Here is a 57,671-nt window from a genome sequence, read left to right as displayed (position 1 = left end):
TTAATGAGCGCATTCGCTGTCTCGATATCAGTGAATATCGCCAAGCTGAATTAACACTGTATTGTGTTGCTGCAAAGCGTTTTCATAAACCTGTACAGCCTAAGAGCTGGTTCTTCGATGCACAGACCTCTGATTATGAACCTCAAGAAGGGGACATGGTCTTTCTCACAAATCAATATTCTGATGGTATGTTCATCGTTCTAGAACCAGGCGAAACATCGAGCTTATGTGCTTATGTTAACCAAGAAGCCTTTGTTCTTGATGGCAATAAGGCGCTTCAATTTGGGCAGCCGATTAAAGTAATGCATGATCGCATGGCTTGTGCAAACCACCTCTTTGCAATGACCCCTATGGCAATGGTGGGTTAAAGCGGTTTAATTTTTCTTTATTTCGTTCCTTTGTTTGCCTTAATCGACCTTATTGGGTCGATTTTTTTTGTCCTTTCCTCAGACACTCCAATCCGAAAGACCATGAAACTGTTTGTTTTCTATGCATGCAAACATGAAGCTGGTCACTTTTATTTTACTTATTTCAATTTGATTACTCCTTTAATTAGGCAACCTAGCGCCTAAAACAACCCTATTTATTCCCCTATAAAGGGTATTTGTAAGTAACTTACATCAACCAATCCCGACTGGTATATACCAAAATGCATGTAAATAAGTATTCACTTCTTCTAAAGGAAACAAAATACGTTCATGAATGAAAAACATTCAAACTAAAGATGTTGAAAGTTTTAGATCATTTGAGTGGTGATGATTTGAACTAACGGGTGGGAAAATACCTTTAAAAACGAGGCATTGATCGTAAAGTCAGGTATAATTGAAGCCATTTTTTATCAGCGAAAGAACACTATGAATCAATATCTCGCGGTAACTTCAAATGGCATGGAAAATTTGCTTGTTGAAGAACTGACTAAACTAGGCATTGAAAATGCGAAACCAGTACAGGCAGGCGTAAAATTTAAAGCGACAAACGAACAGGTTTATCGCTGTTGTTTGTGGAGCCGTTTAGCGTCTCGATTTGTACGTGTTTTATCTGAGTTCACGTGTAACAACGACATGGACTTGTATCTATCCACTTCCACTATTAACTGGGTTAACCAATTTCATAGCTCTAAACGCTTTGTTGTGGACTTTAACGGCACAAACCGTGAGATTAGAAATAGCCAATACGGAGCTATGAAGGTCAAAGATGGCATCGTAGATTGCTTTGAGAATAAAGGCTTGCCACGTCCTAATATCAGCAAAGAACGCCCAGATATTCGTATTCACGTTCGTTTGCATAAAGATAAAGCGTTGCTTGGGGTAGACATGGTAGGTAGTGGTCTTCATCAGCGTGGTTATCGACCAGAATCGGGTCGTGCGCCATTACGTGAAACGCTTGCTTCTGCGATTATCATGCGTTGTGGCTGGGATGGGCATCAACCATTACTCGATCCAATGTGTGGTTCTGGTACTTTGCTTATTGAAGCGGCGATGATGGCAGCCAACATGGCACCTGGCGTTAAGCGCAAACAATGGGGCTTCGAAGTTTTGGAAGATTTTGAACCGGAGACCTGGGCTGAGATTAAATCAGAGGCTAATGTTCAAGCTAGACGAGGTGTCAAGAAAGTTGACGCTAAGTTTTTTGGATTCGATAACGACCCCAAAGTATTAAAAGTTGCTCAAGAAAACGCCCGCAGAGCAGGTGTTGAAGAGTTGATTGAGTTTGCGCAAGGTGATGCTGCAACTATTACTCGTCCCGCAGGATTTGAACACGGTGTTATCGTTTCAAACCCACCTTACGGTGAGCGTCTAGGAACTGAGCCGGGGCTGATTGCGCTCTATACCGCATTCGGTGGACAGCTAAAATCTGAGTTTGGCGGATGTAAAGCATCTATCTTCTCTAGCTCAGACGAGCTCTTGAGTTGCCTTCGTATGCGCGCTGATAAACAGTTTAAATTGAACAATGGTGCGTTACCGTGTCACCAAAAGAACTACAGCATTGCCGAGCGCAGCGCTGATGAAGTTAAAGGTGCAGATACTAACGTTCAAATCGCACCAGACTTCTCAAACCGTTTGAAGAAAAACATTGGCAAGATTGGCAAGTGGGCGCGTAAAGAGAAACTAGACTGCTACCGTATCTACGATGCAGACCTTCCAGAATATAACGTAGCGATCGACGTGTACGGCGATCAAATTGTGATTCAAGAGTACGCAGCACCTAAGAACATCCCTGAAGAAAAAGCCAAGCGTCGTCTAACGGACATTATCCGTGCGACGATTCAGGTGACAGGTGTCGAAGCGAACAAAGTTGTACTGAAAGTTCGTGAGAAGCAGAAAGGTCGAAGCCAGTACCAAAAATTAGGTCAGGTATCAGAGACGCTCGAAGTAAACGAGTACGGTGTGAAGCTGATCGTGAACCTTCATGACTACCTAGACACAGGCCTGTTCTTGGATCATAAGATCACTCGTCGTCGTCTTGGCGAAATGGCACAGGGTAAAGATTTCCTTAACTTGTTTGCTTACACTGGTAGTGCAACGGTGCACGCTGCAGTTGGTGGTGCGCGTTCCACTACAACTGTCGATATGTCAAACACCTACTTGAACTGGGCGAAAGACAATATGCAGCTTAATGGCTGTGTAGGGCGCCAACATAAATATGAACAAGCGGACTGTTTGCAATGGCTAGAAAACGCAAAAGGTGAGTACGACTTGATCTTTATTGACCCACCTACGTTCTCTAACTCTAAGCGTATGGAAACATCATTCGATGTACAACGTGACCACATTAAGCTAATGAAGAACCTCAAACGTTTACTGAGAAGTGAAGGCACAATCGTATTTTCAAATAACAAACGTCACTTCAAGATGGATGAAGAATCACTCGCTGAATTGGGTTTGAAGGCTCAGAATATTTCTTCTCAAACGTTACCATTAGATTTTTCGCGTAATAAACAGATTCATAACTGTTGGCTAGTAACGCACGCGTAGTATAAACAAAAGGATTAATACGTGCTGATATTGTATAGCACGGAGGGATGCCATCTTTGTGAGATGGCATTTGCTCTAGTAGACCAAGTCGGTTTGGCCGAGCAAACAGATATCATTGATATTGCGTTCGATGATGTACTATTTTCTCGTTACGGCGTCACAATACCCGTATTAAAATATCAAGATTCTGAGTTGAACTGGCCGTTTGACTTAGAACAACTCACACATTGGTTGGATAATAATGGCATTACTTACCATTCATAACGCACAACTTGCATTTGGTGACCACCCATTGCTAGACAAAGCGGAGTTCGCTCTTCAAGAAAACGAACGCGTTTGTTTAGTTGGTCGTAACGGAGCAGGTAAGTCCACGTTAATGAAAGTGCTTGCCGGCGACATTTTGTTGGATGATGGCAAGATTCAAATAACTCAAGACGTAGTAGTTTCTCGGCTTGAACAAGATCCACCGCGCAATCAAGAGGGTACGGTTTACGAATACGTATCTGGCGGTTTGGCTGAAATCGGCGAACAATTGAAGATCTATCACGATCTTCTCGATCTTGTTGCTCAAGACCCAAGTGAGAAGAACATTAACCGTTTGGCGAAAGTTCAAGAGCAACTTGATCATTCTAACGCTTGGCGCTTTGATGACCGTGTTAAGAACGTACTTGGCGCTTTAAAACTAAGCCCAGAAACCAAACTGACCGATCTATCCGGTGGCTGGCAACGTAAAGCTGCTTTAGCTCGTGCGCTGGTTTGTGATCCTGATGTATTGCTTCTTGATGAACCAACAAACCATCTCGATGTGACAACGATCGAATGGTTAGAGAACTTCTTAAAAGACTTCAAAGGCTCGATCATCTTTATTTCTCACGACCGTGCATTCATCAAGTCGATGGCGACACGCATCGTTGACTTAGATCGCGGTCAATTAGCTTCTTTCCCTGGTAATTACGAACAGTATTTGAATGACAAAGAAGAAATGCTTCGCGTCGAAGAAATGCAAAATGCTGAGTTCGATAAGAAACTAGCTCAGGAAGAAGTGTGGATTCGTCAAGGCATTAAAGCACGTCGTACTCGTAATGAAGGCCGTGTTCGAGCCCTTAAAAAACTTCGTGAAGAGCGTCGTGACCGTCGTGAAGTTCAAGGTAAAGTTAACCTAAACATCGATGATGCTTCTCGTTCAGGTAAGATTGTATTTGAAGCAGAAAATGTATCTTTTGCTTACGAAGGCAAGACAATTGTCGACGACTTTAGCTTTAACATCATGCGTGGTGACCGTATTGCACTTATCGGACCAAATGGCTGCGGTAAGAGTACGGTACTTAAATTGCTACTAGGGCAATTGGAAGCGCAGTCTGGTCGTTTACACTGCGGAACAAAATTAGAAGTCGCGTACTTTGATCAGTACCGAGAGATTTTGGATCCAGAAAAGACAGTGATCGATAACTTAGCGGATGGGAAACAAGAAGTAATGGTTGGGGGACGTCAGCGTCATGCGCTGAGTTATCTTCAAGACTTCTTATTTGCACCTAAGCGCGCCAGAACCCCGGTTAAGGCACTTTCTGGTGGTGAGAAAAACCGATTATTGCTAGCCCGTATCTTGTTGAAACCAAACAACTTACTTATTCTTGATGAACCAACTAACGATTTGGATATCGAAACGTTGGAACTTTTAGAAGAAATGCTTGCCAATTATCAGGGTACATTATTGTTAGTGAGTCACGACCGTGAGTTCGTAGACAACACAGTAACAACCAGCTGGATTTTTGAGGGTAACGGTATAATCGAAGAGTTCGTTGGTGGTTATCATGATGCTAAACAGCAGCGTGACCAAGTTCTTGCTTCGCGCAGTCAGGTTGAAAAACCAACGAAGAAAGAGAAAGTGGTTGAGGAAACTCCCAAAACTACGCAACCTAAGAACAATTCGAAGAAGTTATCGTATAAGCTGCAAAGAGAATTAGAGGCTCTACCAGCTAAACTTGAACAATTAGAGTCGGATATCGAGAGCCTTCAGGAGCAAGTGAACGATCCAGAGTTCTTTGCTAAACCTGTAGAGCAAACTCAGCCGGTATTGGAACAGCTTGCTGCACTAGAGCAGGAGTTGGAAATCGCATTCGAGAGATGGGAAGAACTCGAAGCAATGCAACAGGATAGTTAAGAATTCAATGAATTGTAGTAATAAATTCAAATTGACCGCCATTGCAATGATGGTTGGTACCACAATGAACGCACAGGCGGCATTGTATCAAGTTGTTGAGGTTTCACCTCAGGATCATGGTTCAAACGGTGACTACCAAACGGCTTACGGGGTTGCAATTCAACAGGGCGATGCAGGTACAGATCCTTCAACAGGTTCACCTTTCGCTTTAGGCTGCTTTGATGCAGCAGCAAACTGCACGCCAGAGCAGTTTAAACTTGCAATGGAAACTCGCACTACACCGATTTCAGCGACACAAGCCGTGGATGGGAACAGCTATCGTGAAGAAATCCCATTCGGATTAGACGCTGGCTTTTATTACATCCAAGAACTCAAAGACTTTGAGCGTTACTGTTACAACCAGCTTCGTTATTCCACCTGTGACTCTTGGGCTTCAGTAAACTGGACGCCATGGAATAAAGAACGTAGTAAAGACTTTACTTCTAATGCGTTAGCGTTCATAGAAGAAGATTCTACTGCTTATAAAAATGAATATAACAATGTTATCAACCAGCTTACCGAGGGTGGTGCAGCTGTCGGTAATCAGAGTAAAGTTAGCACAGAAAATACTTCTACATTAGAAACACGAAATACCGTAGTTGCACCAGTAGAGCCAAATATTCTTACTGGCGATAGTGACGCAAGTGTTGTGCAAAGCCATGCTTGGAGCACAGACGGCATTTTTACTGTTGGCAGTGTTTCTCGAACAGCAAGCAATACCAATGGATCTCACCACACATCAAAAGCAGCGATTTGGGATCAAAGCGGAACCGTCAGTGAATTGGCTTGGCCTAGTGGCACATCTAAAGATGGAGAAAGGTTAGCTCAAGGGAGCATGCGTGACCTTGTCACTGATGGAACAACGGTCTATGGCGTAGGTTACAACACTTACAGTGATGATAACTACCTGAATGCGACTGTTTTTGTCGGAACTCTAGAAGCCGAAGGTAGCGTTGAAAACGCAACTTGGAAAAATAAAGTTGTTGTAGGAGCTAGACAGCGCGAAGGTGATGATACGGTTCATACAAACTCACGCTTAACCGACGTTAACTCTAATTTTGTTGCTATTGGTGAAGCGAAACGTTCGGGCGGATACTTAATGCCAACGGGCTCTGCTCCGAATCGTCTCTTTATCGTAGATGATGTTCGTAAGGATTCTATTGGCGCTTTTTACCCAACTACTGGCATTTTCTTTAGCGGTGCGGGTGGTAAGATGGGCGGTATCAACTCTTACAATGAAATCGTCGGGCAACTTGATGCGGAAACGACTCGTGAAGACGATGGCAAGCCACGTCGTAAGCGCGGTTTTATCTATCCATATAGCCTAGGTGGCGAGACTAGTGAACGTGCTGCAACATTGTTTAATGGAAAAGCTTGGTTCCTAGACAGTTTGACTAATGGCGGTGATTACTCTGAACAAAACAATCAGTTCCGTATTATCGACGCAACTGATATCAATGATGCAGGTGTGATCTCTGGTACTGCTATGAAATGTGCAGGTGGTTATAGCACAACAGCAAACAATGCGACATGTAGCTCTGAAGAGCAAATTGTAGCAGTCAAACTAGTACCTATTGCTGACGCAACTAAGGACGACATCGTATCTCGAAGCATTGACTCAACGACGACAGAGCGTCAAGGTGCAGGCCTTGGTTGGTTAGCTTTGACCATGCTTGGATTGTTTGGGTTCCGTAGAAAATAGTTAAAAATCGTCAGTAATTTTTAAATCAAGCAGAGGCTCACACATTTGAGTCTCTGCTTTTTTATGCCTTGAGAAATTGCCTACTTTGATCGATTCTTATAAGTGGAGTCATAAAAACTCCATCAAAGTTTCACAATAACAGCTGTACGTTAGTAAATGGACCTGTATGAGGAATTAACTATGAAGAGACAAAAGCGTGATCGCCTAGAACGAGCTCAATCTCAAGGCTACAAAGCTGGGTTGAATGGAAGGTCTCAAGAGGCTTGCCCATATCAACAAGTTGATGCTCGGTCGTATTGGTTAGGTGGTTGGCGTGATGCCAGAGATGAAAGACAATCTGGTCTCTACAAATAAACTCTCCACATACAAAAAGAAGGATTCGAAAGGGCTCTACGGAGCCTTTTCTACATTATAGGGACATAGGGAAGTAGGTTAACACTCGATAACAAAAAGGCTCCTAAATAGGAGCCTTAATAAATCGATTAAAATCGTGATTAGAAGCTTGAAGTATCTTGGAACAAGCCAACTTTCAAATCTTTTGCTACGTAGATTTCTTTGCCGTCCACACATACACGACCGTCAGCCAAACCCATCACAAGCTTACGGTTTACAACGCGTTTCATGTGGATTTCGTACGTCACTTTTTTCGCTGTTGGTAGGATCTGACCTGTAAACTTCACTTCGCCAACACCCAGAGCACGACCTTTTCCTTTGCCACCAACCCAGCCAAGGAAGAAACCAACAAGTTGCCACATCGCATCAAGGCCAAGACAACCCGGCATTACAGGGTCGCCAGGGAAGTGGCAGTCAAAGAACCACAAATCTGGAGTAATATCCAATTCCGCCAAGATCAAACCTTTACCAAAATCGCCTTCAGTCTCAGACATTTTAGTAACACGATCCATCATTAGCATGTTTGGCGCAGGAAGCTGAGGGTAACCAGGCCCAAACAGTTCGCCTTGGCTAGAAGCAAGTAGATCGTCACGGTTATAAGAATCACGTTTGTTTTGCATTATCAATTACTCCAATTTTTGATAGCTGCATCTTAGTGAACACGTGTACGCTAAACAACTCCGATCAGTACTAGACAAACCAGTTTTTGATGCGCTGCACAATTCCTTCTGGATGCTCATGTCTTTCAAAGTTTTCAATACGTTCCGCTATTTTGCCAATAATGCTATCGTCTTCACCTCTAAAAGGTTTATTCATTACAATCGGAATAGCTTCATCTACGGTAGAAACGGACCAAATATGGAACTCACCATTTTTAATGCTTTCTATTACATCTTTATGTAATGCAAGGTGTTTAAGGTTTGATTTTGGCATCACAACACCTTGATTTCCTGTAAAACCTTGATGTTTACAAACCTGATAAAAGCCTTCAATTTTTTCGTTCAAGCCACCGACGGCTTGCACTCGACCAAACTGATCAACAGCTCCTGTAACAGCAACTTGTTGATTAATTGGAGATTCAGATAAAGCACTCACCAAGCAACAAAGTTCTGCAAGAGATGCGCTGTCACCATCAACTTCACTATAAGACTGTTCAAATACGATGGAGGCAGAGTAAGGCAGTGGTTCATCCAGTTTCAGAGCAGAGCTCAAGAAAGCTTGCATGATCATCATGCCTTTTGCATGTAGATTGCCTCCAAGCTCAGCTTTGCGCTCAACATCGGAAACATCGCCATCACCAAAATGAATTACACAAGATATTCGTGCAGGCTCACCATAGCTGACAGGGTGCCCAGCCATATCAATAACGGTTAGGCCATTGATTTGACCAACTTGTTCCCCAGTTGTCTCAATGATGACTTGTCCATCTAAAATATCGTACACGGCACGCTGAGGAAGGTAAGATTCTCGGTAATACTTGTCGTCAATCGCTTTATCTAACGACTTGTAATCTAATGCGTGGCCATCACTGAACTGGCTGGCAAGCGTTAGAAGTTGAGAGTGCCACATTACTCCTAAAGGCAGATAATGTTGGTCTTCAGTAAATCTCATACCGGCCAGCAACAATCTTCTAAAACCACATTCAGTTAAGTGAGGCAGTTGATATTGAGAACAAATCCAGTTCACTAAACCAAAGTAATCTGTCAAATTCTGCTCTGACAGATGAATATCTTCTTCAACTTCCGTATACATGGCAAAGCCAGAACAGAAGTCGTCATCGATGTATTCTAGCTCTGCTAACTGACTTCTTTCTCCTGTTACAATCAGTTTTACATCATAAGCTTTAGCTTGCGGTACTGAAGTAGGTAAACGAGTAGGGCTTAGGTTCAGTGGCTCGATAAGGTTTTGTTGAATTGCAGACTTTATATTTGGCCAAAGTCCTGGGTTAGCCAAAATTAGATTAGCCGGTACAATTAAGTAACCGCTATCTGCCTGTGAAATTAAGCCAGGTTGGAAGGCAATATCACCACTTAAATCGACACTGTAACGGTCAAATAAGCGTTTGGCATCAAGTGATTCCGACAAAACAATCGCAGCGTTAGACTGGCTCTGAAGAGCTTTACTGATGAACTCTCTATAGACAGAATTATCTACGCAGTTAATGAGTAGTACTCGCGTCAATCCAGAAATTTTTGAAAAACGAGATATCGTTGCCGACATTCTCGGTTGGAGCTCAGTAAAAGACTTCTTTGGTAACGAAGGTGCAGACTTTAAAAGTGCTTCGTACTGCTCAAGTGAAGGTGTTACGTCTTGCCAATTAAGTTGGTTCATTAAAATTCATCGTAATTCAATCTTGCCGACATTATAACGAAACGGACTATAACACCCTAGCACCAATTTGGTTTGCTCATGGCATTCAATTCTCAATGAACAATACTTAGACAAATGAGTGATCAACATCGATACTTCTAAGAGTTTTATTTGCCCAAGTAAACCATCTGGGTTACGCTGTCACTAGGTTATGTTTATGGGTCGGAACAAATGAAATATCAGCAGCTTGAGAATCTAGAATGTGGGTGGAAATGGAAGTATCTCATCAAAAAATGGAAAGATGGTGAAGCGATTACCCGACATATTGATACAAGCGAAGCAGATGCAGCGGTCGCAGAACTAAAACGCCTTGAACACGAGCCTACACTTGTCTTGGCTTGGATAGAAAACCACATGTCAGAAGAGTTAGATAATAAACTCAAGCAGGCTATCCGAGCGAAACGGAAACGTCACTTCAATGCAGAGCAAGTCCATACAAAGAAGAAATCCATTGATTTAGATTACCGAGTTTGGGAAAAGCTTTCTAGTAGAGCGAATGAACTTGGTTGTACGTTATCTGACGCAATTGAATATTTGCTTTCCGAAGCGTCGAGAAGTGAAAAAGCGAGTCAAAAAGTTACCTCAATTAAAGAGGATTTGAGTAAATTGCTATCTAGCTAGGATAGGGAGTGCCAAATGTTATATGTAATCTTAATTGCAGCCATCGTGATCTTTTGGTTGATCGCAGTCGATAGGCCGGTGTTAAAAGTAAAGTTCGATAATGGCCATATTAGTAACGTAAAAGGGCATCTACCTCCTTCTTTCAAACACAACTTACAGGATATTAGTGAGTATAACCCGTTTACTGGTGAAATGAAGGTGTATAGCCAACGAACAGGAATGCGCTTAAGCTTTTCCAAAGGCATTCCCAAAAAAGTTCAACAGAGGATTCGTAACGTTTTTCCGCACCAGGGCTTCAAAGCAAACAAAGGCAAGAAGCGCGCTTAATTACATATCAGTTACTTCATCATGTTAAATGGGACGCAATGTGGCGTCCCATTTTCGTATCTACAGAAAAATTACTTATCATTGAACAATCAACAACATAAACGGACCAAAACGATGAGATACGTTGTAACTTTAATGATATTGATCTTTGCAAGTAATTCAGTTTTTGCTGACGATTCAGAAACGAACCTGTTGGCTAAAAAGATTAAGACTAAGCTTCAAAAGAAAGTAGACAATAAGTTTGATGGCTATCAAGGTTATTGTGACGTCATGATAGAAATGGAGCACAAAAGTAAAAACGCAGTAATAAAAAGAGTAACCAGTAGTGGTGACCAAAAAGTGTGTAGGTACGTTAAGTCCAACTTGAAGAAAGGAAAACGCTATCGTTACAAATATCCCGAAAAGTACATTCGCCTCCATATAACCACAGGCTTATAAATGTTTCAGAACGCCTTGATTAAGAGCGAGTGAACTGAGCTCGTGATTTTTGGCAGATTTCGTTGCGGAGCGATTAGAGCGTTTAGCTGATTTTTGCTGTTGTACGAGGCGAGTATGAAAGGCTTTTTTGTTTGGTAGTGCTTAAGTTAGTAATCGTGATGCCATTGAATGGCAAATTCAGTGAGTTGGCCATCATCACCATACATAGATTGATTCAGGTGCTTACAGAAGAACACGCCAGTAAGTCGAGGACTAAGCGCGCATCAATTTTCAATAAGAGATTTGATTTGCTTCGTAAGCATAACCACAAATTATTGTCTTTGATTAGTGATTAAGCACCTTTAATCAAAGTGGGTAACTCTCTTCTTTTCAAATTGGAGTCTCAGATCTAGTCTGAACTAATACAAAAATTCTGATGAATTAATCTTCAAATACATCGAGTAGATTTGTATCGAACGAAAGTCCCTTTAAATTGTGCTCTTCACATAACGATATGAGTTTGTCATCACAATAAATTGACGTACAACCTTCACCTTTTGATTTAAAGACATATTTATTTGAAAGATCGCTTTCTATAAATGCCAGTTTCTCTAATAATCCTTGTTCTCCGTCAATGTCTTCAAATTTGATTTTCTGCTTGTCTTCTTCTCCAAAGGACATCACGTTGAACACGGTAAAACTTTCATCATCGATTGTAATCGGTAAGAACTCACCGTCAGAATCAATTACATCTCGTACTACCTGATATGCATTTTCTCTCAAGACAAGAAATGTTCTCCATTTAGATATGTCTGGGATTGCTTCAGCAGATTTAAAGTGTTGAGTAAATGTTGCATATTCATTTACCCAAACATCTCTCAAGCTGGTTGAATCAACAGGGGCTCTTCGAAGTCGTCTTAACAACTTAAAGTCATCTGAATCGAGAGCTCGCTTATAAGGGTCATGCTCTAAGACCTTAAATTCTCGAGGTTTACTTTTTAATTTGTATACAGTCATACAGTAGGTTTCCAGTTAGCATCTTTCTTCTCCAGAATTTTCTCAGGATGAGAACTATCTTGTATTTGCTTTTTCAGCAGTTAAGCAGTTAAGCAGTTCAGCAGTGTGGACTTAAATACATTCTCACTATGCCTAATTCTAACATTTGTAATTTTGCATCAATCATCGCAGTTACCTTACCGTTTCTCATCACAATCTGATGTGCTGCGTGATTTGGGCTAGGATGAGGTTCTGCTACGGCATAAAGTATGCGAGACAAGTGCCGGTAGCTTATTCCAAGAATGGATGTGGCTTCTCGGCACTTTAACTTATTGTTTAACACACCTTGGATACTGGAGAAACGTTGCAATTCATGGTAGTTCATCGTAACTAACTTCCTAGATACCTCCAAGCAAACATAGGACAGATTCACTTGGAAATACTAGGACATTATCGCTTTGGGCTTACACTATTAGTGCGCATTATGTATATTATGTTAAATTAAATATTGCTGTACGCTAAATGCTGTCTGAGTATGCTCCTATTCCCCTGCAGATTTTAAATTTAAGGGCCTTACTGTAAGTATTAAACATAATGGTTATTTACCATAAAATACTTAATATAGATCTTAATAATCTATCGATTGTTAAGATCTATATTAACGCCTTTTTGCTTATTGAAATGACTGTATAGCTTCAAAGATATCTTGTCTTCTAACTGGCTTGGAAATGAATCCGTCCATACCGGCATCCAGGCATTTATCTCTATCGCTTTCTAGCGCATGTGCAGTTAACGCTATAATTGGGGTCCTGAGACCTTTATCTCGAATAAGTCTTGTTGCGGTAATTCCATCCATCACTGGCATCGAGACATCCATGAGAATCAAATCGATTAAATCCTCATTCTCTTCTAAAAATGTTAATGCCTCTGCTCCATGGCTTGCGATATGAACATTATGGCCAAGCTTATTTAAGATAAGCTTTATTACGAACTGATTCGACTCGGTATCTTCTACGACGAGAAGTTCCATTGCTTTTGTCGGTTGATTGGTTTCGATTCTAACTGGACGATTTTGATTACAACGAGTCAAAACTGGAATCGAAATCGTAAAGGTTGAACCAACATGCTCATCACTTTTAACGGCAATCTTGCCACGCATCATTTCAACTAAATGCTTGGTTATTGCGAGTCCCAGTCCTGTACCACCAAAGCGTCTCGTGATGGAACGGTCTCCTTGATGAAATGCCGTAAACAAGTGCTCTTGCTTTGCTTTAGATATACCAATTCCAGTGTCAGATATTGAGATCACAAGTTCAGCATCTTGCTCAGATACAGAAACTTTTACTTCACCTTCGTCTGTAAACTTTATTGCATTCCCTATTAGATTAAACAGGATTTGAGATAACCGCGTGGAGTCAATCCAAAATTGTTTGTCATTAGTGACAGTACAGTTGAGTTTAAATTGGAGATTTTTCTTCTTAGCTATTTGTTTTTGCTGAGAAATAACAAAAGTGACAGTGTCTCTTAAATTAATCCATTGTTCATTGAGCTGAAAGCGACCAGACTCGATTTTAGAGAGATCAAGAATGTCACTGATTATCGCGAGAAGTAACTCTGCAGAGCACTCCATTTGGCTCAACGCATCAATTTGTTCTTCTGACAAGGTTGATTGCTTCAGTATATCTAGCATTCCAAGAACGGAATTTAAAGGGGTTCTTATTTCATGGCTCATCATCGCTAAGAACTCCGACTTAGAGCGGTTCGCAAGCTCTGCTTCTTCTCTTGCTTTAGCGAGCTGAGTTGTTCTTACCTCAACGATACGTTGTAACTTCTCTTTGGTCTCGATATCAATGACCGCCCTTTCAATTAAGGGACGAAACCGCCTCAAGGTTTCCTTATTCTCTATGCTAAAGTGCCCTTTCTGAGCTCCAATAAGTAGGATTACGGTTTGCGTTACTTCTGAACGTATACCAGTTAAAACGACCGAGTTTACATGGCTTTTTATAAAGCTGTTTAAGTTAACAAACTCAGCGAGTTTATCTGGCTCGAACAGTAGAATGCATTCACCATTGAGAGCTCTTTGATAGGTGTTACCGTGTAACCAGGATACATTGTCAAATACGCTATTAGTTGATATCAATGTCCTGAAGGGATATCGCTCACCATCGCGAGTCAGTACAATAAAATCATCGAAGTTGATGTACTTTTTGAGGACATTGTTTAATCCCGTAAATATCTCATGCCGATTCTTTGCCTCACTCATCGCAGATATCGCGGAAAGAATGGCCTTGTTTTCATCAGCGAGTAGTCGTTCTCTTTGTCTAGCCTGCTTTAGCTCAACTAACGCTTCTTGAAGCGCTTCCTGTTGATATATGTCTAAGTATTTATCTTTCATAAGGTTTATGGAATATAGCCGATGAAATCATCAGGTTTCCATGTCCATTCTCACCACCAATAAATCTACCTTGCTCGCCGAAAGTAAAAGGGCAAATAAAAGGCAAATGTTCTAGTTCTTGGTTAATTTGTTCACAAACGCTATTCATGTCTTGCATTAAGTGCAACATGGGACCTGCGCAAAAGATATTTATCACTCCAATTTTTCGAGACTCTTCTAATTTTTGGTTAAAAGCGGCATTGACGACTTTTGCAGCGCGCGCAACGAGATGCTCACGACTTCCTTTCATTAATGTGAGCTCGTCACCCTCTTCTATTCGTGTAAACAACTCGATTCCACCATCTGGCGTCTCACGGATCGGATGGGATAACTTGTAATATGGGCGATCATAGAGATGACCTGCGATCCGCCCTAATGGATAAGCACTCGAGTTTGTAAACAGCATATTATCTTTACCTACTTGGTTATCCTGGTGATTTGTCCACCTTCTATAAACATTGAGCGCAGGTTCATTATCAATTTCAAGTAAGCATCTATCGTTGGTCTTGGTTGCAACACCTTTGATATTAGTTGGTGTATGCCCAGCGCTAAAAGCGATATCAACAGGTTGAGAGGAGTAAAAGAGAGTTAAGCTTAAACCTGAAGTTTGAGAGCCTTGGGCGGTTATCACAGACCATTTCCCAGCGATGTTATTATCAGCGGCCGAACCACCAATAATTGGAATTAGAGTTCCAAATCTTTCATCTATAGACGCAATGATTGATTCCTCTTGCCCTGGTGTAGCATGAAGTAGAATTAAGTTTGGTACCTCTCCTACACGGTTTGCGTTCTCAAGGGCCATATCCAAAGCCTTGGTGACGCTGTCACCTGAGTTGTGATTAGAAATACCAGTACCATAAGCATGAGGACCTGTATCATAAACAGCAAGTGCCGCAATTACTGGGCCTGTATGAAAGCCCTGATCTGTCATTACGGCTTGACATGAACTGGCGCCATGAAAAGGCACACCAGGAAAATGCGCAAGAAACGCTTCTCGAATCAACTCAAAATTGTATTCTTCCGTGTAGTAACACATCACGTAAGACAAGCTCTGTTGTGTCAATTCGGACCTGAGCGTTTTTATCGCTGAGTCTTCATCTTTAATATGAGTAAAAACTGATTGGCAATGCATACGATTTTATAATTGGATATCACTCTGCTGTTATACCATTCCAACCAATTTTCTCTAGGTAAGAAGGTGTTAATTTCATTAATAAGTTACGATTATCTCGTGATAGATCGTATTTATAATTGAACTACAACAATGTTTTCACCTTTTTTAAAGGTGATTTTTTTCGATTCAGGCATGATGTCCCATTCTACTGACTTATGCTTCTCGTTGAGATTGATAAAATTACCAGATTGATTTAGATCAATTTTTAGAGTGCTACTTTCTGTCGTTTCGAGCGAAATTCCCATTGAGTCACGATTAATCGTGATTATTTCTCCTTCAATTGTTACATCGCATCGTTCTTTTTGTGAACAGTCAACGCTATTAATACTCTCGTGTGTAAAGGTACGCCAGAAAAATGCGCCTATTAAAACACTGAGCATGATTAAGATTTGTGCAAGTCGCGCCTTTGTTAACTTTTGTGCAGGCATAATTACTAATATCCTTGTTACAAACTTCAAACTTTTTAAATAAAAAATGATTTCCAGAGGTCCAGTAAGGTTACTACCCTGTCATTGAATTGTTAATTCAAGTATAGTGTCACGCTGAAAATGCCACTTTTTATTAAAGTCAGCAATGGAAATAAGGTGATGATAACACTTGAATTCTAGAGTTTACTTGGGTGGTGTTACGACGCAAGTCGTGTTGGAAGTAAAAGTGTAGTTAATTAGAAATTGGAAGCATGCAAATGAGCCAAGTAAAGCAGCTTGAACAAAACTACAACTATACAGTCGTTCGCCAATTTACCCTTGTGACCATTTTATGGGGCATAGTTGGTATGGCTGTTGGTGTTTTGATTGCCGCTCAATTAGTTTGGCCACAGCTAAACTTTGATACGCCGTGGTTGACGTACAGTCGCTTACGTCCACTGCATACTAATGCGGTAATTTTTGCGTTTGGTACCAGTGCTCTGTTCGCAACGTCTTATTATGTTGTACAGCGCACATGTCAAACACGTCTTTTTGGTGGCCCACTCGTTGCCTTCACCTTTTGGGGTTGGCAAGCAATCATCCTGGCAGCAGCCATTACTTTGCCTCTCGGTTTAACATCGGGTAAAGAGTATGCTGAGCTAGAATGGCCTATTGATATCGCAATTGCGCTAGTATGGGTATCATATGCGGTGGTGTTCTTCGGCACACTAGTGAAGCGAAACACGTCACATATTTATGTGGCAAACTGGTTCTTCGGTGCCTTTATTATCACAGTAGCAGTACTTCACATCGTGAACAGCATGGCTATTCCTGTGTCACTTGGTAAATCTTACTCGATTTACTCGGGCGCAGTAGATGCGATGGTTCAGTGGTGGTATGGACACAATGCGGTAGGTTTCCTACTGACCGCTGGTTTCCTAGGTATGATGTACTACTTCGTTCCTAAACAAGCTGAACGTCCTGTTTATTCTTACCGTCTATCTATCGTTCACTTCTGGGCACTTATTTCTCTATATATTTGGGCAGGCCCTCACCACCTTCATTATACAGCGCTACCAGACTGGACTCAGTCTCTAGGTATGGTTATGTCGCTGGTTCTATTTGCTCCTTCTTGGGGTGGTATGATCAACGGTATTATGACGTTATCTGGTGCATGGCATAAGCTTCGTTATGACCCTATCCTACGTTTCCTAATCGTTTCACTGTCGTTCTACGGTATGTCTACCTTTGAAGGCCCGATGATGTCGATTAAGACGGTTAACGCACTTTCTCACTACACAGACTGGACCATTGGTCACGTTCACTCTGGTGCGTTAGGTTGGGTTGCGATGGTTTCTATCGGCTCTGTATATCACTTGGTACCTCGCCTATTTGGCCAAGAGCGTATGTACTCTGTTGGTCTAGTTAATGTGCATTTCTGGCTAGCAACAATCGGTACCGTTCTTTACATCGTTGCGATGTGGATCTCTGGTGTAATGCAAGGTCTTATGTGGCGCGCGGTTAACTCTGACGGTACGCTAACTTACAGTTTTGTTGAATCTGTAGAAGCGTCTTATCCGTTCTACTTTGTACGTTTCCTTGGCGGATTTATCTTCCTATCTGGTATGTTCCTAATGGCATACAACACGTACAAAACGGTAAGTGCACCTAAAGAAAGCCTAAAAGCTATCCCACATCCGGCATAAGGAGATTTAAGAATGAGTAATAATTCTAATAATCGCCATGAAATCTTAGAACGTAATGTCGGTTTGTTGGCTATTTTTATCGTGTTTGCTATCAGTTGGGGTGCTCTTGTAGAGATCACTCCTCTGATTTTCCAAAAGCAAACGACTGAACCTGTAGAAAATCTGCGCGCTTACACTCCTTTGGAGATGGAAGGCCGTGATATCTACATCCGTGAAGGTTGTAACGTCTGTCACAGCCAGATGGTTCGTCCTTTCCGCTCAGAGACTGAACGTTACGGTCACTACTCTGTTGCTGGTGAGAGTGTTTGGGAACACCCATTCCTTTGGGGCTCTAAGCGTACAGGCCCGGATTTAGCTCGTGTTGGTGGTCGTTATTCTGACGAATGGCACCGTGTTCACCTGTTAGATCCTCGTGAGCTTGTACCTGAGTCAAACATGCCAGGTTTCCCGTGGCTAGCTGAAAACGTTTTAGACGGTAAGCTAACTCAGAAGAAACTTGAGCTATTTCGTGATCAGTTCGGCGTTCCATACACTGATGAAGAGATCGCGAATTCGGCTAAAGAAGTAGAAGGTAAAACAGAGATGGATGCAATCATCGCTTACCTTCAGTCTCTTGGTCATGCAATGAAGTAAGGGGATCATATGGATTTCGGTACAATTCATAGTATTTATACCGTTGTACTCTTCGCTAGTTTTATTGGCATCGTATGGTGGGCATTTAGTAAAAAGCGTAAAGCACGCTTTGAAGAAGATGCCAACTTGGTGTTTGCTGACGAAGAACAAAAGACCCCTAATAACCAAGGAGTGAAGAAGTAATGACTACATTCTGGAGTCTCTGGATTATCGTGATTACTGTCGGTACGCTAGTAGGCTGTGCGATTCTCCTGACTTGGTGCGCTAAAGATAAAATGGGCGTCGAGGAAGGGGAAGACATGGGCCACGAGTACGATGGTATTCGCGAGCTAAACAACCCTCTACCAAAGTGGTGGACTTACCTGTTTGTAAGCACATTTGTGTTCGCAGCAGTTTACCTTGCCCTATTCCCAGGTCTAGGTAGCTTCAAGGGCTTTTTAAACTGGCAGAGTTCGGCTCAAACCGTTCGCTCACTAGAAGAGTCAAAAGAAGCCATCGCTGCAGCACAAGAGAACAAGCAACTAAACCAATATGCAAAAGAACTGGATGATGCCGACGCTTACTTCGGCGAAGCATTCCGTAAACTTGCGCACAATGACAGTGGTCTACGCCCAATTCCTGAAATTGCGCAAGATCCTGAAGCATTAAAAGTTGGTCAGCGTTTGTTTTTGCAAAACTGTTCTCAATGCCATGGCTCTGATGCACGTGGTCAGAAAGGCTTCCCTAACCTGACTGATGATGCATGGCTATATGGTGGCGAGCCAGCAGCGATCGTTACAACCATCATGCACGGCCGTATTGGTCAAATGCCAGCATGGAAAGATGCCCTTGGTGAGCAAGGTGTTCAAGAAGTTGTAAGTTACACACTTAGTTTATCTGGTCGTAAAGTAAATGCTCGTGAAGCCGCGGCAGGTAAAGCACGCTTCGTAGTGTGTGCTGCTTGTCATGGTACCGATGGTAAGGGTAACCCTGCAGTCGGTGCGCCTGACCTTACAGACCAAGACTGGTTATTTGGTGACTCTCGTGCAGCTGTAACAGAAACCGTAATGAACGGACGCTCAGGCGTAATGCCTGCGTGGAAAGACATTTTGGGTGAAGATAAAGTTCAGCTCGTTGCCTCATATGTCTGGAGTTTAAGTAACTCAGAGAGTAAGTAACTGAGATATTACGTAACATAGCAATAACAGCCCCTTTCATAGGGGCTGTCTTTCCTTTAAATTTAACGCCTTACATTTTTTTCATTTAGCTGTTGAGAACTTTTTTATGGTAAAGCCTTGGTATAAACAATTTTGGCCGTGGTTCCTAATCATCCTTCCTCTTACTGTCGTAGTTTGGACTGTGATTACTGTGGTCGTTTTCTCGAACAACTCTGTTTCTTTAGTCGCCGAGGATTACTATAAAAAAGGCAAAGGCATTAATATCGACATTAGTAAAATGAATGTCGCTCGTGACCTAGGTCTTAACGCTGAGATTTCCTCTGAAAATAACAATGTTGTGATTGTTTTCGCTAAAGGGAAGCTACCTCATTACCCTGCTCTAACGGCCACTTTCACTCATCGTACTCTTCCTGATCGTGACTTCACAAAGCTTGTAACAGCGGATGCATCTGGTAATTACCGACTAAAGGCTGAGGAATCTATTCAAGGACCATGGTTTGTTGAACTACAACCACACGACAAGCAATGGATGATCCAAGGTAAAGTTGAGTTTCCTGCCTCTTCAACACCGTTAATGAAGTAAGCATATGTGTAAATCCTGTTATCACTGCGGTGAAGATGTACCAGCCAACACGGATTTCAAAGTAGAAATATTGGGTGAAATTCGCGACATGTGTTGTCCGGGCTGCGAAACTGTGGCGCAGACTATTGTCGATAGTGGTCTTGTCTCATACTACCAATACCGCACTGCGCCTGCAGAAAAGGCAGATCTAGTACCAGAGCAACTCCAAGCTTTAATTCATTATGACAATGCGGATGTACAATCTGAATTCGTACGAAATCGCGAAAATGTTTCTGAAGTAACCCTTTCTTTAGAAGGCGTTTCATGTGCTGCTTGTGCGTGGTTAATCGAAAAGCAAGTTTCTAATACGGCCGGGTTGGTATCTATCCGTGTTAATACAACCACCAATCGAGCGTTACTAGCCTGGGATAAAACTCAGGTACGGTTAAGCGAGCTCCTTTCCGTTATTCATAAACTTGGTTACAAAGCTGCACCTTTTGAAGCAGATAAGCAAGAAGCCTCTTACCATCGAATGATGAAGCAATATCTATATCGGCTAGGTATTGCAGGTTTAGCAACCATGCAGGTCATGATGCTCGCCGTTGCACTGTATCTCGAAGTCTTTGGTGATTTAGAGCCAGAGTTTAAAAGTTACTTTCGTTGGGTAAGTTTGATTTTTGCTACTCCTGTTTTGCTTTATTCCGCTCTTCCATTTTACTTAAACGCATGGCGCAGTATCAAAGGCCGAACCCTTGGTATGGATGTCCCGGTTTCTATCGCGTTGATCTTTGCCTATGTTGCAAGTTTAGTTGCAACAGTAACTGAACAAGGCGAAGTCTTCTTTGAATCTATCTCGATGTTTACCTTCTTTTTGTTAGTAGGTCGATTCTTAGAGATGCGCGCTCGTCGCAAAGCTGCTGCAGCGAGTGGTAACCTTCTTAAGTTGATTCCTGCAATTGCTACAACGCTGGACGGTGATCAGATACCCGTGAAGACGCTAAAAGTTGGCGATCGTATTCGCGTTCTACCTGGTGAACATATCCCCGCTGACGGTAAAGTTATTTCAGGCCGTATTCATATTGATGAATCCATGCTAACGGGTGAGTCAGTGCACGTTGTGAAACGAGAAGGCGATATTGTTTATGCGGGAACGCTAAACGGAGACGAATCATTTGAACTAGAGGTAGTAAGCTCAAAGGCCGATTCAATGATTTCTAACATCGTGCGTTTACAAGATGAAGCTCAACACTCCAAACCTAAAATTGCGGAAATTGCAGACATTGTCGCCCGTTACTTTGTTGGTGTGATTCTTATCATCTCTGCTGGTACTTGGTTTTACTGGCATCAAACAAAACCAGATGATGCGTTTTGGATCATGCTGTCTGTGTTAGTCGCTACGTGTCCATGTGCGCTATCTCTGGCCACACCGACCGCACTCACTTGTGCTACCTCTAGAATGGGTAATTTTGGCATTTTACTTCGTAAAGGCCATGTGTTTGAGACATTATGTAAGATCAACCACTTAGTTGTAGATAAAACAGGCACTCTAACGAAAGGTGATATTGAGATCTGTGAAACAAAGGTACTTAGTGATCTCCCACAGAAAGATTGTCTATCAATAGCTGCAGCTTTAGAGGCTCATGCAAACCACCCTATCGCTCGTTCTTTTGCAACTTTCACCAATGATGACTTTATCGTGTCTGATGTGCAAAACGTGATTGGGTCAGGGATTGAAGGGATATGGAATGGCAAAATCGTTAAGATAGGCAGTGCGGCTTTTGTTCAAGGCAAAGAAAGTGGTGAAAGCCAGGCGGTCTATCTGTCGGTTGATGGCAAGCATGTCGCTAGCTTTTACTACCGCGACCCTATCCGAAAAGAAAGCAAAGCCTTTATTCAACGTTTTGCTGACGCTGGAATTAAGACAACCCTGCTAACTGGTGATTCTCTCTCAAACGCCCAACCAGTGGCGAATGAAATTGGTATCGATCACATCGTCGCGTCAGCAAAGCCAGAAGATAAGCTTGCATACCTTAAGAGCTTGGACGAAAACAGTATCACTATGATGGTTGGTGATGGAATCAATGACGCGCCGACTCTCGCCGGAGCTCACCTTTCTGTCGCAATGGGCGGTGGTACAGATGTCGCTAAAGCTTCTGCAGATATGACGTTACTTGGGGATAATCTCGAAAAGCTACTAGAGGCACGTTTGCTTGCACTGCGTACAAGAAAGATTATTCGAGAAAACTTGGCTTGGTCTTTGGGTTACAACCTGTTAATTTTGCCTTTGGCGGTCGCAGGTTTAGTGGCTCCCTACATTGCAGTAGTTGGCATGTCTGCAAGCTCAATTATCGTTGTATCTAACTCTTTGCGCCTGCTCAAAGAGAAATAAGTAGAGAAAGCAAACATGGAAAGTCTTTATATATTGATTCCCATCGCTATCGTTCTCGTTTGTGTTGCTGTCGCCGTTTTTCTTTGGGCGGTAAGAAGCGATCAGTTTGAAGATCTTGAACGGCAAGGGCACAACATTCTTCTCGACGAAGAAGACCAATCTAATAGTGATAAAAAGTAGCGACCTTTATGACTCCTGATTTTATCGGTGCGTTGATGATCGGCTTAGTAGGAGCCGGTCATTGTATGGGTATGTGTGGTGGTATCGCGTCTCTGCTTACCATGGGCTCTTCTGCTAAAAATAAAACCACCCCTCTTATCCCCCTCTTCTACAACCTCGGACGATTGATCAGTTATACCTTAATAGGAGCATTAGTGGGTGGTGCTATATCAGGTTTATCTGAGCTTAGTGGGTTAACGCATTCTCTTGCTTGGTTAAGGCTGATTGCTGCGTTATTCATGATTCTGGTCGCGCTGTATATTGCTAAATGGTGGCAAGGCTTACTTTTAATAGAAAAGCTAGGGCAGTATCTCTGGCGCTTTATCTCGCCGGCAGGGAAGAGTTTGTTGCCATTAAAGCATCCTCTTCACGCGTTGCCATTTGGCTTTATTTGGGGTTGGTTACCATGTGGTTTAGTTTATTCAGCGCTTACTTGGTCGGCGGTTTCTGGTAGTGCGATGAACGGCGGCCTAATTATGCTTGCGTTTGGGCTCGGAACGCTACCTGCGATGCTTATTATTGGATACGGTGCCAATCATTTTCAGAAATTACAAAAATCATTAATATTTAGAAACATTTCAGCATTAATCCTTATTGGCTATGGTACGTATACCGCTGTAGGAGCCTTAGCGTTACTCGGTTTCAGATAACGTTAAACTCTATTGAGGTGACATTTTTGCTACCCTTTAGGATTAAGCGATGCTAAAATATTGATGTATATCAAATAGTGAAAGGTTGTTATGATTTCTGAAAAACCTGCAACAAAGCGTATCCAATCAGGCGGTTGCGCCATTCATTGCCAAGATTGTAGCATTAGTCAACTGTGTATCCCGTTCACTCTAAATGAGGCAGAACTTGACCAGCTTGACCAAATCATCGAACGTAAGAAGCCTATTCAAAAAGGACAAGAGCTTTTTAAGGCCGGTGATGAGCTAAAATCGCTATACGCTATCCGCTCTGGTACCATCAAGAGCTATACGATCACAGAGCAAGGTGATGAGCAAATCACAGCGTTTCACTTAGCTGGAGACTTAGTCGGTTTCGATGCTATCACTGGTGACTCCCACCCTAGCTTTGCTCAAGCACTCGAAACGTCGATGGTATGTGAAATCCCATACGAAATTTTAGACGATCTATCGGGTAAGATGCCTAAGCTTCGCCAGCAAATCATGCGTTTGATGAGTAACGAAATTAAAGGTGATCAGGAAATGATTTTGCTTCTTTCTAAAAAGAATGCAGAAGAGCGACTAGCTGCTTTCCTTTACAACCTATCAACGCGTTTTTCTCAGCGTGGCTTCAGCCCTAGAGAGTTTCGTTTAACTATGACTCGTGGTGATATTGGCAACTACCTTGGTCTTACAGTCGAAACGATTAGTCGTTTGTTAGGTCGTTTCCAGAAATCTGAGATCCTAAGCGTAAAAGGTAAATATATCACTATCTTAGACCACGATGCATTGATGGAACTTGCTGGTGTAACTAAAGAATAATACACCCTAATTATTGATGTAGCTCGAAAATGAGCTACATCATATTTCTCATAAATTCCTTTCGAAAGTCCTCAAAAAGTTCTCCAAACTAAGCTACAGTAAAAATGTACGGTGAGTACTCCAAAATACTGATTTAATTTACATTCAGTATCTGGTTTTGCAATAGAAGTGGGCTTAGTTATGAGTATATACAGTAAGATCCTTGTTGTAGCTGACATCAATAATGATGAGCAGCCCGCACTTGCAAGAGCTGTTCAATTAGCTCAGAAAAGTGTATCTAGAAGCCGAATCACTTTCTTTTTATCCATTTACGATTTCTCGTATGACATGACGTCAATGCTATCAGTGGATGAAAGAGATGCTATGCGTCGAGGTGTCATTCATCAGCGTGAGCAGTGGATGCGTAAAATTGCTCAACCATACCTAAACGATGGCTTCGACTTTGATGTTTGTGTTGTCTGGCACAACCGTCCTTATGAGGCGATTATTGCTGAAGTCTATGCAGGCAATCATGACCTAGTCATCAAAGGCACACGTAAGCATGATGTTTTAGAGTCTGTCATTTTCACACCGACAGATTGGCACTTGTTGCGAAAATGCCCTATTCCAGTGCTTCTTATTAAGAATGCTGCTTGGCCGGAACAAGCAAGTATCCTTGCCTCAGTACATGTGGGCTCAGAAAACCCGACTCATATTGATCTCAACGATACGATGGTCGAGCGATTAAAAGAAATCACCACGCGGCTTGAGGCCAAGCCATATCTTGTTAACGCCTACCCCGTTACACCGGCGAACATTACGATTGAACTTCCTGAATTTGACCCAACGACTTATACCGATGCAGTGCGAGGTCATCATTTAACGGCTATGAAAGCACTACGCCAAAAACATGGTCTTGATGAAGAACAAACGATAGTTGAGCAAGGTTTACCTGAAGATGTCATTCCGGCAGCTGCAGAGCGCTTGAACGCAGCAATGGTTATTTTAGGTACCACAGGGCGAACAGGGCTTTCTGCTGTCTTTATTGGTAATACAGCGGAGCACGTAATTGATAAAATAAATTGCGACGTGTTGGCTCTAAAACCAAAAGGCTACATTAGCCCTCTCGACCCAAATACAGCAACCTAATCTCTCTTTAGTATTGCTATGTATTGAGCGCTTTCAAATAAGCGCTAATAAATCCCCCCAATACAGGGGGATTTTTGTTTGGGAACAGTTAAAGCGTTGGGTACAAAAAAGGAGGTCTAATTGACCTCCTTTTTTACGAGTTAGATGTTCGTAACATCGATGAACATCGATTCATCAATATTCGTCGAAGAAACGACAGCCTCATTAAATTCATACTCTTCGCGGTTACCTTCACGATCTAGCGGTAAGTTAACAAAGTCGAACAATTCGCGGTCTGCTAGTTGGCTTGGGCTTACGTTTTGAATTGATTTAAAAATTGCTTCCACACGCCCTGGCGTCTTCTTATCCCATTCAATCAACATTGCTTTTATAGATTGACGCTGAAGGTTCTCTTGAGAGCCACAAAGGTTACACGGAATTATTGGGAAATCCTTGTGCTCAGCGTATTTGATCAAATCTTTTTCACGACAGTAAGTCAATGGACGAATGACCACGTTACGGCCATCATCAGAGCGTAGCTTTGGTGGCATCGCTTTAAGGCGAGAGCCGTGGAACATATTCAAGAACATTGTTTCGACGATGTCATCCATGTGATGACCTAGCGCAAGCTTAGTTGCACCAATCTTCTCTGCAAATGAATACAGCGTACCACGTCGCAGGCGTGAACACAGACCACAAGTGGTTTTGCCTTCTGGTACCTTCTCTTTTACGACGGAATACGTGTCCTTATCGACGATATAGTAAGGGATATTCAGTGTTTCGAAATACTCTGGCAGAATGTGCTCAGGGAAGCCCGGTTGTTTTTGGTCTAGGTTTACCGCAACCACTTCAAATTTGATCGGTGCGGCTTTTTGAAGATTCAGCAGGATATCAAGCATCGCGAATGAATCTTTACCACCGCTAATACATGCCATTACAACATCGCCTTCTTCGATCATGTTGTAATCAGTAATGGCATTTCCAACATGTCTTCTTAGGCGTTTCTGAAGCTTGTTGAATTCTAGGGTTTCTTTTCTTGTATCTATTTGGTTCATTGCGGGCTCTCACATCGCCGATAAATCGACTAGGACTTCCTAACATGGGTTTCTTTGGGGCGTGGATTATACGAGCTTTTTACGCAGGATTAAATGCTTGTCTTATTGAGTCTTTAAGAAAAGAGTGTGAAAGATACTTTAGTTACGGTCACAAATGAAAAAAGAGCTGCGATTGCAGCCCTTTCTAAACGTTCAGTGTTCATTTCTTTGCGTTAGGTAGATAAGGTAACACTCGCATCGTCGGTTCTGGTAGTGTCATTGTGCCACCTTGCCCTATTTCACTTAGTGCGACTTGTATCTTGCCATTGACAATTGGCTTTTCGGTTCCGTTTGAGAAAATCACTTTATCATTCAGTTGATTTGCAAACTCCATCGTCACACCTTGAACCTCCGGTGTAAACCAACCCGCAAACATACCGCCTAAATCTTCCAGCATCGTCTGCATTTGAGGTAGAAGAGGCTTAAGTTGGTCGTAAGAAACGTTACCCTGTAATGGTTCTTTGGTCATCACGACAAGTGAATAATCGCAACGTGTATCTTTTGGGGTATCGACAAAAACCAACGGATTCGCTGACTTTAAGTTTTTATCAACAGGTAAAGGCAACTCTTGTGAAGCAGGGATAACAAACTCTTCATAGTGCTCTTCTTTTTCCATCCAAGCTTTTTCTATCGTACAAATTTGTTTAGTTTTTGCGTCCACAAAAAAGACACCAACTTTCACATCGTCATGCCCTTCTTTATTGTTGTTTTTTAGTTGAGTGTATAACTTTGAGTACGTGAACATGTACTCTTGAGCTTGGGTTATCGGCGATGCAAGAATTAGCGCCGCACTTCCCAACAGACTTAGGCTTAACTTTTTCATTTTATCCGTTATTTTATTGCGTCCAGTAGGCGTTGTTATGACGAATCATAGCGCGAAGATCGTGTACATAGGCGATGCCACGTTCAGAATAGGCTAGCAACCCATGCGTTAACTCTGACGCGGTTGCGACCGTTAACAAGCCCTTGTTCTTTTCAGCCAGAGATGTTCTGATTTCACGCAGGTCTGCATACGCTGGGTTTCGATTAACATTCATAAAGTAGCCATGAACAGACTGTTGTACAGAATCGAATTTTTCAACTTCATGAACTTTGTTAGCGCCACGTTGCGCTGGAACAATTCCACAGCCCTTTTTATAACACCATTGGCCGAACAAGTTGTTTGCTTGAGTAGCAAAACGAGAAGTGCCCCACGCAGATTCATTTGCCGCTTGAGTTAGAACCAACGCTTCTGGTAAGACGTTCACTCTCACAAGCATCTCATCCACCCACGCTTGCTCGACCTTATTGTTACTCAAGGGCAACGAATACAGAGATGATAACCGCTGAGCATACTCTTGTTGTTCTTGCGTAACTTGCCCCACCTTTAAAGAGGTAAGAAAGGCCCGCTCATGACGAATTCGTTGATTCTCAAGAGCAATTTTAGGCCTTAAAAAATCAAAAAAGCAGCTTTTTTCTCTTTCGTATCTTTTATTGAATTGAAGTCTGGGATATCACCGATGTATGGCAAGTGTGATAAATCGACATGCTTAATCTTGCCAGAGAGTACGTCAGGATTTTCCACATATTTAAACTGTTTCTCGTAGTGTAAATATGGGCCTATAGAAATGAAAGTGGCGGCTATACAGGTTGCCGCCACTCGTAAACTTATTGATTTCAAAGAATTAGGCATCAAACACCTGTGAGTTACCATCGTGATCATTATCGTTTTTCTGTGTTGTAACGATCTTAAGCTTAATTCCAAACATTTCGCGGTAGAGTATGCCTTTCAAATGGAAGAAGAATGGCAGCACAAAAATCAAGCCAATACCGTAGAACATTGCTGCAATAATAAACATTAACATCACGCCTAAGTAAAGCCCCGCGACCACAAAAATCTTCTTGTTGATTGCGCGAAGTGATAACAACAACGCTTGCATTGGTGGCACCCTTTTCTCACAAATCAACAAGATAGAGTGACTAAATGCCAAGGAAAGATACAGCGACAGTAAAGGAAAAATCATACCAACCACACCTTGTAGCATTAAGCTCATGAGCGTTGCTAGGATAACAGGAATGGTGAACTGCAACCCCTTTCCAACATGGCGCAACTTAGTCTTTAAGCCAGCGACATGACTCATAGCCATCAAACTTATCCCCGCATAAATTGGGGCGCTAATCACCTCATAACTGAAATTCGCGACATAAATAGAAGACACAATATCGTTTGTGAACGACTCTGGGTTCTCAAACGCATCAAGAATAACGGTCAAATCGCCCAACTGCAGTTTTAATGCAATATAGAAAATACCTAACTGGACAAAAAGCAATACAATAATGGCAGGAGAAAATGATAAAAAGTGCTGGATGGTTGCTCGCCAAGCTTCGTTAAAAACCGCGCCAGCTTTAAGCTCGTAGTTGCCAGACAAAGCTCGCTCTACACTCCCCCCAAGATTGAAATCTTTCTCAAAATCGTCGTTCATAGTTTATCCAAGACTAACTTGTAAAATTTTGACTGGAATTCCAGTCAATTAATGTAATCGTCATTATAAAGAAATCTTTCCACATCTAACATCACAACTCACCTACAATCCTTGCAATCTCAACTGTATGGTTGATAATTGACCACTTTCAAGGTCATGAAATTGAAACAATTGTTGAACAAAGTTTAGTGCTATCAAACTGTGTCTAGATGCCAATTAATCTCATAAAAACAGTATGGTAAGGAATGATGGCTTTTTCCTGCAAAATTATTTCTGTTTCAAGATAAGAAAATGCTTTAATTTCACACTTTTGGTGATTATGATGCGCGCCTCAAAAGTGAATGGTTAGTGTCACATCAGCTGGGATAATCCCGGCTTGAACGTGGGGGAAATACAGACGTTGAACGCAAAACCGCAAGCAGGAAAGCCAGTTATTCGTTTATCTGGTATTAGTAAAAGTTTCGATGGTAAGGAAATCATCGGTAATTTAAATCTGGATGTTAATCATGGTGAATTTCTGACGATTCTCGGGCCTTCTGGTTGTGGTAAGACAACAGTTTTACGCATGATTGCAGGTTTTGAAACGGCAGATAACGGTCAAATTATTTTGGATGACCAGGATGTAACACAGGTTCCTGCAGAGCAAAGGCACGTCAACACGGTATTTCAAAGTTACGCATTGTTTCCACACATGACCGTATATGAGAATGTCGCTTTTGGCCTTCGTATGCAGAAAACGCCTACTGCGGACATTGAACCACGAGTAATGGAAGCGCTACGCATGGTGCGCCTAGAAAAAATGGCACAGCGTAAGCCTCATCAGCTTTCTGGTGGTCAGCAACAACGTATCGCCATTGCGCGTGCGGTTGTTAACAAACCAAAAGTACTGCTGCTAGATGAATCTCTATCGGCACTTGATTACAAACTGCGTAAGCAAATGCAAATCGAGCTTAAACAGCTTCAGCGTCAACTTGGTATTACCTTTATCTTCGTTACGCACGATCAGGAAGAAGCCCTATCGATGTCTGACCGCATTATTGTAATGCGCGATGGTGTTATCGAGCAGGATGGTTCTCCACGTGAGATTTACGAAGAGCCGAAGAACCTATTTGTTGCTCGCTTTATCGGTGAGATCAACGTATTCAACGCAACCATGCTAGAGCGTATCGACGAGAAACGTATCCGTGCAGAAATCGAAGGTGTCGAATCTGTTGTTTACTACGATCAGGAAGCGCAAGCAGGTGAAAAACTGCAAGTACTACTTCGCCCAGAAGACTTACGTATCGAAGAGATCAAAGAGTCTGAAGAAAAAGGCATCGTAGGTCACGTAACAGAGCGTACCTATAAAGGTATGACGCTTGATTCAGTTATCCAATTGGATTCGGGCATGCGTGTAATGGTTAGCGAATTCTTTAACGAAGATGATCCTGATGTGGACCACTCACTTGGCCAGAAAGTCGCTATCACTTGGGTTGAGAGCTGGGAGGTAGTCCTCAATGATAAGCAAGAAGATTAATCTTCAAAACGCGATCATTACCTTAATCGTCGGTTGGTTAACACTTTTCGTGTTGGTACCAAATGTGATGATTATCGGTACGAGTTTCTTAACGCGTGATGAAGCAAACTTAATCGAAATGACATTTACTTTCGACAACTACTTACGTCTACTCGACCCCTTGTATGCGAAAGTGCTGATGCACTCGTTCTACATGGCGATCGTGGCGACGTTGTTGTGTTTAGTAATTGGTTACCCATTTGCTTACATCATAGCGAAAATGCCAGAGAAATGGCGCCCATTCATGTTGTTCTTAGTTATCGTACCTTTTTGGACAAACTCTCTTATCCGTACTTACGGCCTGAAGATTGTTCTGGGTACACAAGGTATTTTGAACAAATCATTAATGGCGATGGAAATCATCGATAAGCCATTACGTATTATGTACACCGAAACAGCAGTAATGATTGGTCTTGTGTACATCCTGCTTCCATTTATGATTCTGCCGCTTTACTCGGCAATCGAGAAGTTGGACAACACTTATATCGAGGCGGCGAAAGATCTTGGTGCGAACAAGTTCCAAACCATTACGAAAGTGATTCTACCTCTGACAATGCCTGGCATTATCGGTGGTTGTTTGTTGGTTCTGCTACCAGCACTAGGTATGTTCTACATCTCTGACCTTCTTGGTGGTGCGAAGAACCTACTGATTGGTAACGTTATTAAGAGCCAAGTATTGAACGCTCGTGACTGGCCATTTGGTGCTGCGACCAGTATCGCCCTCACCTTCGCAATGGCTGTGATGCTTTACGCTTACTACAGAGCAGGCAAACTATTGAATAAGAAAGTGGAGCTAGACTAATGGGACGCACAGTTAGATTTAGCTTTATGGCGCTGGTGTATGCATTTTTGTATCTGCCAATCATCGTCTTAATTGTTAACTCATTTAATGCCAACAAATTTGGTATGAAATGGGGTGGTTTCACCACGAAATGGTACGAAACCTTAGTAAATAACGACAGCCTAATGCAAGCTGCATGGCATTCATTGAACGTAGCGGTATTCTCAGCGACAGCAGCAACCATCATTGGTAGCTTAACGGCCGTTGCCCTATTCCGTTACTCGTTCAAAGGTAAAGGTGCGGTAAACGGCATGCTGTTTGTCGTGATGATGTCTCCCGATATTGTAATGGCGATTTCATTACTTGCTCTGTTCCTAGTATTAGGCGCACAGCTTGGCTTCTTTACACTATTGATTGCTCACATCACCTTTTGTCTACCATTCGTTGTGGTAACTGTATACAGCCGCTTAAATGGCTTTGATGTGAAAATGTTGGAAGCAGCAAAAGACCTTGGTGCAAGCGAGTGGGTTATCTTGAAACAGATCATCCTTCCTCTCGCTAAACCAGCGGTTGCCGCAGGTTGGTTATTGAGCTTTACCCTGTCTTTGGACGATGTGATCATCAGCTCGTTTGTAACGGGTCCAACATACGAAATCTTGCCATTGAAGATTTACTCAATGGTTAAGGTGGGCATTTCACCGGAAGTTAACGCCCTAGCAACGGTGATGTTGATTGTTTCTTTGGTCTTGGTAGTAATTTCTCAGTTGCTAGCAAGAGAAAAAGTGAAGTAGAATCCGCACCTGTTAACATCACGAAACAGAATGGTTACATGCCATTCTGTTTTTCTATCTATCGTCCAAAATTGGACAACGTTTGGTTTGGAGCTAACGTCAATGAAAAAATGGGCTACTCTATTAGCTGGTAGTGCATGTGCGCTTTCTCTGTTCTCTGGTACAGCGACAGCGGATGATAAAGAACTAGTATTTATGAACTGGGGTCCTTACATCAACAGTAATATCCTAGAGCAATTTACTAAAGAAACTGGCATCAAAGTGATCTACTCGACTTACGAGTCGAACGAAACTTTGTATGCAAAGCTAAAAACTCATAACCAAGGTTATGACCTAGTAGTACCTTCAACGTACTTCGTGGCGAAGATGCGTGACGAAGGCATGCTACAAAAGATCGATAAGACTAAGCTGAAAAACTTCGGCAACCTAGATAAAAACTACCTAGACAAGCCTTACGATCCAAATAACGACTACTCTATTCCACACGTTGTTGCGATTACAGGCCTAGCGGTTAACGCAGACATGTACGACCCAAAAGACTTCCAAAGCTGGGCTGACCTATGGAAGCCTGAGCTTGAAGGTCAAGTAATGTTGATGGACGACACTCGTGAAGTATTCCATATCGCTCTACGTAAACTTGGCTACTCAGGTAACTCAAAAGACCCTAAGCAAATCGATGAAGCGTACGCTGAGCTACAAAAGTTGATGCCTAACGTTTTAGTTTTTAACTCTGACAACCCTGGCGCACCTTACATGTCTGGTGAAGTGGGCGTTGGTATGCTTTGGAACGGTAGCGCTGCAGCCGCACAAAATGAAGGCCTGAACCTTAAACTCGTTTTTCCTAAAGAAGGTGGTATCGGCTGGGTTGATAACTTCGCTATCTCTTCCGGTGCGAAGAACGTAGAAGCCGCTCACAAGATGATCGACTTCCTACTGCGCCCAGAAATCGCAGAGCAAATCTCTCGTGATACTGGGTACCTAACGGCGGTGGAGGAATCGAATGCTAAGTTTAAAGACGTTGCCCCACTGTTCCCTTCTCAAGAAGACCTTGACCGTGTTGAATGGCAAGATGCGGTTGGTGATCTAACCGTTAAGTACGAAGATTATTTCCTCAAGCTGAAAGCGGGACAATAATCTAGCTTGTGTAACAAGTCATCAACCATAGGAAAATAGGCAGCAATACGCTGCCTATTTTTGTCTTAGGCTGATATAATCGCGCGTTGCTAGTTTTATTTGTCTTGGTATCATAGATTTATCGTCTCATAACAAGGAGACAACGATATTCAAGCTAAATGAACATATTTGTGCTTACTGCGATTTGGCTCAACTCGATAACTCCAGCTAGTATTGACTTGTCCAATCGCGAAACAAAACGGAAAACAAATGAAAAGTAAATTCTACGCAAGCGCTCTATGTGCAGCGACGCTCATCGCTACCCCTGCAATGGCTGCTGATCAAGAACTGTATTTCTACAACTGGTCGGAATACATTCCAAACGAAGTTCTTGAAGACTTTACAAAAGAAACCGGAATCAAAGTTATTTACTCTACATACGAATCTAACGAGAGTATGTACGCAAAACTAAAAACTCAAGGTTCTGGTTACGACTTGGTAGTACCGTCTACCTATTTCGTCTCTAAAATGCGTAAAGAAGGCATGCTACAACAGATCGACAAAGAGAAATTATCTCATTTTGCCGATCTTGATACTAACTTCCTAAACAAACCGTTCGATCCGAACAACAACTACTCTATCCCATACATTTGGGGTGCGACCGGTATTGGTATCAATGCTGACATGCTAGACAAATCATCGGTTACTAAGTGGGATGATTTTTGGGATAGTAAGTGGGAAGGTCAACTAATGCTGATGGATGATTCTCGCGAAGTATTCCACATTGCATTGACTAAGCTTGGTTACTCACCAAACACGACTAACCCAGAAGAAATCAAAGCCGCTTACGAAGAACTGAAAAAGCTAATGCCAAACGTATTAGTATTTAACTCAGACTTTCCTGCAAACCCTTACCTTGCGGGTGAAGTTTCACTAGGCATGCTTTGGAACGGTTCTGCATACATGGCTCGTCAAGAAGGTGCGAACATCGACATCATCTGGCCAGAAAAAGGCACTATCTTCTGGATGGACAGCCTAGCAATTCCAGCTGGTGCGAAGAACGTTGACGCAGCTCATAAGATGATCGATTTCCTACTACGTCCTGAGAACGCAGCTAAGATTGCACTAGAGATTGGTTATCCTACGCCAGTTAAAACGGCACACGATCTGCTACCGAAAGAATTTGCTAATGATCCAAGCATCTTCCCACCACAAGAAGTGATGGACAGCGGTACTTGGCAAGATGAAGTTGGCGAAGCGAGCGTAATGTACGATGAGTACTTCCAAAAGCTAAAAGTGAACAACTAATTCGTTAGTTTTAAAGATATGAAAAAGCGGCTCATGAGCCGCTTTTTTGTTCTTAATGACAAGACAAACACTCTTCCTGTTGAAGTTATTACGCTCTTTCTTTTCCTTCTAGAGCCAGTATCTCGTCAACTAATTTTGGAACCTCAACGCTTGCTTTTCCGTAGCGTTTTTCCTCAAATTCACTTTCTACCGCACTAGGTTCTAGGTTAATTTCAATGGTATGTGCGCCGTGCATTTTTGCATCATGAACAAAACCTGCTGCGGGATACACAACGCCAGAAGTCCCAATAGAAATAAACAAATCTGCTTCTTCTAATGACGCGTAGATATCACCCATTCGCAGTGGCATTTCACCAAACCAAACAATATGTGGTCGCATTTGTGAAGGGATCTGACAACAGTGACAAAGTTCGCCTGTCTTAATGTCCTCATTGTGCTCTACTACTTGGTTAGATTCACTACAGCGCGCCTTGAGCAACTCACCATGCATGTGAATCACATTCTGACTGCCGCCTCTTTCGTGAAGGTTGTCTATATTTTGAGTGATGACCGTCACTTTACCTTCTAACTCAGCCTCTAAACGACCTAATGCTTCATGCGCTGCATTAGGCTTTATCGCATTATCTTGAAGTTTCTTGCGGCGTTGGTTGTAAAAGTCTTGAACAAGGTCCGGATCGCGAGCAAACCCTTCAGGCGTTGCTACATCTTCGATACGGTGATTCTCCCATAGGCCATCTTGCGCACGAAATGTTTGAATACCAGATTCGGCCGAGATACCTGCACCAGTAAGTACTACAATATTTCTATAAGGGAAATTCATAACTCATCCTTGCTGTTTTTTCATTAGCTTAACACTGAAAGAATAGCAACAGTAGTAATATGGATTAGACCATAGTCGTAATGGTCACTATTAGAATTACAATTTAAGAGGAACAGCAATGAGACAAGTATCTCTAACGTTTACATTGCTTCTGACTTTGGCAGGCTGTCAACTTACCAATGTTGAAGGCGAAGTCGATGATGTAAAGGTAAGAGTCAGCACCAATGATGATGACCATCGAGGTAATGGTAATTTCTGTCCTCCGGGCCAAGCCAAGAAAGACAATTGCTAAAAGAGCGGCTTTATGCCGCTCCCATATTGGCCTCAATCCTCGTTGGTCGAAGATATTTTATGAATGGCTAGGTCAGCGCCATTGAATTCGTCTTCTTCTGAAAGCCTCAGTCCCATACTGGTATTAATCGCACCGTAGACTACAAGTGCACCAAGCGCTGCGATGGAAAGGCCCAAAAGCGTTCCTAGAAGCTGAACGATAATGCTCACGCCACCTAGCCCACCCAATGCGCTTTGACCAAAAATCCCAGCGGCAATACCACCCCAAGCGCCACATACACCGTGTAAAGGCCAGACACCCAGCACATCATCAATCTTGGTTTTGTTTTGTAGGTGGGTAAAAAGATAAACAAATAGCACGCCAGCAATCGCACCTGTCACTAAAGCACCGATAGGATGCATTAAGTCTGAGCCCGCACATACAGCAACCAAGCCAGCCAGTGGGCCGTTATGAATAAAGCCAGGGTCATTCTTACCAGCCAACAATGACGCGACAATGCCTCCGACCATTGCCATCAATGAGTTCATAGCCACCAAGCCACTTATGCCTGACACAGTTTGAGCTGACATGACGTTGAAGCCAAACCACCCCACACATAAGACCCAAGCTCCCAAAGCCAAAAACGGAATATTCGAAGGTGCAAAGTTGGTGTGCTTTCCTGCTCGAACTCTGCCTTTTCTCATGCCCAAAAACACGACGGCAACAAGCGCTATCCAGCCGCCAACACCATGCACAACGACTGAACCTGCAAAATCGTGGAAGCCATAACCAAAGGTATTTTCAAACCAAGCTTGAACACCAAAGTTTCCGTTCCAGATCATTCCCTCAAATAGTGGGTATACAATACCGACAGTGAAAAATGTTGCGATTAAAATCGGATAAAAACGAGCTCGTTCTGCGATACCACCTGAAACAATAGCGGGAATCGCTGCAGCGAAGGTCAGCAAGAAAAAGAACTTCACTAACTCGTAACCATTGCCTTGAGATAATGTCTCAGCATCAGCGAAGAAGGTGCCGCCATAAGCGACCCAGTATCCAATGAAAAAATACGCGATGGCGGATATACCGAAATCGGCCAAGATTTTAACTAAAGCATTAACTTGGTTCTTTTGGCGCACGGTTCCTACTTCAAGAAAAGCAAAACCAGCATGCATCAAAAAAACCATGATTGCGCCAAGTAGTAAGAAAAGTGTGTCGGAACTTTGCGTGAGAGTTTGTACAGCGCCGTGTACCTGATTGGCAGTTACACTCATTATGATTGTCTCCGTTGATCTGTAGCGCACTTATCCTGTGCATCAAAGTTAGGCTCATCACCAATTTGGTGAACTTAATTTATAGAGCGTCTAACAGAGCAATTCTCATTCCATAATTTATATTTCTAACACTTACGCTTTAATTTATTGTTTTGTATGAACTTTAATAAAATTACGTATTCTTGAAATGGTGTTTAACATGCTAATAAATGCACCAATATGGTTTTAGTGCACCAACACAATGCGCACTATATGGTTCAACAAACAGCAAACTCTCTACCATAAACGTAAAAGCCACCCCATGAGAGGTGGCTCATATACGGAATTGCTAACTAAAGGGGTTTATCGAGTGATCTTCCCTGCTTTTACATCTTCTAACCAACGTCCTTCGACAAGATAGGGAGGAAGCCAACCAGTTTCAACAGATAGACGGTTGCCTTTGTCGTACCACATGCAAGCCATGCCAAGCAGAGGGAAGTTGATAAAAGTTCTGATGCCTATCCTATCTGGTCCTAATTCTCTAAGATGATATTTCTCTTGGAACTGTAGGTTTTTAACGAGCGCTTCCTCAAAATCATAACCAATATTAGTAGTGAGCGCTGCGAAGGTTTCTAGGATCCCCATCGCAATTTCCAACGCCCAGTTATCCCCTTGAGCTACCGCTGCGTCCATTGCTGCAACCAGCTTATCAGGATAATCCGATGTGCGATTGTGGAACGACTGAATGACGTCTACTAGCATATAAGACAGCTCACCCGCTTTGGTAGAGCTCTGTCTCATCAAAGAAATAGGAAAGTTTGCCAACACATCCATGCTAGCTTTGTCACGGACGATGACAGAGGTAAAATAGGCATCTAACCACATTGAAGGACAAATGAAGCCTGTTTTTAAAATACCTTCGCCTTTCCATGTTACTTCAGGATAGCCGAGGATCTTTATGGTTAATTCATCACTGGGATGTATTGCAAGGCTATGATAACAAGCATTCATCAACGAAGTTTCGTAAAGGCGTAATGTACAAATTTTTTCGTCTTCAGATGAAGCTTGATACCACGTAAACCAGCGCACTTGCTCGAATGCATAATCTCCAAAGCTAATCAAGTTCTCTCGCCTAATTTTGAGCCCTTCTTTTCTTTTATCTAAGATTCGATTGATATAATCTTTCTCAGAAGCAATGCTATTATCATCTAACTTGGGCCTTGCTGTACGCTCTATAATTTTGATTGGCTTTTTACCTTGCATTGTTGAACTAACCCTTCTTAATCAATTTTAAACTCAGCTATTCCTACTTTTATATCTGATGCATCACCTGTTTCCGGAATACTCGCCTTGGTGTGAATATACCGTATCGGAATACCGAATGAAGATGTATCTCTGATTTTTTTCGCAGCTATTTTTTCTGTCGTTTCATCTTCGTTTTCAGACATTAGCTTAGTGATTTCTTCAGCATATTTACTAGTCCCTTGCTGATACGCTTCGTTTCCAATTTTTCTACTACCCAAAGGACTGCTCCCCCCTTTGGCCTCAACAATGATAATTTCACCTGGTGGTGGCTCTTCCACCTCGTAAACCATATCAAAGTCGCCCGGCTTCGAAATTGAGGTTCCAATATCTTTGGGATGAAGCAGCTTAGCATTAGGACGTTTACTCCGGACAAAGTCATCCGCGGCCAACTCACCTATTTTTGCAGACTGTTGGTTAATATTACCAATTTGAGCGTTATATCCCTCTTCGCCAGATCGAGCGTCCATTGCCTCTTGACGCTCTTTCAAGCATTCATCAATTTTTGCTTTGTTTCTTTCTGTTAGCTCATAATCACTCATATTGAGTTCTGAGTTTTCTTTATACTCTGCTTTATTCAGCACAAGATCTTCAGTGAAGATCGTGCAACCTTCTTCCCCGCCAACTTTCTCAGAGTCAAAAACATGCGCATTGACAAATTCCTCAATCCCAACAACATACTGCACTTCGTGTCTGCTGCCATCTTCTCCGACGGATGACTCTTTTGCAGCGTTTAAAATCTGATCGCAAACCTCTTGGGGGACATCGCTTTGGGCCTGATACTCTGCCTACATTTGACCCAAGCGTTTTAGCCCTTCTTCACACAAGAAGCCTGTTGGGTCAATCCACTGGATAGGATTGACTGCATATTGGTAATGCCACTATTGACAGTTCAACTAACAAGCTCCCAATCATAAATATAAAAGCCACCTCGTAAGAGATGGCTAAAAAAATACCCGAGGAGCTCTAAAAAGGACGCCATTCACTTTCTGACTTAAATACCACTCCTGAAAAATCTTTGTTCTCGATTAATTCAGCCAGTTTTTCATCGACACATAATAACCACTCGATAGCATCCAGTTGAAATATAGTTTTCTGCATTTCAATATCTTTCTTAAGGACAACTCGATCAATTGAATCAACCTCTCCATCAAACTCACTAAATATTGAATGATTTCTATCCAGTAAATCGCAAATCGCAAGAACATTTAAAAAATAGTATTCACCAAAACTTTTACCTTGGTAATTAACCTCAATCGGTAGGAATTCAACTTCACTCGTTTGTGTGTGCTTAGAAATTAAATCAGATAACCGTCGACTCACGATTAATAAAGGACCACTAAGAAAACTATCCGCAGGCTTGTCATCTGATATGACATCAATAGTAACTTTTGGCCATTTGTCTCCTAGGGCAACGCCTCCCGTCAGATTCAATCCTATTAATACACTAGACTGCGTTACTTTGCCGTGAGTAAAATCGGAGTCTCTATCTACCTTGTTGGTCCAAATTTTAAGTGTCATTACTACTTCCTACTTTTCCATTGCGGATCATCCAATTGCGATCGAGCTTCATTCTTTTCCAGAGCATTCCTAATGTTACTTTCTGTTTTTCCAATTTCATCTACAAAAATCATATCATCGATCAAACCACGACCATACTTAGTTTACAACGCTCTCATTTCTCGTCGAACTAAAGCACCTGAGAACCTTGGTGCCTTGCACTTAGATGTCTACCCACGTGTCAGGGAAGGCCTATTTCGACAGATGTTTTAATATTAGTTGGAAGTGCAATCCCATTTGCACCTCTGTTAATGTTGTAATCAAGTTCGGTAGCTCTATGCATGACCGGATATTCCTGACCAATATTGATACTAATTTGGTGATTTCCAGCATGGTTTTCAGGTAACCCGCCAACTATTTCGTTATTTAACTTGAGCCCACAACCTCTTCTTAAAGAACCGCCATAATAATTCGCAACACTCCCCTCCTTTGAGTTTTATTTAAGGGGATGATTTGGACAATTTCCTCTATACCTACAACATATTGAACTTTGCGTTTACTACCATCTGAATGATTGATATAACGATGAAAAGTAACTTCGTTCTTCTCGCAATCAATATGGTCTAAATCGTATTCATATCGAATATGATTTTTAACTTTGGGTTTTCTGATAATGCCACGAATGATTGGTCGTTCGGCAAACAACAAACTCCCCACCATAAATATAAAGCCATTTCAAGAGAAAGATGGCTTATAGACTGAATTGCTAACTAAAGGGTGTTATTGAGTGATCTTCCCTGCTTTTACATCTTCTAGCCAACGTCCTTCAACAAGATAGGGTGGAAGCCAACCGGTTTCAACAGATAGACGGTTGCCTCTGTCGTACCACATGCAAGCCATGCCAAGCAGAGGGAAATTAATGAACGTGCGGAGCCCTATTCTATCTGGCCCTAATTCTCTAAGATGATATTTCTCTTGGAACTGTAGGTTTTTAACGAGCACTTCCTCAAAATCATAACCAATATTAGTAGTGAGCGCTGCGAAGGTTTCTAGGATCCCCATCGCAATTTCCAACGCCCAGTTATCCCCTTGAGCTACCGCTGCGTCCATTGCTGCAACCAGCTTATCAGGATAATCCGATGTGCGATTGTGGAACGACTGAATGACGTCTACTAGCATATAAGACAGCTCACCCGCTTTGGTAGAGCTCTGTCTCATCAAAGAAATCGAAAAGTTCGCTAACACATCCATGCTAGCTTTGTCACGAACGATGACAGAGGTAAAATACGCATCTAGCCACATTGAGGGGCAAATGAAGCCTGTTTTTAAAATACCTTCGCCTTTCCATGTTACTTCTGGATAATCAGGTAATTTAATGCTTTGAGGCTCGCTTGGCTTGATGGCAAGTTGATGGTAAAAAGCACGCATCAATGATGATTCATATAGACATAGCGTGCCGATTCTCTCATCATCGTCTAATGGAGGTAACCATGTATACAGACGGAGCTGATAAGAAATACCATCGCTCAAGTAAACCAAGTTTTCTCTTTTTATAGATATGCGCCTTTTCCTTTTGTCTAAACTCTCTTTTATTTCTTCTCGATAAGCTTCTCTTTCAAAATCACTTAGTTCAACATGAGCTACTCGTTCAACCTTTTTTACCTCTGAGCTATCAACCACTTCTGAACTCTCCTATATCTATATCAAACTCTTTTGCTTTGAACTTGGAAACCTTACCGCTAGAGGGTATTTCTGCTTGTGTATGTAATTTCAGTTGGTGCCTCGTAAATCATATCAAAGTCGCCTGGCTTCGAAATTGAGGCTCTATGTAACAACAGTTCAAAGGCTGAGCATATATTCCAAAAATGCCTCAAATGTTGTCCATGATTGGGCTTCTTTACCAAACAATTCATCTATGAAAAGGGCTACTTGCCCCGATCTTTCTGATTCATTTGAAAATAAAAAGTAGTAGCCACCTCCGGCATAGCGCTCTAATACGCAACCGTTTTGTGGTATTTTCTCAAAATCACTCGGTATCTCATCCTCGCGAAGTTCAAGAGTGCGCTCAACTGTAAGATAGTGCTCATCTTCAGAGTATCCATAAATCGTATGACCAAACCACTCAACGTAACCATATTTTCTTAGAAAAACTTTATATGGCTCCGGAAAGGATAATCCTAGCTGATTTTCCATTTCATGAATTGATACGTCATTCAACTCTCCAAAGCACTCAAACCCTTCTTTTTCGGTGAATTGATCGAGCATTACGTCTAAGCTTCTCATATTTAAAACTCTATTTTTGATATATATTTTGCCTTCATCGTACCAGTGCAATCGCTTATTGTACTTCTGATGAGGCTTGGAATTCATTACCCTGAAGTTATTGAACGAGTTATCCCCTTTCCGAAATAAAAGAGGTCTTATGGTGAATGATTAAATCCGTCGAGAAGTCTTCCTGATTTAATCATTTTGAACAACTGCTTTGAAGTAAAACGCTTCGCTGCCTCTTTTGTAATCGCGTAACAACGAACCCCTCACCATAAACTTATAAGCCACCTCGTAAAAGATGGCTTATAAGTAAAGAGAATTTATCTAGTGATCTTCCCTGCTTTTACATCTTCTAGCCAACGTCCTTCAACAAGATAGGGTGGAAGCCAACCGGTTTCAATAGATAGACGGTTGCCTTTGTCGTACCACATACATGCCATGCCAAGCAGAGGGAAGTTGATAAAAGTTCTGATGCCTATCCTATCTGGTCCCAATTCTCGAAGATGATATTTCTCTTGGAACTGTAGGTTTTTAACGAGCACTTCCTCAAAATCATAACCAATATTAGTAGTGAGCGCTGCGAAGGTTTCTAGGATCCCCATCGCAATTTCCAACGCCCAGTTATCCCCTTGAGCTACCGCCGCGTCCATTGCTGCAACCAGCTTATCTGGGTAGTCCGATGTGCGGTTGTGGAACGACTGAATGACGTCTACTAGCATATAAGATAACTCGCCCGCTTTGGTAGAACTCTGTCTCATCAAAGAAATAGGAAAGTTTGCCAATACGTCCATGCTAGCTTTGTCACGCACAATCACCGAAGTAAAATAAGCATCTAACCATCGATTAGGGTGTAAACATCCAGTTTTCAAAATACCTTCGCCTTTCCATGTCACTTCTGGATAATCAGGTAATTTAACGCTTTGAGGTTCATTTGGTTTAATGGCAAGTTGATGGTAAAAAGCACGCATCAATGATGCCTCATAAAGGCAAAGTGTTCCGATTTGTTCAGTTTCTATTGAAGATGGAAAGCAACTATACCACCTCACTTGTTCTGAAACGTCGTCGCTAAGAGCGACTAAGTTCTCCCTGCGGATTGCTATTAGCTCTTTGCGCTCATCTAAATCTTCATTGATATACATTTGGTAGTCAGCGACATCATTTGGTGTCAATTGAGGTTCCGCCTTTCTCCTCATGCTAACTTTCTTTTTATTATCAGACATTTAATCCAGTCCTAATTCTACGTTAAATTCTTTTACATTAACTGAAGAAACCTCTCCAGCATCAGAAATAGCCGCTGCGGTGTGAATATATCTAACAGGAGTTTTTTTTCTCAATGCTTTTTATACTTCTGGCCGCTTTCTATTCGGTTGTATCTTTGTCCTTTTGAGCCATTAGATCAGTAATTGCAGTTGCATATTCAGTTGTCCCTTGCTGATATGCCATATTTCCAACCTTACGGCTGTCTAGTGGGCTAATACCTCTTAACGTCTACGAGAATAATTTCCCTGGGTTTTGGGTTCTTCTACAAGGTAGGCCATACCGTAGTCTCCTGGTTGTAAGAAAACACGCCATTATTTTTTAGGGGACAACTCCTAGTTAAGTGACATACCGTTGAGTCTTAGCCATAAAATGCCATGTGTCACGAAACATGAACGCCAAAAATAGAGATCTAACCTATTTTTTCCAGTACCCTCTAGATGCTCGCTCTGGGATTACCAGATTCCAAACAGATTTACTGCCTATAGATTCGTAAAACTCGGCGGCCCCGATCTCTTTAGTGGACGGCTGAAACCAATGAGGTTGAGGCACTTTTTTAGAATTCCATTAGAAACTGCCATAGCAATTGCTGTTTCACAGCACTCAACGTCGGTCAAGCCTTTGAAGGGGCCCTCCTTATATAAAATAAGTTTTTTCCGAGCCACTATATTGAGCAATTACAGACGTAACTGCCTTTCTATCACCATTATTTATTTTCAAAGTAAGCCCTGACTTTCCTAGCAAGGCTTTTAAATCGCACTCATTATTAGTAACCCACTTTTTAAGAGCCATATCATTAATAATGTTATCTCTGAAATTTATGAGTATAGTCACAAGATCATCTTCAAAATTCATTTTATCCTCAACTTTGTAATGGGATAACCTAGCTATCGTCCCAACTTTTAGTTTCTCCTAGAAATTGATTAACTCCACCTTCACCGACTGCTGGGTAAAAATCGCTCGTAGGCTCCCATCCAACGCTTAATGCCCCCAAAAAGGGCGAGATACCGTTAGTTTTATTAATTCATTGACTGGAATTTTGACTAGAGCTTCTGATATGTTTTTTACCTTTTGGCTTTCGGATTTTGACTTGCGAGAGAACGCCATCTTCTCCGACGGATGACTCTTTTGCTGCCTCTAAAATCTGATCGCAAACCTCTTGGGGGAAAGTTATTTTGTGCCTGATACTCTGCCAACATTTGCTGTAAGCGTTTTTCACAGAGGAAACCTGTTGAGTCAATCCACTAGATGGAGTTGATTGAATATCGGTAAACATATAATCCACCTCGTGAAAGGTGGATTATTTACTGAATTGCTAACTAAAGGATTTATCGAGTGATCTTCCCTGCTTTTACATCTTCTAACCAATGTCCTTCGACGAGATAAGGAGGAAGCCAACTGGTTTCAATAGATAGACGGTTGCCTTTGTCATACCACATACATGCCATACCAAGCAGAGGGAAAGATATGAAGGTTTCTATAGAAATTAAGCCCTCTGGCTTATCGAGCCTCATTTGGTATTGCTCTTGGAACTGTAGGTTCTTAATGAGTACTTCTTCAAAGTCATAACCGATGTCAGTTGTCAGGGCCGCAAAAGTTTCCAAAATACCCATGGCGATTTCTAATGCCCAATCATCACCCTGAGAAACTGCCGCGTCCATCGCGGCCACCAGTTTATCAGGGTAGTCCGACGTGCGGTTATGGAACGACTGAATGACATCTACTAGCATATAAGACAGCTCACCCGCTTTGGTAGAGCTCTGTCTCATCAAAGAAACCGGAAAGTTCGCCAATACATCCATGCTAGGTTTATCACGCACAATCACCGAAGTAAAATAAGCATCAAGCCACATTGAAGGACAAATAAAGCCTGTTTTAAAAATACCTTCACCATCCCATGTCACTTCTGGATAGCCGAGTATCTGGATACTTAATTCTTCATTGGGATTCATAGCAAGTTGATGATAACAGGCTCCCATTAAAGAAGTTTCGTAAAGACGTAATGTACAAATTTGTTCGTCTTCATGCGTAGTTTGAAACCAGGTATACCAGCGAGCCTGGTCGATGGCAAAATCACCAAGACTAACCAAGTTTTCTCGCCTGACCTTAAGACCTTCTTTTCTGTTATCTAAAACCCGGTTTATAAAATTTTTTTTACTCACAATGGCTTGTGTGTCAAGTTCAGGATTTGCTTTGCGCTCTACAATCTTGATCGATTCTTTACTTTGCATTTTGACTTAATCCTTTTGAATCAATTTTAAACTCTACTACTTCTACTACTACGTCTGAGGGCTTCAAGCTATTCGAGTAAAAGGGCTTAGGTATCTTTAAAAAGGACACATAATGCCAAGTGTAACGCAACAAAACGTCAGAAATGATGACCTAGCTCCCTTTGAATCTTAGCGAATTATATTTCCGGCTTTTACATCCTCTAACCAACACCCTTCGACGAGATATGGAGGAAGCCAACCAGTTTCGACAGATAAACGGTTGCCTTTGTCGTACCACATACAAGCCATGCCAAGCAGAGGGAAGTTAATAAAAGTGCGGATGCCTGTCCTATCTGGTCCTAATTCTCGAAGATGATATTTTTCTTGGAATTGTAGGTTTTTGACTAGCACTTCCTCAAAGTCATAACCAATGTTAGTAGTGAGCGCTGCGAAGGTTTCTAGGATCCCCATCGCAATTTCCGACGCCCAGTTATCCCCTTGAGCTACCGCTGCGTCCATTGCTGCAACCAGCTTATCAGGATAATCCGATGTGCGATTGTGGAACGACTGAATGACGTCTACTAGCATATAAGACAGCTCACCCGCTTTGGTTGAGCTCTGTCTCATCAAAGAAATCGGAAAGTTCGCCAATACATCCATGCTGGGTTTATCACGAACGATGACAGAGGTAAAATACGCATCTAGCCACATTGAAGGACAAATGAAGCCCATTTCTAAGATACCTTCACCATCCCATGTTACTTCTGGATAACCGAGTATCTGAACAGTTAATGGCTCATTCGGAAACATAGCCAGCCGATGATAACAAGCCCCCATTAATGAAGTTTCATAAAGACGTAATGTACAAATTTGTTCGTCTTCATGTGAGGTTTGAAACCAGGTATACCAGCGAACCTGGTCAATGGCAAAATCACCAAAACTAACCAAGTTTTCTCGCCTGACTTTAAGACCTTCTTTTCGCTGTTCTAATATCTTATTGATGAATTCTTTCTCAGAATAAACTCCACTTTCACTCAGCTCAGGATCTGCTTTGCGTTCTACAATTTTGATTGTTCCTTTACTTTGCATTTTAACGTAGTCCTTTGGAATCAATTTTAAACTCTGCTACTTCTACTACTACGTCTGAGCGCTTCAAGCTATTCGAGTAAAAGGGCTTAGGTATCTTTAAAAAGGACACATAATGCCAAGTGTAACGCAACAAAACGTCAGAAATGATGACCTAGCTCCCTTTAAAGCTTAGCGAATTATATTTCCGGCTTTTACATCCTCTAACCAACACCCTTCGACGAGATAGGGAGGAAGCCAACCAGTTTCGACAGATAAACGGTTGCCTTTGTCGTACCACATACAAGCCATGCCAAGCAGTGGGAAGTTAATAAAAGTGCGGATGCCTATCCTATCTGATCCTAATTCTCGAAGATGATATTTTTCTTGGAATTGTAGGTTTTTGACTAGCACTTCCTCAAAGTCATAACCAATGTTAGTAGTGAGCGCTGCGAAGGTTTCTAGGATCCCCATCGCAATTTCCGACGCCCAGTTATCCCCTTGAGCTACCGCTGCGTCCATTGCTGCAACCAGCTTATCAGGATAATCCGATGTGCGATTGTGGAACGACTGAATGACGTCTACTAGCATATAAGACAGCTCACCCGCTTTGGTAGAGCTCTGTCTCATCAAAGAAATCGGAAAGTTCGCCAATACGTCCAAGCTAGGTTTATCACGAACGATGACAGAGGTAAAATACGCATCTAGCCACATTGAAGGACAAATGAAACCTGTTTTTAAAATACCTTCGCCTTTCCAAGTTATTTCAGGATGATCAGGTACCTTAACCGTCAAAGGGCTTTCAGGTTTTTGAGCTAGTCGATGATAGCTAGCTTGCATTATCGAGGCTTCAAATAGACGCAGCGTTCCTATTCGGTCATTTAGTTCAGACACTGGAAACAAAGTATATAACCTAACTTGCTCCCAAACCCCGTCTGTTAGATATATCAAGTTTTCGCGCTTTATTGTGATACGATGTTTTCTTTTCTCTAAGTTTTTTTCTATTTGTTTTGTATAGTAATTAAGTTCCTCAGTATTCAACTCGTAGGCTGCTTTTCTATTTATCTTTTTCATACTAACTTTACTTCCCTTAACCTAATTCTTCGAGGCTAATATCAAACTCTTTTACATTCACTTTAGATACGCCATCTGAAGCATCAATTTCTGTTGTACCAGCTTTTTGTTCAGACATTAATTTAACGATTTCCGCCGCATATTTGCTTGTCCCTTGCTGATATGCTTCATTGCCAATTTTACGACTGCCGAGCGGCCTGCTGCCACCCTTAGCCTCGACGATGATGATTTCTTCAGTATCATCTGAGAGGTACACCATATTGAAATCACCTGGTTTCGATCCCTAAGTTGCAAGGTCTTTGGGATGGCTCAACTTAGCATTAGGGCGTATATTCCGAATAAAGTCATCCGCGACCAACTCACCAATTTTTGCAGACTGCTGGTTAATATTACCAATTTGAGCGTGATATCCCTCTTTGCTAGCTCGAGCGTCCATTGCCTCTTGACGCTCTTTCAAGCATTCATCAATTTTTGCTTTGTTTCTTTCTGTTAGCTCATAATCACTCGTATTGAGTTCAGACTTTTTTATACTATGCCAGTATTGGCTGCCCCAAACCTGTTGGGTCAATCCACTGGATATGGTGGACTGCATATTGGTAATGCCACCAATGATGGAGCGTTCAACAAACAACAAGCTCCCCACCTCAAACGTAAAAGCCACCCCATGAGAGATGGCTTGTATATTGATTTGCTAAAGGAGTTTATCGAATGATCTTCCCTGCTTTTACATCTTCTAGCCAACGTCCTTCGACGAGATAAGCTGGAAGCCAACCAGTTTCAACTGACAAACGGTTGCCTTTGTCGTACCACATACAGGCCATGCCAAGAAGAGGGAAAGATATGAAAGTTTCTATAGAAATCAAGTCCTCTGGCTTATCGAGCCTCATTTGGTATTTCTCTTGGAAATGTAGGTTTTTAACGAGCACTTCCTCAAAATCATAACCAATATTAGTAGTGAGCGCTGCGAAGGTTTCTAGGACCCCCATCGCAATTTCCAACGCCCAGTTATCCCCTTGAGCTACCGCTGCGTCCATTGCTGCAACCAGCTTATCAGGATAATCCGATGTGCGATTGTGGAACGACTGAATGACGTCTACTAGCATATAAGACAGCTCACCCGCTTTGGTAGAGCTCTGTCTCATCAAAGAAATCGGAAAGTTCGCCAACACGTCTAAACTTAGCCTGTCACGCACAACTGTCGATATGAAATACATATCAATCCATCTATTAGGATTTATGCACCCCGTTTTTAAAATACCTTCCCCGTCCCACTTTACTTCAGGATAGTCGAGAATCTTTATAGTTAATTCACCATTGGGATTCCTAGCAAGTCGATGATAACAAGCGCCCATTAGAGAAGTTTCGTAAAGACGTAATGTACAAATTTGTTCGTCTTCATGCGAGGTTTGAAACCAGGTATACCAGCGAACCTGGTCAATGGCGAAATCACCAAGACTGACCAGGTTTTCCCGCCGGATTTTAAGGCCTTCTTTTCTTTTATCTAATATTTTATTGATAAATTCTTTCTCAGAAGAAACCCCACTTTCACTCAACTCAGGGTTTGCTTTGCGTTCTACAACTTTACTTTGCATTTTAAATTAGCCCTTTAGAATTAATTTTAAACTCTGCCACTTTTAGTTTTACATCCGATGCATCCCCGTTCTCTTGAATGCTTGCTTGAGTATGTATATATCGAATAGGTATGCCGGATAAAGCTGCATCTTGGATTTGTCTTGCTGTTATTTTTCAGTCGTCCCTTCCTTTTTTCAGACATTAGGTTGGTGATTTCTGCAGTGTATTCGATATGCCATATTTCCAATTTTTCTGCTACCCAGCGGGCTGCTACCCCCTTTAGCCTCAACAATGATAATTTCACCTGGTGGAGACTCTTCCACATCGTAAACCATATCAAAGTCGCCCGGCTTCGAAATTGAGGTTCCAATATCTTTGGGATAAAGCAGCTTAGCATTAGGACGCTTACTCCGGACAACGTCATCTGCGGCCAACTCACCAATTTCTGCAGATTGCCGATTAATCTTGGCGATTTGAAAGTTATTATACTGAATTGCTAACTAAAGGAGTTTATCTAGTGATCTTCCCTGCTTTTACATCTTCTAGCCAACGCCCCTCGACGAGATAAGGAGGAAGCCAACCGGTTTTAATAGATAAACGGTTGCCTTTGTCGTACCACATACAGGCCATGCCAAGAAGAGGGAAGGATATGAAAGTTTCTATAGAAATCAAGTCCTCTGGCTTATCAAGCCTCATTTGGTATTTCTCTTGGAACTGTAGGTTTTTAACGAGCATTTCCTCAAAGTCATAACCAATGTCGGTAGTGAGCGCCGCGAAGGTTTCTAGGATCCCCATCGCAATTTCCAACGCCCAGTTATCCCCTTGGGCTACCGCTGCGTCCATTGCTGTAACCAGCTTATCAGGATAATCCGGTGTGCGATTATGAAACGACTGGATGACATCTACTAACATGTAAGACAGCTCACCCGCTTTAGTAGAGCTCTGTCTCATCAAAGAAATCGGAAAGTTCGCCAACACATCCATGCTAGCTTTGTCACGGACGATGACAGAGGTAAAATAGGCATCTAGCCACATTGAAGGACAAATGAAGCCTGTTTTTAAAATACCTTCGCCTTTCCAGGTCACTTCTGGGTATCTAGGTAATTGAATACTTTGAGGTTCGTCAGGCCTCATCGCTAACTGATGATAAAACGCGCGCATTAATGACGCTTCATACAGGCAAAGTGTTCCGATTTGTTCATTTTCTATGGAGTGTGGGAACCACGAGTACCATCTCACTAGATAAAACGATTCATCACTTAAAGCAACTAAGTTTTCTCTACGAATACTGATTACCTCTTTGCGCGTGTCAAGGTCTTCATCAATATCAGAACTATAGCCTTTGATTAACTCCGAGGTCAGCTTTGGATCAGCATTTCTTTTTATTTTAATTTTGTCAGACATTTTAAAACTTCCCTAAATCTACATTAAATTCTTTTACTTTAATCTTTGAAACTTTCCCTGGTTCAGAGATTGGGGTTTTAGTATGTATCTATCTAATTGGGCGTCCACTCCTCGAAGCGTTTCTTATTGATTTAGCTGTTTCCCACTCTGTTGTATTTCGCCCATTCCTAGACATCTTACCAACTATTGCCGCTGCATATTTAGACGTTCCTTGCTGACATGCTTCGTTTCCTATTTTTCTACTACCCAAAGGACTGCTCCCCCTTTGGCCTCAACAATGATAATTTCACCTAGTGGTGGCTCTTCCACCTCGTAAACCATATCAAAGTCGCCCGGCTTCGAAATTGAGGTTCCAATATCTTTGGGATGAAGCAGCTTAGCATTAGGACGTTTACTCCGGACAAAGTCATCCGCGGCCAACTCACCTATTTTTGCAGACTGTTGGTTAATATTACCAATTTGAGCGTTATATCCCTCTTCGCCAGATCGAGCGTCCATTGCCTCTTGACGCTCTTTCAAGCATTCATCAATTTTTGCTTTGTTTCTTTCTGTTAGCTCATAATCACTCGTATTGAGTTCAGACTTTTTTATACTATGTCAGCATTGGCTGCCCCAAACCTGTTGGGTCAACCCACTGGATATGGTGGACTGCATATTGGTAATGCCACCCCATGAGAGATGGCTTATATATTGATTTGCTAAAGGAGTTTATCGAATGATCTTCCCTGCTTTTACATCTTCTAACCAACGTCCTTCGATGAGATAGTGAGGAAGCCAACCAGTTTCAACAGATAGACGGTTGCCTTTGTCGTACCACATGCAAGCCATGCCAAGCAGAGGGAAATTAATAAACGTGCGGATCCCTATTCTATCTGGTCCTAATTCTCGAAGATGATATTTCTCTTGAAACTGTAGGTTTTTAACGAGCACTTCCTCAAAATCATAACCAATGTTAGTAGTGAGCGCTGCGAAGGTTTCTAGGATCCCCATCGCAATTTCCAACGCCCAGTTATCCCCTTGAGCTACCGCTGCGTCCATTGCTGCAACCAGCTTATCAGGATAATCCGGTGTGCGGTTGTGGAACGACTGAATGACGTCTACTAGCATATAAGACAGCTCACCCGCTTTGGTAGAGCTCTGCCTCATCAAAGAAATTGGAAAGTTCGCCAATATGTCCATACTTGGCCTGTCACGCACAATTGTCGATATGAAATACATATCAAGCCATCTATTAAGATTTATGCACCCCGTTTTTAAAATGCCTTCCCCGTCCCACTTTACTTCAGGATAGTCGAGAATCTTGATAGTTAATTCATCATTGGGATTCATAGCAAGTCGATGATAACAAGCGCCCATTAGAGAAGTTTCGTAAAGACGTAATGTACAAATTTGTTCGTCTTCATGCGAGGTTTGAAACCAGGTATACCAGCGAACCTGGTCAATGGCGAAATCACCAAGACTGACCAGGTTTTCCCGCCTGACTTTAAGACCTTCTTTTCTGTTATCTAAAACCCGGTTTATAAATTTTTTCCGATTCACAATGGCTTGTGTGTCAAGTTCAGGATTTGCTTTTCGCTCTAAAAATTTGACCGATTCTTTACTTTGCATTTTGACTTAATCCTTTTGAATCAATTTTAAACTCTGCCACTTCTAGTTTTACATCTGAGGCCTTACCACTTTCAGGGATATTCGCTTGAGTATGTATATATCGAATAGTTCTGCCGGATAAAGCGGCGTATTGAATTTCGTCGGCAGCTAATTTTTCAGTCGTTCCTTCCTTTTTTTCAGACATTAGGTTGGTGATTTCGGCAGTGTATTCCGTTGTCCCTTGCTGATATGCCATATTTCCAATTTTTCTGCTACCCAGCGGGCTGCTACCCCCTTTGGCCTCAACAATTATAATTTCACCTGGTGGCGGCTCTTCCACCTCGTAAACCATATCAAAATCGCCCGGCTTCGAAATTGAGGTTCCAATATCTTTGGGATGAAGCAGCTTAGCATTAGGACGTTTACTCCGGACAAAGTCATCCGCGGCCAACTCACCTATTTTTGCAGACTGTTGGTTAATATTACCAATTTGAGCGTTATATCCCTCTTCGCCAGATCGAGCGTCCATTGCCTCTTGACGCTCTTTCAAGCATTCATCAATTTTTGCTTTGTTTCTTTCTGTTAGCTCATAATCACTCATATTGAGTTCTGAGTTTTCTTTATACTCTGCTTTATTCAGCACAAGATCTTCAGTGAAGATCGTGCAACCTTCTTCCTCGCCAACTTTCTCTGAGTCAAAAACATGCGCATTTACAAATTCCTCAATCCCAACAACATACTGCACTTCGTGTCTGCTGCCATCTGAATGATTGATATGACGATAAAAAGTAATCTCGTTTCTCTCACAATGAATATGGTCTAAATCGTATTCATATCGAATATTGTTTTTACCTTTGGGTTTTCGGATTTTGACTTGCGAACGAACGCCATCTTCTCCGACAGATGACTCTTTTGCTGCTTCTAAAATCTGATCGCAAACCTCTTGGGGAACGTTGTTTTGCGCCTGATACTCAGCCAGCATTTTCTGCAAGCGTTTTAGCCCTTCTTCACAAAGAAAACCTGTTGGGTCAATCCACTGGATGGGGTTGATTGAATATCGGTAAACATATAAGCCACCTCGTGAAAGGTGGCTTATATACTGAATTTCTATATAAATGATAATTTATCGTGTGATCTTCCCTACTTTTACATCTTCTAGCCAACGCCCTTCAACGAGATAAGGAGGAAGCCAACCGGTTTCAACAGATAAACAGTTACCTTTGTCGTACCACATACAAGCCATGCCAAGCAGAGGGAAAGAGATGAAGGTTTCGATTGAAATCAATTTTTTAGGAGCATCCAAGCGCATTTGATATTGCTCCTGGAACTGCAGGTTCTTAATGAGTACCTCTTCAAAGTCATAATCAATATCGGTTGTCAGGGCGGCAAAGGTTTCTAAAATGCCCATGGCGATTTCTAATGCCCAGTCATCACCCTGAGCAACTGCAGCGTCCATTGCTGCGACTAGCTTATCGGGGTAATCCGATGTGCGGTTGTGGAATGACTGAATCACATCCACCAGCATGTAAGAAAGCTCACCAGCCTTCGTAGAACTTTGTTTCATCAGAGAAATCGGAAAGCTCGCCAATACGTCCATACTTGGCCTGTCACGCACGATCACCGAAGTGAAATAAGCATCAAGCCATCGGTTAGGGTGTAAACACCCCGTTTTTAAAATACCTTCACCTTTCCAGGTTACTTCCGGGTATCCAGGTAATTGAATACTTTGAGGCTCGTCAGGTCTCATGGCGAGCTGATGATAAAATGCACGCATTAATGATGCTTCATATAGACATAGTGTGCCGGTTCTCTCATCATCATTTAATGGAGGTAGCCATGTATACAGGCGAATTTGCTCAGACACATCATCACTCAAATAAACCAAGTTTTCTCTTTTTATCGCAATGCGCCTTTTTCGTTTATCTAAGTTCTCTTTTACTTCTTCTCTGTAAGCATCTATTGCCGCTTGAGTTAGACTAATATGAGCCAATCGCTCAATCTTTTTTAATTCCTTGGCATCAAACATTTCCAAATTCTCCCATGTCTATATCAAATTCTTTCGCTTTAATTTTCGAGACTTTACCATCTGAAGATATTTCTGCTTGTGTATGAATATAACGAATCGGAATATCATCTTTGATAGCGGATTTGATGTGATTTGCAGCAATCTTTTCCGTTGTACCTTGTTCTTGCTTAGACATCTCACCAATAATTGCTGCTGTATATTCAGTTGTCCCTTGCTGATATGCCATATTTCCAATTTTACGACTGCCGAGCGGGCTGCTGCCACCCTTAGCCTCGACGATGATGATTTCTTCAGGATCATCTGAGAGGTACACCATATCGAAATCACCTGGTTTCGATCCCGAAGTTGCAAGGTCTTTGGGATGGATCAACTTAGCATTAGGGCGTATATTCCGAACAAAGTCATCCGCGACCAACTCACCAATTTTTGCTGACTGCTGGTTAATTTTAGCAATTTGGGCGTTATGCCCTTCTTCGCCGCTACGCGCATCCATTGCCTTTTGACGTTCTGCTAAACACTCATCAACCTTTTGTTTGCATTCTTCAGAAAGTTTGTATTTCTCATCCTCATCCTTATTATTGAATTCGAATTCTGAGTTATCCTTGTAATCCGCTTTATTCAGCACTAGGTCCTCGGTGAAGATGGTGCAGGTCTTATCGCCACCGACCTTCTCTGAATCAAACACGTGAGCATTAACAAACTCTTCTATCCCGACTACGTACTGCACTTCATGTTTGCTTCCGTCAGAATGATTAATGTGGCGATAAAAAGTAATCTCGTTCTTCTCGCAATCAATATGGTCTAAATCGTATTCATATCGAATATGATTTTTACCTTTGGGTTTTCGGATTTTGACTTGCGAGCGAACGCCATCTTCTCCGACGGATGACTCTTTTGCTGCTTCTAAAATCTGATCGCAAACCTCTTGGGGGACATCGCTTTGCGCCTGATACTCTGCCAACATTTGACCCAAGCGTTTTAGCCCTTCTTCACATAGGAAACCTGTTGGGTCAATCCATTGAATTGGGTTGACTGCATATTGGTAATGGTTAATGCCACCAGCAATAGATATCGGATCTTGTTGGATAAAGCGTCCTAGCTTAGGATCGTAATACCGAGCGAGGTTGTAATGTAAGTTGGTTTCTTGATCGAAGTACTGTCCTTGAAAACGCAGTGGATTTGCTACATTTTCAATATGTACATGAGCAAAGCCGTTAGCATCGTAGCTGGCACTCCATACAACATTCCCTTCGCAATCGATTAGTCGCTCTGGTTTACCAACTTGATCGCACTGGTACCAATAAATAACGTCATTTTCTAGCAGTGCCACTGGCGTGTAAGTTTCGGGTTGATATAGGTACCAACGGAAAGCACCTGAAGAGCGTTCACCAATTAAACGTTCACCTTCCCACAGGAACTCCTTAACGCCTTTTTGTGTAATTTTTTTCGTTCTGCGCCCTAATGCATCATATTCATATTGACTGATACCATCGTCGGTGTGAACTTCAATGAGCTGATTTAACGCATCAAATACGCGAGTCTGAACGTGTCCTTGCCCCTCACGTTTTGTCTGGTTTCCTTGCGCGTCATATTTGAACCGTACATCATCGTGTACTTCAATACGATCAGCGAATACCTCTGAAGTTGGCAAAGTAGGATTGCCAAAACTATCGTATTCAAATTTAGTCACATCTCCGGAAGCATTGACTCGTTTAAGTTGCCCTAAGGTATCGTACTGATAGTGCGTTGCTCCTGCCGTATTATCAATGATTGATGAAATACGGTTTTGTGCGTTGTAAACGTACTTTTTCTCTCTATCTGGCCAATGCTGTTCAACCAAACGACCAACACCATCATAAATGATGCGCTCATTAAAATATGCCGTTTCAATTTGGGAAACTCGTCCCATTTCATCGTAATGAAATTTGATTTGAGGTAAATCTAGGTTTCCAAACCGAATCGCTGAAAAACGCCCATATCGATCGTAAGAGAAGTTCAGTTCCGTATTATCTGGCAGTACCTGAGATACGCGTTGGCCAACTCTGTTAAACTCCTGCGCTATCTCAAACTGGCCTTGAATGCGCTTTGTTAAATGCCCAAATGAAGAGTATTGGTATTGCAATGTTTGATGGCGATTGGATGCTAAAGTAAGTCGCCCACCAAGCGTATAATTGAAGTGGTTCTCTACAATACTGCTACCATTTCCTGCTTTGACGTGCATGAGATAACCCGCAGCGTCATAGCGATACAGCACCGTTCTATCGGCGACTTGCTTACGATGGAGCCGCCCCATATGATCATAATCAAATTGGCTTTGTAGATTATCAAACCCAATAGTTCCTGATAGCTGGCCTTCATCGTCATACAGGAATTCGAACTCTAAGCCGTCACTCCGAACTAATTTAGTCAGGTTACGTTGTTGATCGTATTCGTAAGAAATATGGCTGCCATCGGGAAAGATGACTGCTTCTTGTTGCGCGAGTGCTCCCCATTGATACGAGGTAATGCCTGCTGGCGTCCGAATCTGAGCAACACGACTGTGCTCATCGTAAGAATATTCTTCGCTATAACCGACTTTGTCTTCGTCGTTAAAATAACGAACTGATGTACGCCTGCCAAATTGATCATAAGCGAGTTGAGCAATACACCCATCGGGATAAGCAACGCCATTCACTAAATCTTCTTCATTGTAGCTGTAACGAAGTAATGTACCGTCTATTTCATTCGCGATAAGTCTTTGTTGTTCATCCCACCACCATTGACTTTTCTTACCATCTTCAGACTCTTTTTTGACGACTTGCCCGTGTTTATCGTAATCATATTCCGTGACACAGCCAAACTGGTCGGTATCCCAAACTCTTTGACCGAGGCTATTGTAGTAAGCCTTCTCGATATCCCCATCTGGCGAAACCGTTTTAACTAACTTACCTAAGCCGTCATAGCCATATTGAATTTCTTTGCCAGAGGAATGAAACTTAGAAACCAATTGACCATGCTGATTATATTGATAATTGACCGTTGACTGATCAGGATAGATAGCTTGTGCTTTTCTTCCTAATTCATCATATTGCCATCGCCAAGTTTTACCTGTGGGGCTTATTTTCTCGAGTAAGTTACCCTGCTCGTCATGCAAGAAAGACCATTGATGATCTAACGAGTCAGAATAAGAAGAGTGATTTCCCTGATAATGGAAGCGATAGTCATAAATTCCTGCGTCCCCAACGTTCCTGATGCATTTCGCGTTAGCACCTTCGCCATCCCATTCAAAATAATGAGTAAAGCCAGTTGGTCGTACACGCTTAACAATTAAATGGCCGCGGTATTGATACTGTTCCTTTAAGCCTAAATGATTAGTTGCACTGACCAAATCATCGTGCTCATCATAGGTATAAGTTGTCAGAACTTTTTGGGACTTTGCATTAAGCAGTTCTACAAGGCGGCCTTGCTTATCATATTGACATTCAAGAACCGGACGCTTGTTATATGCGATCTCGATCAATCGATGGTTTCGAGAATACTGCAATTGAAACGTTGAAAACGTGCCATTTCTAACTTGTTTAACAAGCCAGCGATCATCTTTTTGCTCAAACCGATATTGATGCCCATTAGCGAGCGTTACAATCCGAGTTGTTGAGCTCAGGAAATAACAGCTCGCACCAGCGTATATTTGATAACTTGTTGC

51 protein-coding genes and 7 pseudogenes (2 of these 58 only partly in view) are annotated in these 57,671 nt (G+C 42.1%); 25 read left to right on the top strand and 33 right to left on the bottom strand.

Features of this window, described 5'->3' with window-relative positions; all coding sequences use genetic code 11:
• From R7040_RS03040 to rmf, 6 genes are all read left to right on the top strand, one after another.
• On the top strand, nt 1-368 hold the 3' portion of the coding sequence (locus R7040_RS03040) for a cell division protein ZapC (RefSeq protein ID WP_017634282.1). Its footprint begins 175 nt before the window's first position; the window shows 368 of its 543 coding nt (coding positions 176-543); its start codon lies beyond the left edge, outside the window; it ends in the stop codon at nt 366-368.
• 486 nt (nt 369-854) lie between these two features.
• The gene (rlmKL, locus tag R7040_RS03035) at nt 855-2,975 is read left to right on the top strand and encodes a bifunctional 23S rRNA (guanine(2069)-N(7))-methyltransferase RlmK/23S rRNA (guanine(2445)-N(2))-methyltransferase RlmL (RefSeq protein WP_017634283.1); all 2,121 of its coding nucleotides are present in this window, start codon (nt 855-857) and stop codon (nt 2,973-2,975) included.
• 21 nt (nt 2,976-2,996) lie between these two features.
• The gene (locus R7040_RS03030; RefSeq protein WP_017821808.1) at nt 2,997-3,239 is read left to right on the top strand and encodes a glutaredoxin family protein; all 243 of its coding nucleotides are present in this window, start codon (nt 2,997-2,999) and stop codon (nt 3,237-3,239) included.
• Nucleotides 3,217-5,136 carry an ABC transporter ATP-binding protein gene (locus R7040_RS03025; RefSeq protein WP_005377449.1) on the top strand — a complete coding sequence of 640 codons (1,920 nt, stop codon included), beginning with the start codon at nt 3,217-3,219 and terminating at the stop codon, nt 5,134-5,136. Before R7040_RS03030 ends, R7040_RS03025 begins: the two co-directional genes overlap by 23 nt.
• Nucleotides 5,137-5,143: 7 nt before the next feature.
• Nucleotides 5,144-6,877 carry a DUF3466 family protein gene (locus tag R7040_RS03020; protein WP_262600608.1) on the top strand — a complete coding sequence of 578 codons (1,734 nt, stop codon included), beginning with the start codon at nt 5,144-5,146 and terminating at the stop codon, nt 6,875-6,877.
• Nucleotides 6,878-7,057: 180 nt separating this feature from the next.
• Nucleotides 7,058-7,231 (top strand): ribosome modulation factor, encoded by a 174-nt coding sequence (gene rmf / locus R7040_RS03015; protein WP_005377453.1) that lies wholly within the window; start codon nt 7,058-7,060, stop codon nt 7,229-7,231.
• A 140-nt stretch (nt 7,232-7,371) separates the two neighbouring features.
• On the opposite strand, the gene fabA is transcribed toward rmf, so the two are convergent.
• Both fabA and R7040_RS03005 read right to left on the bottom strand, forming a co-directional pair.
• Nucleotides 7,372-7,890 carry a bifunctional 3-hydroxydecanoyl-ACP dehydratase/trans-2-decenoyl-ACP isomerase gene (fabA, locus tag R7040_RS03010; RefSeq protein WP_005390081.1) on the bottom strand — a complete coding sequence of 173 codons (519 nt, stop codon included), beginning with the start codon at nt 7,888-7,890 and terminating at the stop codon, nt 7,372-7,374.
• 70 nt (nt 7,891-7,960) lie between these two features.
• Nucleotides 7,961-9,601: an AAA family ATPase gene (locus R7040_RS03005; RefSeq protein ID WP_171346171.1), complete on the bottom strand. Its 1,641-nt coding sequence runs from the start codon at nt 9,599-9,601 to the stop codon at nt 7,961-7,963.
• 210 nt (nt 9,602-9,811) lie between these two features.
• Here R7040_RS03005 and matP point away from each other — a divergent pair, with 210 nt between their 5' ends.
• The 3 genes from matP to R7040_RS02990 all read left to right on the top strand — a co-directional run bounded on the left by matP (nt 9,812) and on the right by R7040_RS02990 (nt 11,026).
• On the top strand, nt 9,812-10,261 hold the full coding sequence (gene matP, locus R7040_RS03000; protein WP_005396497.1) for a macrodomain Ter protein MatP: 450 nt from the start codon (nt 9,812-9,814) through the stop codon (nt 10,259-10,261).
• Between the two features lie 15 nt (nt 10,262-10,276).
• Nucleotides 10,277-10,588: a DUF3634 family protein gene (locus R7040_RS02995; protein WP_258470656.1), complete on the top strand. Its 312-nt coding sequence runs from the start codon at nt 10,277-10,279 to the stop codon at nt 10,586-10,588.
• Nucleotides 10,589-10,702: 114 nt separating this feature from the next.
• Entirely contained in the window at nt 10,703-11,026 is a 324-nt protein-coding gene (locus R7040_RS02990) for a hypothetical protein (RefSeq protein ID WP_054574161.1), read from the top strand.
• Nucleotides 11,027-11,446: 420 nt separating this feature from the next.
• On the opposite strand, the gene R7040_RS02985 is transcribed toward R7040_RS02990, so the two are convergent.
• The 4 genes from R7040_RS02985 to R7040_RS02970 all read right to left on the bottom strand — a co-directional run bounded on the left by R7040_RS02985 (nt 11,447) and on the right by R7040_RS02970 (nt 16,037).
• Complete coding sequence (locus R7040_RS02985) at nt 11,447-12,022, bottom strand: hypothetical protein (protein WP_064353938.1); 576 nt, start codon at nt 12,020-12,022, stop codon at nt 11,447-11,449.
• Nucleotides 12,023-12,674: 652 nt separating this feature from the next.
• Nucleotides 12,675-14,396 carry an ATP-binding protein gene (locus R7040_RS02980; protein ID WP_025766635.1) on the bottom strand — a complete coding sequence of 574 codons (1,722 nt, stop codon included), beginning with the start codon at nt 14,394-14,396 and terminating at the stop codon, nt 12,675-12,677.
• Complete coding sequence (locus R7040_RS02975; RefSeq protein ID WP_025766636.1) at nt 14,386-15,567, bottom strand: FIST signal transduction protein; 1,182 nt, start codon at nt 15,565-15,567, stop codon at nt 14,386-14,388. The genes R7040_RS02980 and R7040_RS02975 overlap by 11 nt, the downstream gene beginning before the upstream one ends.
• A gap of 113 nt (nt 15,568-15,680) precedes the next feature.
• The gene (locus R7040_RS02970) at nt 15,681-16,037 is read right to left on the bottom strand and encodes a hypothetical protein (protein ID WP_064353935.1); all 357 of its coding nucleotides are present in this window, start codon (nt 16,035-16,037) and stop codon (nt 15,681-15,683) included.
• 257 nt (nt 16,038-16,294) lie between these two features.
• Here R7040_RS02970 and ccoN point away from each other — a divergent pair, with 257 nt between their 5' ends.
• From ccoN to uspE, 10 genes are all read left to right on the top strand, one after another.
• A complete protein-coding gene (gene ccoN, locus R7040_RS02965) occupies nt 16,295-17,722 on the top strand; it encodes a cytochrome-c oxidase, cbb3-type subunit I (protein WP_005396488.1) in 1,428 nt (475 codons plus the stop codon).
• A gap of 12 nt (nt 17,723-17,734) precedes the next feature.
• Nucleotides 17,735-18,355, top strand: a complete 621-nt coding sequence (ccoO, locus tag R7040_RS02960) for a cytochrome-c oxidase, cbb3-type subunit II (RefSeq protein ID WP_005377475.1) — start codon at nt 17,735-17,737, stop codon at nt 18,353-18,355.
• A gap of 9 nt (nt 18,356-18,364) precedes the next feature.
• Nucleotides 18,365-18,538 carry a cbb3-type cytochrome oxidase subunit 3 gene (locus R7040_RS02955; protein ID WP_005377485.1) on the top strand — a complete coding sequence of 58 codons (174 nt, stop codon included), beginning with the start codon at nt 18,365-18,367 and terminating at the stop codon, nt 18,536-18,538.
• Complete coding sequence (gene ccoP / locus R7040_RS02950) at nt 18,538-19,512, top strand: cytochrome-c oxidase, cbb3-type subunit III (protein ID WP_005377487.1); 975 nt, start codon at nt 18,538-18,540, stop codon at nt 19,510-19,512. Before R7040_RS02955 ends, ccoP begins: the two co-directional genes overlap by 1 nt.
• A 106-nt stretch (nt 19,513-19,618) precedes the next feature.
• A complete protein-coding gene (locus R7040_RS02945) occupies nt 19,619-20,095 on the top strand; it encodes a FixH family protein (protein ID WP_005377489.1) in 477 nt (158 codons plus the stop codon).
• 4 nt (nt 20,096-20,099) lie between these two features.
• Nucleotides 20,100-22,463: a heavy metal translocating P-type ATPase gene (locus tag R7040_RS02940; protein ID WP_104979190.1), complete on the top strand. Its 2,364-nt coding sequence runs from the start codon at nt 20,100-20,102 to the stop codon at nt 22,461-22,463.
• A 15-nt stretch (nt 22,464-22,478) separates the two neighbouring features.
• On the top strand, nt 22,479-22,643 hold the full coding sequence (ccoS, locus tag R7040_RS02935; RefSeq protein ID WP_005377493.1) for a cbb3-type cytochrome oxidase assembly protein CcoS: 165 nt from the start codon (nt 22,479-22,481) through the stop codon (nt 22,641-22,643).
• Nucleotides 22,644-22,651: 8 nt separating this feature from the next.
• Nucleotides 22,652-23,332 (top strand): sulfite exporter TauE/SafE family protein, encoded by a 681-nt coding sequence (locus R7040_RS02930; protein WP_053350755.1) that lies wholly within the window; start codon nt 22,652-22,654, stop codon nt 23,330-23,332.
• A gap of 90 nt (nt 23,333-23,422) precedes the next feature.
• Nucleotides 23,423-24,169: an FNR family transcription factor gene (locus R7040_RS02925; RefSeq protein ID WP_005377497.1), complete on the top strand. Its 747-nt coding sequence runs from the start codon at nt 23,423-23,425 to the stop codon at nt 24,167-24,169.
• A gap of 180 nt (nt 24,170-24,349) precedes the next feature.
• Nucleotides 24,350-25,297 (top strand): universal stress protein UspE, encoded by a 948-nt coding sequence (gene uspE / locus R7040_RS02920; RefSeq protein ID WP_005377500.1) that lies wholly within the window; start codon nt 24,350-24,352, stop codon nt 25,295-25,297.
• Nucleotides 25,298-25,437: 140 nt separating this feature from the next.
• On the opposite strand, the gene ttcA is transcribed toward uspE, so the two are convergent.
• The 4 genes and pseudogenes from ttcA to R7040_RS02900 form a co-directional block, all read right to left on the bottom strand.
• Entirely contained in the window at nt 25,438-26,331 is an 894-nt protein-coding gene (gene ttcA, locus R7040_RS02915; RefSeq protein WP_005377502.1) for a tRNA 2-thiocytidine(32) synthetase TtcA, read from the bottom strand.
• 199 nt (nt 26,332-26,530) lie between these two features.
• On the bottom strand, nt 26,531-27,193 hold the full coding sequence (locus R7040_RS02910) for a DUF2987 domain-containing protein (protein WP_149191782.1): 663 nt from the start codon (nt 27,191-27,193) through the stop codon (nt 26,531-26,533).
• A gap of 13 nt (nt 27,194-27,206) precedes the next feature.
• Nucleotides 27,207-28,042, bottom strand: a pseudogene (locus R7040_RS02905) (glucosaminidase domain-containing protein).
• A complete protein-coding gene (locus R7040_RS02900) occupies nt 28,035-28,832 on the bottom strand; it encodes a hypothetical protein (RefSeq protein ID WP_005377508.1) in 798 nt (265 codons plus the stop codon). Before R7040_RS02900 ends, R7040_RS02905 begins: the two are co-directional and overlap by 8 nt.
• Before the next feature lie 400 nt (nt 28,833-29,232).
• Here R7040_RS02900 and potA point away from each other — a divergent pair, with 400 nt between their 5' ends.
• From potA to R7040_RS02875, 5 genes are all read left to right on the top strand, one after another.
• Nucleotides 29,233-30,348 (top strand): spermidine/putrescine ABC transporter ATP-binding protein PotA, encoded by a 1,116-nt coding sequence (gene potA / locus R7040_RS02895; RefSeq protein WP_017634901.1) that lies wholly within the window; start codon nt 29,233-29,235, stop codon nt 30,346-30,348.
• Nucleotides 30,329-31,189, top strand: coding sequence for a spermidine/putrescine ABC transporter permease PotB (gene potB / locus R7040_RS02890; protein ID WP_005377512.1), 861 nt, complete (start codon nt 30,329-30,331; stop codon nt 31,187-31,189). The genes potA and potB overlap by 20 nt, the downstream gene beginning before the upstream one ends.
• Nucleotides 31,189-31,959: a spermidine/putrescine ABC transporter permease PotC gene (gene potC / locus R7040_RS02885; RefSeq protein ID WP_005389180.1), complete on the top strand. Its 771-nt coding sequence runs from the start codon at nt 31,189-31,191 to the stop codon at nt 31,957-31,959. Before potB ends, potC begins: the two co-directional genes overlap by 1 nt.
• Before the next feature lie 102 nt (nt 31,960-32,061).
• Complete coding sequence (locus tag R7040_RS02880; RefSeq protein WP_161444099.1) at nt 32,062-33,093, top strand: extracellular solute-binding protein; 1,032 nt, start codon at nt 32,062-32,064, stop codon at nt 33,091-33,093.
• A 249-nt stretch (nt 33,094-33,342) separates the two neighbouring features.
• The gene (locus R7040_RS02875; protein ID WP_025766646.1) at nt 33,343-34,380 is read left to right on the top strand and encodes an extracellular solute-binding protein; all 1,038 of its coding nucleotides are present in this window, start codon (nt 33,343-33,345) and stop codon (nt 34,378-34,380) included.
• 88 nt (nt 34,381-34,468) lie between these two features.
• Here the strand turns inward: R7040_RS02875 and cobB are convergent, their stop codons facing one another.
• The gene (gene cobB / locus R7040_RS02870; protein WP_005377522.1) at nt 34,469-35,200 is read right to left on the bottom strand and encodes a Sir2 family NAD+-dependent deacetylase; all 732 of its coding nucleotides are present in this window, start codon (nt 35,198-35,200) and stop codon (nt 34,469-34,471) included.
• A 118-nt stretch (nt 35,201-35,318) separates the two neighbouring features.
• Between cobB and R7040_RS02865 the strand changes: the two genes are divergently transcribed.
• On the top strand, nt 35,319-35,492 hold the full coding sequence (locus R7040_RS02865; RefSeq protein WP_005377524.1) for a hypothetical protein: 174 nt from the start codon (nt 35,319-35,321) through the stop codon (nt 35,490-35,492).
• A 32-nt stretch (nt 35,493-35,524) separates the two neighbouring features.
• On the opposite strand, the gene R7040_RS02860 is transcribed toward R7040_RS02865, so the two are convergent.
• The 22 genes and pseudogenes from R7040_RS02860 to R7040_RS02760 all read right to left on the bottom strand — a co-directional run.
• Nucleotides 35,525-36,745: an ammonium transporter gene (locus R7040_RS02860; protein WP_017634904.1), complete on the bottom strand. Its 1,221-nt coding sequence runs from the start codon at nt 36,743-36,745 to the stop codon at nt 35,525-35,527.
• Nucleotides 36,746-37,087: 342 nt separating this feature from the next.
• Nucleotides 37,088-37,987, bottom strand: a complete 900-nt coding sequence (locus tag R7040_RS02855; RefSeq protein ID WP_318081212.1) for an immunity 49 family protein — start codon at nt 37,985-37,987, stop codon at nt 37,088-37,090.
• Nucleotides 37,988-38,004: 17 nt separating this feature from the next.
• A pseudogene (locus R7040_RS02850) lies at nt 38,005-38,904 on the bottom strand (type IV secretion protein Rhs); the annotation flags it as partial.
• A gap of 88 nt (nt 38,905-38,992) precedes the next feature.
• On the bottom strand, nt 38,993-39,547 hold the full coding sequence (locus R7040_RS02845; RefSeq protein ID WP_064353926.1) for an imm11 family protein: 555 nt from the start codon (nt 39,545-39,547) through the stop codon (nt 38,993-38,995).
• A gap of 429 nt (nt 39,548-39,976) precedes the next feature.
• A complete protein-coding gene (locus tag R7040_RS02840; protein WP_128740512.1) occupies nt 39,977-40,234 on the bottom strand; it encodes a hypothetical protein in 258 nt (85 codons plus the stop codon).
• A gap of 72 nt (nt 40,235-40,306) precedes the next feature.
• On the bottom strand, nt 40,307-41,206 hold the full coding sequence (locus R7040_RS02835; protein ID WP_301875983.1) for an immunity 49 family protein: 900 nt from the start codon (nt 41,204-41,206) through the stop codon (nt 40,307-40,309).
• Between the two features lie 159 nt (nt 41,207-41,365).
• Entirely contained in the window at nt 41,366-41,809 is a 444-nt protein-coding gene (locus tag R7040_RS02830) for an SMI1/KNR4 family protein (RefSeq protein WP_258470412.1), read from the bottom strand.
• Between the two features lie 305 nt (nt 41,810-42,114).
• Nucleotides 42,115-43,014 (bottom strand): immunity 49 family protein, encoded by a 900-nt coding sequence (locus R7040_RS02825; RefSeq protein ID WP_064353923.1) that lies wholly within the window; start codon nt 43,012-43,014, stop codon nt 42,115-42,117.
• 673 nt (nt 43,015-43,687) lie between these two features.
• Nucleotides 43,688-43,906 (bottom strand): hypothetical protein, encoded by a 219-nt coding sequence (locus tag R7040_RS02820; protein WP_033905291.1) that lies wholly within the window; start codon nt 43,904-43,906, stop codon nt 43,688-43,690.
• Nucleotides 43,907-44,102: 196 nt separating this feature from the next.
• Nucleotides 44,103-44,316 (bottom strand): annotated as a pseudogene (locus R7040_RS02815) (hypothetical protein); the annotation flags it as partial.
• A gap of 63 nt (nt 44,317-44,379) precedes the next feature.
• Nucleotides 44,380-45,282 carry an immunity 49 family protein gene (locus R7040_RS02810; RefSeq protein ID WP_033905290.1) on the bottom strand — a complete coding sequence of 301 codons (903 nt, stop codon included), beginning with the start codon at nt 45,280-45,282 and terminating at the stop codon, nt 44,380-44,382.
• Nucleotides 45,283-45,450: 168 nt separating this feature from the next.
• Nucleotides 45,451-46,350: an immunity 49 family protein gene (locus R7040_RS02805; RefSeq protein WP_248525200.1), complete on the bottom strand. Its 900-nt coding sequence runs from the start codon at nt 46,348-46,350 to the stop codon at nt 45,451-45,453.
• 168 nt (nt 46,351-46,518) lie between these two features.
• Entirely contained in the window at nt 46,519-47,400 is an 882-nt protein-coding gene (locus R7040_RS02800) for an immunity 49 family protein (RefSeq protein WP_206971530.1), read from the bottom strand.
• 16 nt (nt 47,401-47,416) lie between these two features.
• Nucleotides 47,417-47,926, bottom strand: a pseudogene (locus R7040_RS02795) (type IV secretion protein Rhs); the annotation flags it as partial.
• 175 nt (nt 47,927-48,101) lie between these two features.
• A complete protein-coding gene (locus R7040_RS02790; RefSeq protein WP_033905285.1) occupies nt 48,102-48,992 on the bottom strand; it encodes an immunity 49 family protein in 891 nt (296 codons plus the stop codon).
• Between the two features lies 1 nt (nt 48,993).
• Nucleotides 48,994-49,454: pseudogene (locus tag R7040_RS30555) on the bottom strand (type IV secretion protein Rhs); the annotation flags it as partial.
• A 28-nt stretch (nt 49,455-49,482) separates the two neighbouring features.
• The gene (locus tag R7040_RS02785; protein WP_064353920.1) at nt 49,483-50,376 is read right to left on the bottom strand and encodes an immunity 49 family protein; all 894 of its coding nucleotides are present in this window, start codon (nt 50,374-50,376) and stop codon (nt 49,483-49,485) included.
• 1 nt (nt 50,377) lies between these two features.
• A pseudogene (locus R7040_RS02780) lies at nt 50,378-50,964 on the bottom strand (type IV secretion protein Rhs); the annotation flags it as partial.
• A gap of 120 nt (nt 50,965-51,084) precedes the next feature.
• The gene (locus tag R7040_RS02775) at nt 51,085-51,984 is read right to left on the bottom strand and encodes an immunity 49 family protein (RefSeq protein ID WP_064353919.1); all 900 of its coding nucleotides are present in this window, start codon (nt 51,982-51,984) and stop codon (nt 51,085-51,087) included.
• Nucleotides 51,974-53,020, bottom strand: a pseudogene (locus R7040_RS02770) (type IV secretion protein Rhs); the annotation flags it as partial. The pseudogene R7040_RS02770 and the gene R7040_RS02775, both read right to left, overlap by 11 nt.
• A 66-nt stretch (nt 53,021-53,086) precedes the next feature.
• Nucleotides 53,087-53,989: an immunity 49 family protein gene (locus tag R7040_RS02765; protein ID WP_053350543.1), complete on the bottom strand. Its 903-nt coding sequence runs from the start codon at nt 53,987-53,989 to the stop codon at nt 53,087-53,089.
• A protein-coding gene (locus tag R7040_RS02760) for an RHS repeat-associated core domain-containing protein (protein ID WP_064353917.1) crosses the window boundary here: on the bottom strand, nt 53,982-57,671 show its 3' portion. The gene runs 708 nt beyond the window's last position; only the last 3,690 of its 4,398 coding nucleotides appear in the window; its start codon lies off the right edge, out of view — the gene reads right to left on this strand; its stop codon occupies nt 53,982-53,984. Before R7040_RS02760 ends, R7040_RS02765 begins: the two co-directional genes overlap by 8 nt.

This window comes from Vibrio sp. 1069 (assembly GCF_033340555.1).
Note: the sequence above shows the minus strand (reverse complement) of the source record. Positions and strands in the feature narration are given on the sequence as shown.

What these genes read in the sequence shown, in the direction of transcription:
- rlmKL (WP_017634283.1), top strand. Translation starts at nt 855, where the DNA reads ATGAATCAATATCTCGCGGTAACTTCAAATGGCATGGAAAATTTGCTT.
- R7040_RS03025 (WP_005377449.1), top strand. Translation starts at nt 3,217, where the DNA reads ATGGCATTACTTACCATTCATAACGCACAACTTGCATTTGGTGACCAC.
- R7040_RS03020 (WP_262600608.1), top strand. Translation starts at nt 5,144, where the DNA reads ATGAATTGTAGTAATAAATTCAAATTGACCGCCATTGCAATGATGGTT.
- rmf (WP_005377453.1), top strand. Translation starts at nt 7,058, where the DNA reads ATGAAGAGACAAAAGCGTGATCGCCTAGAACGAGCTCAATCTCAAGGC.
- fabA (WP_005390081.1), bottom strand. Translation starts at nt 7,890, where the DNA reads ATGCAAAACAAACGTGATTCTTATAACCGTGACGATCTACTTGCTTCT.
- R7040_RS03005 (WP_171346171.1), bottom strand. Translation starts at nt 9,601, where the DNA reads ATGAACCAACTTAATTGGCAAGACGTAACACCTTCACTTGAGCAGTAC.
- matP (WP_005396497.1), top strand. Translation starts at nt 9,812, where the DNA reads ATGAAATATCAGCAGCTTGAGAATCTAGAATGTGGGTGGAAATGGAAG.
- R7040_RS02995 (WP_258470656.1), top strand. Translation starts at nt 10,277, where the DNA reads ATGTTATATGTAATCTTAATTGCAGCCATCGTGATCTTTTGGTTGATC.
- R7040_RS02990 (WP_054574161.1), top strand. Translation starts at nt 10,703, where the DNA reads ATGAGATACGTTGTAACTTTAATGATATTGATCTTTGCAAGTAATTCA.
- R7040_RS02985 (WP_064353938.1), bottom strand. Translation starts at nt 12,022, where the DNA reads ATGACTGTATACAAATTAAAAAGTAAACCTCGAGAATTTAAGGTCTTA.
- R7040_RS02980 (WP_025766635.1), bottom strand. Translation starts at nt 14,396, where the DNA reads ATGAAAGATAAATACTTAGACATATATCAACAGGAAGCGCTTCAAGAA.
- R7040_RS02975 (WP_025766636.1), bottom strand. Translation starts at nt 15,567, where the DNA reads ATGCATTGCCAATCAGTTTTTACTCATATTAAAGATGAAGACTCAGCG.
- R7040_RS02970 (WP_064353935.1), bottom strand. Translation starts at nt 16,037, where the DNA reads ATGCCTGCACAAAAGTTAACAAAGGCGCGACTTGCACAAATCTTAATC.
- ccoN (WP_005396488.1), top strand. Translation starts at nt 16,295, where the DNA reads ATGAGCCAAGTAAAGCAGCTTGAACAAAACTACAACTATACAGTCGTT.
- ccoO (WP_005377475.1), top strand. Translation starts at nt 17,735, where the DNA reads ATGAGTAATAATTCTAATAATCGCCATGAAATCTTAGAACGTAATGTC.
- R7040_RS02955 (WP_005377485.1), top strand. Translation starts at nt 18,365, where the DNA reads ATGGATTTCGGTACAATTCATAGTATTTATACCGTTGTACTCTTCGCT.
- ccoP (WP_005377487.1), top strand. Translation starts at nt 18,538, where the DNA reads ATGACTACATTCTGGAGTCTCTGGATTATCGTGATTACTGTCGGTACG.
- R7040_RS02945 (WP_005377489.1), top strand. Translation starts at nt 19,619, where the DNA reads ATGGTAAAGCCTTGGTATAAACAATTTTGGCCGTGGTTCCTAATCATC.
- R7040_RS02940 (WP_104979190.1), top strand. Translation starts at nt 20,100, where the DNA reads ATGTGTAAATCCTGTTATCACTGCGGTGAAGATGTACCAGCCAACACG.
- ccoS (WP_005377493.1), top strand. Translation starts at nt 22,479, where the DNA reads ATGGAAAGTCTTTATATATTGATTCCCATCGCTATCGTTCTCGTTTGT.
- R7040_RS02930 (WP_053350755.1), top strand. Translation starts at nt 22,652, where the DNA reads ATGACTCCTGATTTTATCGGTGCGTTGATGATCGGCTTAGTAGGAGCC.
- R7040_RS02925 (WP_005377497.1), top strand. Translation starts at nt 23,423, where the DNA reads ATGATTTCTGAAAAACCTGCAACAAAGCGTATCCAATCAGGCGGTTGC.
- uspE (WP_005377500.1), top strand. Translation starts at nt 24,350, where the DNA reads ATGAGTATATACAGTAAGATCCTTGTTGTAGCTGACATCAATAATGAT.
- ttcA (WP_005377502.1), bottom strand. Translation starts at nt 26,331, where the DNA reads ATGAACCAAATAGATACAAGAAAAGAAACCCTAGAATTCAACAAGCTT.
- R7040_RS02910 (WP_149191782.1), bottom strand. Translation starts at nt 27,193, where the DNA reads ATGAAAAAGTTAAGCCTAAGTCTGTTGGGAAGTGCGGCGCTAATTCTT.
- R7040_RS02900 (WP_005377508.1), bottom strand. Translation starts at nt 28,832, where the DNA reads ATGAACGACGATTTTGAGAAAGATTTCAATCTTGGGGGGAGTGTAGAG.
- potB (WP_005377512.1), top strand. Translation starts at nt 30,329, where the DNA reads ATGATAAGCAAGAAGATTAATCTTCAAAACGCGATCATTACCTTAATC.
- potC (WP_005389180.1), top strand. Translation starts at nt 31,189, where the DNA reads ATGGGACGCACAGTTAGATTTAGCTTTATGGCGCTGGTGTATGCATTT.
- R7040_RS02880 (WP_161444099.1), top strand. Translation starts at nt 32,062, where the DNA reads ATGAAAAAATGGGCTACTCTATTAGCTGGTAGTGCATGTGCGCTTTCT.
- R7040_RS02875 (WP_025766646.1), top strand. Translation starts at nt 33,343, where the DNA reads ATGAAAAGTAAATTCTACGCAAGCGCTCTATGTGCAGCGACGCTCATC.
- cobB (WP_005377522.1), bottom strand. Translation starts at nt 35,200, where the DNA reads ATGAATTTCCCTTATAGAAATATTGTAGTACTTACTGGTGCAGGTATC.
- R7040_RS02865 (WP_005377524.1), top strand. Translation starts at nt 35,319, where the DNA reads ATGAGACAAGTATCTCTAACGTTTACATTGCTTCTGACTTTGGCAGGC.
- R7040_RS02860 (WP_017634904.1), bottom strand. Translation starts at nt 36,745, where the DNA reads ATGAGTGTAACTGCCAATCAGGTACACGGCGCTGTACAAACTCTCACG.
- R7040_RS02855 (WP_318081212.1), bottom strand. Translation starts at nt 37,987, where the DNA reads ATGCAAGGTAAAAAGCCAATCAAAATTATAGAGCGTACAGCAAGGCCC.
- R7040_RS02845 (WP_064353926.1), bottom strand. Translation starts at nt 39,547, where the DNA reads ATGACACTTAAAATTTGGACCAACAAGGTAGATAGAGACTCCGATTTT.
- R7040_RS02830 (WP_258470412.1), bottom strand. Translation starts at nt 41,809, where the DNA reads ATGAGAAGCTTAGACGTAATGCTCGATCAATTCACCGAAAAAGAAGGG.
- R7040_RS02825 (WP_064353923.1), bottom strand. Translation starts at nt 43,014, where the DNA reads ATGTCTGATAATAAAAAGAAAGTTAGCATGAGGAGAAAGGCGGAACCT.
- R7040_RS02820 (WP_033905291.1), bottom strand. Translation starts at nt 43,906, where the DNA reads ATGAATTTTGAAGATGATCTTGTGACTATACTCATAAATTTCAGAGAT.
- R7040_RS02810 (WP_033905290.1), bottom strand. Translation starts at nt 45,282, where the DNA reads ATGCAAAGTAAAGAATCGATCAAGATTGTAGAGCGCAAAGCAAATCCT.
- R7040_RS02805 (WP_248525200.1), bottom strand. Translation starts at nt 46,350, where the DNA reads ATGCAAAGTAAAGGAACAATCAAAATTGTAGAACGCAAAGCAGATCCT.
- R7040_RS02800 (WP_206971530.1), bottom strand. Translation starts at nt 47,400, where the DNA reads ATGAAAAAGATAAATAGAAAAGCAGCCTACGAGTTGAATACTGAGGAA.
- R7040_RS02790 (WP_033905285.1), bottom strand. Translation starts at nt 48,992, where the DNA reads ATGCAAAGTAAAGTTGTAGAACGCAAAGCAAACCCTGAGTTGAGTGAA.
- R7040_RS02785 (WP_064353920.1), bottom strand. Translation starts at nt 50,376, where the DNA reads ATGTCTGACAAAATTAAAATAAAAAGAAATGCTGATCCAAAGCTGACC.
- R7040_RS02775 (WP_064353919.1), bottom strand. Translation starts at nt 51,984, where the DNA reads ATGCAAAGTAAAGAATCGGTCAAATTTTTAGAGCGAAAAGCAAATCCT.
- R7040_RS02765 (WP_053350543.1), bottom strand. Translation starts at nt 53,989, where the DNA reads ATGTTTGATGCCAAGGAATTAAAAAAGATTGAGCGATTGGCTCATATT.